Raw genomic sequence first — 57,671 nt, forward strand, 5'->3', positions numbered from 1 at the left:
GGATAGCCTGTTTTAGCTTTGCCCTAAAGGGTAATCGAGCAGGAAGCCCCCACTTCAAAATCGTAAGATTTAAGTGGGGGGAGCATGTCACGGTATCCGAAAGGTGAGATTGTTATCTAGCTGATCACAGAGTAACTCAGTGGATCGCCATACCGGCTACAAAGAAATACATTACAACAAAATGGCACACACTTCCCAGCATCACAAAGACATGAAATACTTCGTGGGAGCCGAAATTCTTATGCTTCGCATTGAAGATCGGAAGCTTCAGCGCATAGATCACACCGCCGATGGTATAGATGATGCCGCCGGCAAGGAGCCATCCGAAGCCTGCACGGGGCAGATTGTGGAAGATCGGAACAAAAGCAAGTACACACAGCCAGCCCATTCCAATGTAGATCACAGAGGAAAGCCATTTTGGGCAGTTGATCCAGCAGCCCTTGAGGATCATTCCGATGATGGCAACGGTCCATACGAGGGCACAGAGGATATAGCCGGTGCGTCCGTGGAGAACGATCAGGCATACAGGAGTGTAGCTGCCGGCGATCATCACGAAGATCATCATGTGATCCATTTTTTTCAGACGGCGGTTCACCTTGGCTGTGGAGCTTACGGAATGGTAAAGTGTGCTTGCCAGGTAAAGAAGGATCATGGTAAGGATAAAAACACTTACTGCAAAAACATGGAGAACATCTGCACTTCTGGCCGCCTTCACGATCAGCGGAGTGGCTCCGGCCACGGCAAGAAGCATGCCGATTCCGTGGGTTATGGCGCTTCCTGGATCTTTTAATTTAAATTTCATATAAAAACACCTCCTGCAAAAAAATCTGCTGTTTATATCATATGGACAACTTCAAGATCGGTTCATCAATGACGGATCATTGCGACAGTTTACGATGTAATAATGTAGAAACTGATAAAATAACATGTAGTATTCAAAACTACATATCAAGTATATGAATACTATACCACTATTATTCAAAAATGCAACCCCTATTTTCGAAAAAAATTTTATCAGGATTTATTTCTGCAGCAGGCATACGACAATGCGGCTCCTGCGACAGATAAATAAGAGATTTTTATGCATATTTCTCCCAGTTTTTCGCATAATAACCATATGAAAAACAAATAGTTAACATAACATTGACGTACAATGAACAGAAAATACAGGAGGAATTCAGGAAGATGAAAGCAACGGGAATTGTTCGCAGGATCGATGATCTGGGCAGGGTTGTGATTCCAAAAGAGATACGAAAGACACTGCGAATCAAGGAAGGAACGCCACTGGAGATTTTTACAGACAGGGAAGGACAGATCATCCTGAAAAAATATTCGCCCATTGGAGAGCTGAATACGTTTGCTGCGGAATATGCGGAAGCGCTGGTACAGACCACCGGACTGACTGCCTGTATTACAGATCGTGATCAGGTCGTGGCGGCATGCGGCAGCGGAAGCCGGGAATTGGAAGGAAAAGAGATCAGTTCTGAGCTTGATGCGATCATTGCCGGCAGGAAAGGCAGACTGGTCAGTCAGGACAGCAGGGAAAATATATCAGTCATTTCCGACGCTATGGATTCATTTTGCCAGAAAATGATACAGCCGATCCTGTGTGCGAGTGACGCCATTGGAGCAGTGATCCTTCTGACTAAAAGTGAAAAAACAGCACTGGGAGACACAGAACGTGCCCTTATCCGCACAGCAGCCGGTTTTCTTGGCAGACAGATGGAGCAGTAAAAGTGCATCAGATGTACAGAAAAATGTGTGCAGATCAAGATATAAACATCAGATGCAGATGCCAGGAGCTGCAGATCAGGGAGGGTGCGGACACCGGGAAGGAAAGCAGTGGTATTCTTCCAGAGTCAGATTTGTGATAGTGAGCCAGGAAGCCAGAGGTTTTGTCACATAGCGGATGTGCCATGGCTCGTAAGGGATGCCGGTGATCTCCTCTTTGCTTTTTGGGTACCGGAGGATAAAACCATAGAGCGGAGCGTTCTTTTTCAGCCAGCGGCCTTCTCCTGTTGCGGAAAACCTTTCGGAGAGCTCCATATGGATGGAAGGGCAGGATACATCCAGAGCAAGTCCGCTCTGGTGCTCACTTGTTCCTGGCTCTGCAACGAAAGGACTTCCTGTAAAAAGCTCCTTCTGTCGCTGGTAGGAACGATATCCGGAAACTGCCCACAGGTTCAGACCGCATCTGTGACAGGCATGGAAAAGCTGGGAAGCGGCTTTTGCAGCCTGATACTCCAGAAGCCGCTTCGGATCTCCCGGTGCTGCTTCAAATGGAAGTCCGATATCGATAAGATGTTCCGGCACAAAGGCTTCCGGCAGAGGATGCTCCCTACTGATCAGCCGGGTATAAAATTCTCTGTGCAATAAAAACCCTCCTTTCCTTATCCATAAGCTTATGATAAGAAAGGAGGGTTTATGAATGCTTATTTCTGTTTATCAGAGCTCTTTTTCACTCATTTCTTCCAGGAGAGCCTTCTTCATGTCATAGAGTGACTGGGAGAGATCTACATAAACCTTCTGCGGATTAACGAAACGTCTGGATTCATCCCACAGTGTGTTCTGCTCCTGTTTGCAGTAGTCGCGGAGTTCCATGACAGATGGAGACTTGTAAACGCTCTTACCATCTTTAATTACCGGAACAAGGAGCTCACGGAGTTCGTAGGTTCCGCCAAGAACCTTGGTCTTTTTCCAGGTGTCAACCGGGTCGAAGATCACCATAGTTTCTTCCGGATCGAATTTCTCATCTGCAAGGCAGATCAGATCGGCCTTGATCTTGCCGGTCTTCTTGCTGTAGATACGGTATACAGTCTTGTTGCCCGGGTTGGTAACCTTTTCTGTGTTTTCGGAAAGCTTGATCTTCGGCTGGAAGGCATCGCTGTCAGCGTCCTTTACAGCGGCAAGTTTGTATACGCCGCCGAATGCCGGATTGTTATCGGCTGTGATCAGCTTGGTTCCGACGCCCCAGGAATTGATCTTGGCATCCTGGGCCTTCAGGCTTTCGATAAGATATTCATCAAGATCGCTGGATGCGGAAATGGTAGCATCATCGAAACCGGCAGCAGCCAGCATCTTGTAAGCTTTTTTGGAAAGATATGCAAGATCACCGCTGTCGATACGGATTCCATAGTTCTTCAGCTGGATACCTTCCTCACGCATCTCCTCAAATACACGGATCGCATTGGGAACACCGGATTTCAGGACATCGTAGGTGTCAACCAGAAGAGTACAGGAATTCGGGTAAAGTCTCGCATAGGTCTTAAAGGCAGTGTACTCATCCGGGAAACTCATGATCCAGGAATGAGCATGTGTTCCGAGAACCGGAACGTTAAACATCTGGCCGGTCAGTACGTTGGAAGTACCGGCACATCCACCGATCACTGCAGCTCTGGCACCGAAGATCCCGGCGTCCGGACCCTGGGCACGGCGAAGACCGAATTCCATGATGGGATCGCCCTTGGCTGCATGGCATACACGTGCTGCCTTAGTGGCAATAAGACTCTGATGGTTCATAATGTTCAGGATGGCCGTCTCTACAAGCTGAGCTTCCATGATCGGTGCGATAACCTTGACCATTGGCTCTCTCGGGAAGATCACGGTTCCCTCCGGAATTGCGTAGATATCACCGGTGAATCTGAAGTTGCTCAAATACTCAAGGAAATCATCCTCAAAGATGCCAAGACTTCTCAGATAGGTAATGTCTTCTTCTGAGAAACGGAGATTTTCGATGTATTCGATCATCTGCTCCAGTCCTGCACAGATGGCAAAACCGCCATCACACGGATTGTTGCGGTAGAACATGTCAAAGACAACGGTCTGGTTGGTAGGGTTTTTGAAATATCCCTGCATCATGGTAAGCTCATAGAGGTCCGTGAGCAGAGTAAGGTTATTTGCTCGCATAGCGTTCTCCTTTGGATGCCTCCGGATATTGTGACCGGAGGGAAATACACGGTTGTTTCCGCTCTTTTTATTATACGGCTTATTATAACACAAAGGAGTGGATTGTAAAATTTTTTTTACTGCGTAAACCCGCATATAATAAGGAGTTTTAACAGCAGTTTAAGAAATTTTGAAAAAAAATAAAAAAAATTAAAAAAAGGGGTTGCAATTTCAAAAAAGCTGTTATATAATAACATCCGTCGCAAGCGATAAGGCAAGCGAAAAACAAAACACATAGGGCTATCGCCAAACGGTAAGGCAACGGACTCTGACTCCGTCAGTTCAAGGTTCGAATCCTTGTAGCCCTGCTTCTTAAGTACCTCAGTTACGAGGTACTTTTTTTGTACTCAAAAATAAGAAGATATTCGCAATCCGCTGCGCCCCAAAAAAAACAAGTGCGTTTCTTCCTGCCAAGTGTTACAATAAAGTATAGACAGTATGACAGGAGGCATGAATGAGTTACAGTTTTGAGAGTCGAGTAAGATTCAGTGAGATCGGAGAAGATGGATGTCTGACGCTGCCGGGAGTTCTGGATTATTTTCAGGATTGCTGTACCTTTGAATCCGAGCAGACAGGAGTCGGCATGGAAGTATTAAAGGAACAGAAAAGAGCCTGGGTACTTTCTGCATGGCAGGTGATCGTGAAGCGATATCCGAAGCTTGGTGAAAATATAAAAGTAACAACAATTCCTTATGGATTCCGTGGATTTATCGGAATGCGTAATTTTATTCTTGAGACAATGGATGGTGAGAAGCTGGCATGGGCCAATTCCTACTGGTCCTTTATCAATACAGAAACCGGTCTTCCGGAAAAGCTGACACCGGCAGATACAGATCCCTATGATCTGGGCGAAAAAATAGAGATGGATTATGCACCAAGAAAGATTGCGCTTCCGAAGGAACGGGAAGTGCAGAATGCTTTTTCCGTACAGAAGCATCATCTGGACACCAATCATCATGTGAACAACTGTCAGTATATCCGGATGGCAGCGGATCATCTGCCTGAGGATTTTAAAGTTGGTCAGCTTCGTGTTGAATATAAACGTCAGGCAGTACTGGATAATGTTATCATTCCGGAAGTATATATGACAGAAAATAAAGAAGCTGTAGTTCTCAACGCGGAGGATAAAGAACCTTACGCAGTAGTTGAGTTTACAAAATAAATACAGGCGGTAGAGATTAGTACATCGTTTTTGAAACAACTATACCGTAAAAGGAGGGCGCGCTATGCTTGAAAAATTAAAAGAAGAAGTTTACAGAGCAAATATAGATCTGCCAAAATATGGTCTTGTTACCTTTACATGGGGAAATGTCAGCGGGATCGACAGGGAGCAGGGACTTTTTGTGATCAAGCCAAGTGGTGTGGATTATGACAAGCTGACACCGGAAGACATGGTAGTGGTAGATCTTGATGGAAATAAAGTAGAAGGAAGATACAATCCATCCTCTGATACACCGACACATGCAGTTCTTTACAGAGCGTTTCCGAATATCGGCGGTATCGTACATACCCACTCATCCTGGGCAACAAGCTGGGCGCAGGCAGGCAGATCGATCCCGTGTTATGGAACCACACATGCAGATTACATTTACGGAGAAGTACCATGTGTACGTAATCTGACCAAAAGAGAGATCGAAGAGGCATATGAGAAGAACACGGGAGTTCTTATTGCTGATTATTTCAAAAACAAAGATTATGAAGCAGTACCGGCTGTGCTGTGTAAGAACCACGGACCTTTTACCTGGGGTAAGGATGCTCATGAGGCAGTTCATAACGCAGTTGTTCTTGAGGAGGTTGCCAAGATGGCATCTCGCTGCGAGCTGATCAATCCGGATGTAAAACCGGCACCGCAGGAGCTTCAGGATAAGCATTACTACAGAAAACATGGTGCAAATGCATATTATGGTCAGGTAGGACAGGAAGACTGATCAGAAGAAAAAACAGTTTAACCCGATGGTGGATCGTCAATATCCGCTTGAGTGGAAATGCCGCGGAACAGTACCGCGGCATTTTTTGTCGAAAAATGCAGAAAATGTCAGATTTGCTGACCTTTAACACAGGTGCCGCCGAAATATATGCTAATGTCAAGAAAAATGCAGAACATTAACACATTTATTAAAATAGGTGGCAGGATGAAAATATACACTTATCAGGGAAAAAAGAACGTTTCCGGAGAAAAAATACGCCAGATGAGGAATATGAAACGGATGTCGCAATCTGCGCTGGCAGCAAAAATGCAGGTGGAAGGAGTGATGCTGGAGCGTGACAGTATCAGCCGGATCGAAGGAGGAGAACGTTTTGTAGCAGATTATGAACTGCGGGTGTTTGCAAAGGTGCTGGGAGTGGATGTGAAGTGGCTGCTGAATGAGCAGTAAATAAGGCAAAATTGGATTACAGTTCGCTGGTAATATTCCGCGAAGCGTGTTACTGAAAACGGAGTGAAAAGTAACAATATTGGTCTGAATGGCAGGAATCTGTGTAAACTACTTGATATTTATGTCGGAAACTGCTACAGTATAAAGAAAAAAAGATGGCCGGGAAGTCCTGCGGAGGGCAAACGGTCACGGATAAGAAGATAGAGGCGCGGATTTTATCAGTATTTATGGATGCAAGGCCCTGGCAGGCTGTTCATAAAGAAAGGAAAATCTGCCGAAGTGCTCTGGAAGGCCAGATGACAGGGTGCTGGGATAACGCAGAATATGCGTTGTACTGTCACGGATGTGGAGCGCTATCGGTAGCACTTCGGGAGATCTGCATTTAATATGCTGAATGGAGATTTTCTGACAGGCTATTAGTTAAATAAGGATTATTTAACCGGAGGTGTTCTTAAGAAGAGACAGCCTCCGTTTTTTTGTCCCCGAAAAGGGAGGAGAAAAATGAGTAAAAAAGCAGGAACAGCATTGTCTGTTATGGCAATGGTATTCATGGGCGCACTGGCAAGTCCCCTGACTGTGCTGGCTGCGGATGCGGAGGAGACTTACCAGCCTGCTCTGTATGCAACGATCTGGGCACTGCTTCCACCTCTTGTTGCGATCGTCCTTGCACTGATCACAAAAGAAGTATACAGTTCTCTGTTTGTGGGAATTGTAGTAGGAGCACTGATCTATTCCGGATTTAAATTTGAAGGAACGGTAACACAGATTTTTGAGGGAGGAATCATCAAGGTTCTTGCTGACAGCTATAACGTAGGTATCCTGATCTTCCTGGTAATCCTGGGATCTGTGGTATGTATGATGAACAAGGCCGGCGGCTCTGCCGCATTCGGACGATGGGCCAGCAAAAAGATCCACACACGTGTAGGTGCAGAGCTTGCAGCGATCATCCTTGGAATCCTGATCTTCATTGACGATTATTTTAACTGTCTGACAGTAGGAAGCGTTATGCGTCCGGTAACTGACAGACATCACGTATCCAGAGCGAAATTTGCATACCTGATCGATGCGACAGCCGCTCCGGTATGTATCATCGCACCGATCTCATCCTGGGCTGCTGCAGTCAGCGGATTCGTAGAGGGACAGGATGGACTTGCGATTTTTGTAAGAACCATCCCGTATAACTTTTACGCGATCCTTACTATTGTAATGATGGTTGGCATGGTACTGATGAAAACCGAGTTTGGTGCCATGAGAACACATGAGATCAATGCTCTGAACGGAGATCTTTATACAACATCTGCAAGACCGTATGAGAATGCAACGGATGATGAGACACCGAATCCGAGAGGAAAGGTGATCGATCTTGTGATCCCGATCGTTATGCTTGTTATCTGCTGTGTCATCAGTATGATCTATACAGGAGGATTTTTCAGCGGAACAGATTTTGTTACCGCATTTTCACAGAGTGATGCCTCTACAGGCCTTGCAATGGGAAGTGCTTTTGGTCTGGTGTTTGCCATTATTTTCTATATGATCCGCCGTGTGGTCAATTTCAGAGACTGTATGGGATGCATCCCGGAAGGATTCAAGGCTATGGTACCGGCGATCATGATCCTGACCTTTGCATGGACACTGAAGGCTATGACAGACTCACTTGGTGCAGCGGTATTCGTAGAAGAAGCCATGCGTTCTGTTGCCGGTGGTATTGAAGTTATCCTTCCGGCCATTATTTTCCTGGTTGGATGTGGACTTGCATTTGCTACAGGTACTTCCTGGGGAACCTTTGGTATCCTGATCCCGATCGTTGTTGCGGTATTTGAGAAATCCAGTCCTGAGATGATGATCATTTCCATGTCCGCCTGCATGGCAGGTGCAGTTTGCGGAGACCACTGCTCACCGATCTCCGATACAACGATCATGGCTTCCGCAGGAGCACAGTGTGATCATGTGACTCACGTTTCCACACAGCTTCCGTATGCGATCCTGGCTGCGGCAGTATCCTTTGTAACTTATATTGTTGCAGGCTTTGTAAAAACAGCATGGATCGCTCTTCCGGTGGGAATCGTGCTGATGCTGATCGTACTTTTTGTCATTAAAATGATGAACCCGATGCCGGTTGAGAAACCAACAGAATAACAGACTGACCCAATGTGGGGCAGATTCCCCCATGAATGTCAAATAAAAGGCAGTGACGGAAAGAAATTTCCGAAGCTGCCTTTTTTGTGCTTTCTATAATAATTCTCTTATGTTATAATGCAGGACAGACAGCAAATAGTAAATGATCATATATAGTTTTAAGGAACAGGAGTAAGAATGATAGAATTAGGTAAAAAACAGAAATTACTGGTTGTAAAAACCGTGGATTTCGGAATATATCTTGGAGAGGACCGAAACGCACCTCAGAATGAGCGGGTGCTTCTTCCGTCCAAACAGGTACCGGAAGGAACCAAAGCAGGTGATGAGATCGAAGTATTCATCTATAAGGATTCCCAGGACAGATTGATCGCAACTACCCGTGAGCCGATGCTTCAGGTAGGACAGACAGCAGTCCTTAAGGTAAAACAGGTTACCAGGATCGGTGCTTTTCTTGACTGGGGACTGGAGAAGGATCTTCTTCTTCCGTATCATGAGCAGACCAACCGGGTCCGTGAAGGCGAGGAGTGCCTGGTAGCTCTTTATGTAGATAAGAGCAGCAGACTCTGTGCAACCATGAAGGTGTATCATTATCTTTCCACCAGAACTCCTTATGTACCGGGAGATTCGGTAAAGGGGCGTGTCTATGAGGTCAGTGGGAATTTCGGCGTTTTTGTTGCGGTAGATGATAAATATTCCGCTCTGATCCCGGCACGGGAGGCAACAGGCAAGTACAGACCGGGAGCTATTCTTGATCTTCGTGTCACAGAGGTGAAAGAGGATGGCAAGATGAACGTCAGTGACCGCCAGAAGGCTTACATCCAGATCAATGAGGATGCAGAGAGCGTATTCAGCGTGATCGAGGAATTTGCAGGGGTGCTGCCATTTGATGATCATGCCTCACCGGAAGTCATCAAGAGAGAGTTTGGCCTCAGTAAGAACGCATTCAAGCGTGCAGTCGGTCATCTGATGAAGGAAGGAAAAGTAGAGATCCGTGACAAGAGGATCTACATTAAAAAATAACAAGGTGTTGACCGGCTCCGGATCAGACACGCTCCGGCACGTTCAGAGAAAAGTGCAGAGCGGGGAGGATCCGGAGCCCTGTTTTTTACGATAAGGAGAATAAATTTGGAGTTTACACATTTACATGTCCATACAGAATACAGCCTTCTGGATGGCTCCAATAAGATCAAAGAATATGTAGCCAGAGTAAAAGAGCTGGGTATGGACAGTGCGGCGATCACCGATCATGGCGTTATGTATGGTGTGATCGATTTTTACAGGGCTGCAAGAGAAGCCGGGATCAATCCGATCCTCGGATGTGAGGTTTATGTGGCTCCGGGCTCCCGTTTTGACAGAGAAGTGGGAAGTGGGGATGACCGTTATTATCATCTGGTCCTGCTGGCTGAGAATAATCAGGGATACAGCAACCTGATGAAAATTGTATCCAAGGCATTCGTGGAAGGGTTTTATTACAAGCCACGTGTGGATCTGGAGCTTCTGGAAAAATATCACGAGGGTATCATTGCCTTAAGTGCCTGCCTGGCGGGAGAGGTCGCCAGATATCTTGCACGTGGAATGTATGAGGATGCCAAGATCGCGGCATTACGTTACCAGGATATTTTCGGAAAAGGAAATTTCTTTCTGGAGCTTCAGGACCATGGGATCCCGGAGCAGCAGACCGTAAACCAGCAGCTTCTCCGTATGCACAGAGAGACGGGGATCGATCTGGTTGCCACCAATGATGTGCATTACACTATGGCAGAGGATGCGGAACCACATGATGTTCTTCTTTGTCTGCAGACTCAGAAAAAGCTCAGCGATGAGAACAGAATGCGCTATGAGGGTGGCCAGTACTATGTGAAATCACCGGAGGAGATGGTGAGGCTTTTCCCATATGCGCTGGAAGCGCTGGAAAACACGCACAGGATCGCGGAGAGATGCCATGTGGAGATTGAATTTGGTGTGACCAAGCTGCCGAAATATGATGTGCCGGACGGATTTACCTCCTGGGAATATCTGAACAAGCTTTGCCATGAGGGACTTGAGCAGCGGTATCATCCGGTAACAGAGGAGCTGAAAAAGCGCTTGGATTATGAGTTGTCTACGATCAAAAACATGGGATATGTAGATTACTTTCTCATTGTATGGGATTTTATCAAATATGCCAGGGACAACGATATCATGGTCGGTCCGGGACGAGGTTCTGCCGCAGGAAGCCTGGTTGCCTATACACTTGGGATCACCCAGCTGGACCCGATCCGGTATGATCTGCTCTTTGAACGTTTCCTGAATCCGGAGCGAGTATCCATGCCGGATATCGATGTGGATTTCTGCTTCGAACGGAGACAGGAGGTTATTGATTATGTAAGAAGAAAATATGGTGATGACTGCGTGGTTCAGATCGTTACCTTCGGTACACTGGCAGCCCGCGGTGTCATTCGTGATGTAGGCCGTGTTCTGGATATGCCTTATGCCCAGGTGGACACCATCGCCAAGATGATCCCACAGGAGCTGAATATCACCATTGACAAGGCACTGGGAATGAATCCGGAGTTTCGCAAGGCTTACGAGGAACAGGACGATATCCATCGTCTGATCGATCTGGCAAAACGTCTGGAGGGGCTTCCGAGGCATACCTCCATGCATGCGGCAGGTGTTGTGATCAGCCAGAAGGATGTATCGGAATACGTACCCCTTTCCAGAGCACAGGATGGTTCCATTGTCACGCAGTTTACCATGACAACACTGGAAGAGCTGGGACTTCTGAAAATGGATTTCCTGGGTCTCCGTACCCTGACGGTTATCCAGAATGCTGTGAAAATGGTGGAAAAAAGTACCGGTATGCTTCTGGATATGCAAAAGATCGACTACAATGACAAAAAGGTACTGGATTCTCTCGGAACAGGACGTACTGACGGCGTGTTCCAGCTGGAGAGTGCCGGAATGAAAAGCTTCATGAAGGAGCTGAAGCCTCAGAGCCTTGAGGACGTGATCGCGGGAATTTCGCTTTACCGTCCGGGCCCCATGGATTTCATTCCGCAGTACATCCGCGGAAAAAACCGTCCGGATACCATCCGTTATGACTGTCCGCAGATGGAGCCGATCCTGAAGCCGACCTATGGCTGTATCGTATACCAGGAGCAGGTTATGCAGATCGTCCGTGAGCTTGCAGGCTACACCCTTGGACGAAGTGACCTGGTGCGCCGTGCCATGTCCAAGAAAAAAGCTTCTGTTATGGCAAAAGAACGCCAGAATTTCGTTTACGGAAACGTGGAAGAGGGAGTACCGGGATGTATCGCCAACGGTATTTCCGAGGAGATCGCAAACAAGATCTACGATGAGATGACAGATTTTGCAAAGTATGCCTTCAATAAGTCTCATGCTGCCGCTTATGCAGTGGTTTCCTACCAGACGGCATATCTCAAATATTACTATCCGGTAGAATTTATGGCTGCACTGATGACATCCGTTGTGGAAATGCCGAACAAGGTTGCCGAGTATATTTCGGTATGCCGCCAGATGGGGATCCGGATCCTTCCGCCGGATATCAATCATGGTGTTTATGGCTTTTCTGTTGACAATGGTTCCATTCGTTATGCACTTTCTGCCATCAAGAGTATCGGCCGTCCGGTAATCGAGGGGATTGTGCGGGAGCGTGAGGAGCACGGAGAATATACCTCCCTGAAAACATTTATTGAGCGAAATATCGACCAGATCAACAAGAGAGTTGTGGAAAATCTGATCAAGGCCGGAGCGCTGGACTGCCTGGAGGGAAACCGGAATCAGAAAATGACGGTTTATACGCAGATCATAGACAGTATCAACCAGGATAAGAAGCATACCATGGCGGGACAGCTGAGTCTTTTTGATATTGCGCCTGAAGAAGATAAAAAGGAATTTGAGATCCGTATGCCGCAGGCAGCAGAATATCCGAAGGAGACGATACTGACCTTTGAGAAGGAAGTTCTCGGCATCTATCTCAGCGGTCATCCGCTGGAGCGTTACCGGAATATGATGGAAAAAATGATCTCTGCAAAAACTTCTGATTTTCAGCCGGATGATGAAACAGGGATACCGGAGGTTTACGATAACCAGAAAGTGATCGTGGGTGGAATGATCACGGATAAAACCATAAAATATACAAAGAATAATAAGGTAATGGCGTTCCTTACAGTGGAAGATCTGGTAGGCACCGTGGAGGTTGTGGTATTTCCACGTGATTACGAAAAATGCCAGATGTTCCTGAATGAAGATGCCCGGCTCTTTATTCAGGGAAGAGTATCCGCAGAAGACGACAAAGCCAGCAAGCTGATCCTGGAAAAGGTCCGTCTTTTTGATGATATGCCAAGAGAACTGTGGCTCCAGTTTGAAAGCCGGGAAGAGTACGCAAAAGCCGAGACCGGTCTGGTAGACGATCTGATGGAATCCAGAGGAAACAGCACGGTGGTTATTTATCTCAAAGATGTCAAGGCAATGAAGAAACTTCCCCCTGCTTATCAGGTCCATATCGAGGATTCCTGGCTGGAGCGCATGTGTAAAAAATATGGAAGTTCCAATGTTAAAATTGTGGAGAGAGTATTGAAAAACTTATAAAAATGCTATAAACTATACCCGAATATGTGTATTACAATAGGTTGTTTCATAAGATGGAGGATAACAATATGGCAGAGAACAAAATCAAAACGATCGGCGTTTTGACCAGTGGCGGTGACGCACCTGGAATGAATGCTGCAATCCGTGCTGTTGTCAGAAGAGGATTAAGCAGCGGACTGAACGTAAAGGGAATCTATAAAGGATACAGCGGTCTCTTAAATGAAGAGATCAGAGATATGACAGCAAGAGACGTTTCCGATACGATTGAGCGAGGCGGAACAATTCTTTATACTGCCAGATGTGCAGAGATGAGAACAGAGGAAGGACAGCAGCAGGCTGCAGAGATCTGCAGAAAGCATGGGATCGACGGCCTTGTTGTTATCGGTGGAGACGGATCCTTCGCAGGTGCTCAGAAGCTTGCGAACCTTGGAATCAATACCATTGGCCTGCCGGGAACTATTGACCTTGATATCGCATGTACCGAGTACACCATCGGTTTCGATACTGCTGTAAATACAGCTATGGAAGCTATTGACAAGGTACGTGATACATCCACATCCCATGAGAGATGCAGTATCATCGAGGTTATGGGACGTAACGCCGGATACCTTGCAGTATGGTGCGGTATCGCAAACGGTGCTGAGGATATCCTGATCCCGGAGAAATATGATTACGACGAGCAGAAGCTTATTGACAATATCGTAGAGAGCCGTAAGAAAGGCAAGAAACACCATATCATCGTAAATGCTGAGGGTATCGGCCATTCAGAGGCTATGGCAAAACGTATCGAGGCTGCAACAGGCATCGAGACACGTGCAACTATCCTTGGTCACATGCAGCGTGGTGGAAGCCCTACATGTAAGGACCGTGTATATGCGTCCATGATGGGTGCTCTTGCAGTAGACCTTCTTGTTGCCGGTAAACGCAGCCGTGTTGTTGGATATCGCCACGGTGAGTTCGTTGATTTTGACATCAATGAGGCTCTTGCAATGCAGAAGAATGTAGATTCCTACATGTGGGAGGTTTGCAATTCTCTTTCTCACAACTACAATAAATAAAAAATATGAACTTGAAAAAAGTTTCAGACGGATTGCATAAACTGAATACGTCACAAATAATTGCCCTCGGCTTTGCGGGGGTGATTTTTGTAGGTGGACTTATTTTGTGGATGCCGTTCTGCAGTGCACCCGGGCAGGCTGTTACCTTCCCGGATGCTGTTTTTACAGCGGCGACCAGCGTATGTGTAACAGGACTTTCCACAGTTGTTATGGCAGTCCAGTGGAGCCCCATTGGAAAAGCGGTTATCCTGTGCCTGATACAGATCGGCGGGATCGGACTGATCGCACTGGCGAATATGATATTCATCAGCCTCCGGCGGAAAATTTCCCTGAAAAACCGGCGGATCATCAAGGAATCCTACAACCTGGATGAAATGGGTGGAGTCGTGGCTGTAGTCCGCAGTGTGGTGAAATGCGTGTTTCTTGCAGAAGGAATCGGTGCGGTCCTGTATGCGTTTTGCTTTGTACCGGAATTTGGAATAAAAAAAGGTCTGGTGCATGCCATATTTCTGGCGGTATCTGCATTCTGCAACGCAGGGATCGATCTTTTCGGGGAAACAAGCCTTTCGGTATATGTGAGCAATCCGCTGGTCAATATCACTACGATTGGCCTGATCATTGTGTCAGGTCTTGGATTTATCGTCTGGTGGGATCTGTGGGATAAATTCCGCAAGGTTCTGAGAAAAGAGCTCTCCCCATCCAGAGTTTTTCGTGTACTGCGGCTTCAGAGCAAGCTGGTCCTTACGATGACCGGGATCCTGGTATTTTCAGGAGCATTTCTGGTATTTATCTTTGAATCCGGAAACCCTTCCACGCTGAAGGGGGCACCACTGGGAACAAAGCTCATGGCATCCTTTTTCCAGTCAGTGACAACACGTACGGCGGGATTTTATACCATGGATCAGTCGCTTTTGTCCACACCTACCGTGATCATTTCCCTACTGTGGATGTTTATCGGAGGATCACCCATGGGCACTGCCGGTGGTGTGAAGACTACTACCATTGCGGTTCTGATCCTTTCTATTGCAGCATATCTTCAGGGAAAAAAGGATGTAGAGGTATACGGCCGCAGGATCCGTGAGAGCTATCTCCGTTCTGCCATGGTTGTTGCAGGAACCAGTGTGCTGATCCTTTTTACCATGACGGTGCTTTTGTCCGCAGTAATGCCGGGAGTGGATTTGGCAGATGTTTTATATGAGATCACTTCTGCGGGGGCTACAGTAGGACTTTCCAGAGGACTGACACCTCAGCTGAATGTGGCAGGCAAGTGGATCGTGATCCTTACCATGTATCTGGGACGTATCGGACCGCTGACACTTGGAACAGCAGTTGTGATGCGTGTACGCAACAGGCCGGGAAGCACCACGCATCTCGGTGAAGAAGATATCATGATCGGTTAAACAGGAGAATAGAATGAAAAATAAATCTTTTGCCGTGATCGGGCTTGGACAGTTTGGAATGACTCTGGCGGTGACGCTGGCAGAGTCAGACTGCGATGTCCTTGCCATTGATGACAAAGAAGAAAATATCGAAGAGATTTCCGAAAAAGTAACCTATGCGGTAAAAGCAGATGTCCGTGAACCGGGAATCCTGAAGGCTCTGGGAGTTCAGAATGTGGATGTAGCCATTATCGCAGTTGCCGAAAATCTGGAAGCCAGTATTTCCGCAACCATGCAGGCCAAAGATCTGGGAGTGCCCTTTGTAGTTGCAAAAAGTATGAATTCTCTTCATGGACGTATACTTGACAAAATTGGTGCAGATAAGATCATTTATCCGGAACAGTCCATGGGACTGCGGGTTGCCAGAAATCTTATGTCCGGCGGGTATCTGGATGTGTTTGAGCTTTCGGCGGAGTTCAGTATGGCGGAGTTTTCCATGCCGGTATCCTGGATTGGAAAAAATCTGGCAGATCTGAATGTACGGGAGCGTTTTCACATTAATATCATTGGCATCAAGCAGGGTGAAAATGTCACGGTAGATCTGGATCCTTCCGAACCGCTTCCGGACAACTGTTCCATAATCGCCATAGGAAAAAACAAGGATCTGAATGCAAGTCGTGAGGAATTACGTTAACCGAATACGGATTGCCGGAAGGAGAGAAATAAAAGTATGATAACCAGTGTATCAAATGCAAAAATAAAAAATGTCATGCAGCTGAACCAGAAGGCAAAAGCCAGAAGAGAGCAGGGACTTTTTGTGGCAGAAGGCCGGAAAATGTTTCTGGAAGCACCGGAAAGCTGGGTTTCCCAAGTGTTTGTTTCCGAGGCCGTTTCCCGGGATGAAGAGCTGATGTCCCAGGCAGAAAAATATCCCTGTGAGATCGTGAAGGATTCCGTATTCCGTCAGATGTGTGATACCAAGACTCCCCAGGGGATCCTGACAGTTCTGAAGCTGCCTTCCTGGAGCGAGGAGGAGGTACTGGCGGGAAAAAATCCTCTGGTCATGGTTCTGGAGGATCTTCAGGATCCGGGAAATGCGGGAACCATTCTCAGGACCGGTGAGGGCGCCGGCGTAAGCGGAGTTTTCCTCACAAAAACCTGCGTGGATATCACAAATCCCAAGGTGATCCGTTCTACCATGGGCTCTATTTACAGAATGCCTTTTCTATACGTGGAAGATGTGGTATCATTAGAAAAGAAGCTGAAAGAAAAGGGAATCCGCAGTTTTGCAGCTCATCTGAAGGGTGAGAATTCCTATGATCAGGAATCCTATAAGGGTGGTACCGCATTTTTCATCGGAAACGAGGGAAAGGGCCTGACTGATCAGGCGGCGGAGGCAGCAGACTGTCTGATCCGCATTCCCATGTGCGGAAAGGTAGAATCGCTGAATGCTGCCATGGCATCAGGAATCCTGATGTACGAAGCTGCAAGACAGAGAAGAGAATAAGAGAGGAGGGGTTTTATGACACCTTTGGCCTGGCTTGGAATACTGGCAATTTTACTGGTAATTGAAGCAATCACGGTAGGACTTACCACTGTCTGGTTTGCAGGCGGTGCTCTTGTGGCGTGCATTGCCTCGTGGCTTGGTGGGGGAATTGTTGTACAGCTCCTTTTATTTTTCGGAGTTTCCGTGGTGCTTCTGATCTTTACCAGACCTCTGGCGGTCCGCTACATGAACAAGGGCGTGGAAAAGACCAATGCAGAGAGTCTTCTGGGAAAAAGAGCCGTAGTGATACAGCCGGTCAACAACCTGGCCCAGACCGGGCAGGTGAGGATCAATGACATCGAGTGGACTGCACGGACCGCAGATGACGGGGAAGAAATTCCAACAGGTGCAGTGGTTGAGATCGAAGAGATCCGCGGAGTGAAGCTGATCGTAAAAGAAATTAGCAAGGAGGGCTAAATTATGGGTGGAGTTGTTGTTTTGCTTGTAGTCATCGTTCTTGTGCTGTGGGTACTTGCATCCTGTATCCGCATTGTACCGCAGGCCTATGCAGTGGTACTGGAACGTCTTGGCGCTTACAAGGCTACCTGGAGTACAGGAATCCATTTCAAGGTTCCGTTCATTGAGCGTGTTGCAAGAAGAGTAAACCTGAAAGAACAGGTTGTGGATTTTCCACCGCAGCCGGTAATTACCAAAGATAATGTAACCATGCAGATCGATACGGTTGTATTTTTCCAGATCACAGATCCGAAGCTTTACGCATATGGCGTTGAGAATCCGATCATGGCTATCGAGAATCTTTCTGCTACAACACTTCGTAACATCATCGGTGATATGGAGCTGGATGAGACACTGACATCCCGAGAGGTTATCAATACCAAGATGCGTGCTTCCCTTGATGTGGCTACAGATCCATGGGGAATCAAGGTTAACCGTGTGGAGCTTAAGAACATCATTCCTCCGGCAGCCATCCAGGATGCCATGGAGAAACAGATGAAGGCTGAGCGTGAGAGACGAGAAGCCATTCTGAAAGCAGAAGGAGAGAAACGTTCCACCATCCTTGTTGCAGAGGGTAAAAAACAGTCCGCTATCCTGGATGCTGAGGCTGAGAAGCAGGCGGCGATCCTTCATGCGGAGGCTCAGAAGGAGCGTATGATCAAAGAGGCTGAAGGACAGGCACAGGCAGTCCTTAAAGTACAGCAGGCAACTGCAGAAGGACTTCGTATGATCAAGGAAGCAGGAGCAGATGAATCTGTTCTTACTCTGAAGAGCCTGGAGGCTCTTACAAAGGTTGCTGACGGCAAGGCAACGAAGATCATCATTCCGTCCGAGATACAGGGCATCGCAGGGCTGGCAACATCCCTGAAGGAAATCATGACAGATAAACCGGCAGAGCAGAAATAAATTTGTAGCCGTGAGGAGGACATATTATGAATCTTAAAGGAAGAAATTTCCTGACACTGAAAGACTTTACACCGGAAGAGATCACTTACATGATCGACCTTGCAGCAGATCTGAAGGCAAAGAAAAAAGCAGGAGAGCTTCATGAGTATTACAGAGGTAAGAATATTGCCCTGATCTTTGAAAAAACAAGCACAAGAACACGCTGTTCCTTCGAAGTGGCAGCTCATGATCTGGGAATGGGTTCTACCTATCTGGATCCCACAGGATCCCAGATCGGAAAGAAGGAGAGCATCGCAGATACTGCAAGAGTTCTCGGAAGAATGTATGAGGGAATCGAGTACCGTGGCTTCGGTCAGGATATTGTTGAGGAGCTTGCGAAGCATGCAGGTGTACCGGTATGGAATGGTCTGACAAACGAGTATCATCCGACACAGATGCTTGCAGATATGCTGACAGTACGTGAGCATTTCGGCAAACTGAAAGGCCTGAAGCTTGTATACATGGGCGATGCCCGTTACAACATGGGTAACTCCCTGATGGTTGTATGCTCCAAGCTTGGTCTTGATTTCGTAGCCTGCACCAACAAGAAATATTTCCCGAATGATGAGCTTGTAGCACAGTGTCAGCAGTGGGCAGAAGAGGCAGGTTCCACCATCACTCTCACAGAGGATGTGGAGGCAGGAACAAAAGATGCGGACATCATCTACACAGATGTATGGGTATCCATGGGCGAGCCTGACGAAGTATGGACAGAGCGTATCCACGACCTGACACCATACAAGGTTACCAGACATGTAATGGAGAACGCCGGTGAAAAGGCAATCTTCCTTCACTGTCTGCCGGCATTCCATGATCTTAAGACAAAGATCGGAAAAGAGATGGGCGAGCGTTTCAACCTTACAGATATGGAGGTTACAGACGAAGTATTCGAGTCTCCGCAGTCCAAGGTATTCGACGAAGCTGAGAACCGTATGCACACCATTAAGGCTGTGATCGTTGCAACATTAGGAGAGCCGGAGAAATAATGTCAGATTTATTTAATGAAGAAATAATTTCACAGGCAACACATACAAAATGGGCGGGCAAAACCGTCCATTTTGCAAGAGAAACAGATTCCACAAACCTCTGGGGAAAACGTGCCTGGAGGGAAGAAGGCGCAGGACACGGAGAGCTGTTTGTGGCAGAATATCAGTCCGCAGGACGCGGACGTTTTACAAGACGATGGAGTGCGCCGCCGGACAGTGCCATTACTATGAGTATCCTTATTTGCCCGGAATTTTCTCCGCAGAAGGCGCCGATGCTGACACTTGTTATGGGACTTTCGGTTGCACAGGCAGTGGCAGAGCTCGGTCTTGATGTAGGGATCAAATGGCCTAACGATGTAGTTGTTTCCCGCAAAAAGATCTGCGGTATCTTAACCGAAATGACCATGAAGCAGGATAAGATCGGCTGTGCAGTTATCGGAGTCGGGATTAACGTAAATATGGAAAGCTTCCCGGAAGAAATGGCAGATAAGGCTACCTCTCTGTATCTGGAAAGCGGACATCCCTTTGACCGGGCACAGGTAGTCGGACTTGTGATGAAGCATTTTGAGGAAAATTATGAGAGATTTGTACAGACAGAGGATCTCAGCGGCCTGAAACCGGATTATGAGAAAATGCTGGCCAATCTGAACCAGCCGGTACGTGTACTGGATCAGAATGATCCATATGAGGGGATCGCAAGAGGGATCAATGCCGGCGGAGAGCTTCTGGTAGAGCGTGCAGACGGTACAGTCGAGGAAGTAAATTCCGGAGAGGTTTCTGTACGTGGTTTATACAGCTATGTGTAAAACATGCAGCACAGATCGGATAAAATTTCCGGCAACGATTTTCCGTTGATGTTTTATTGCAGTAGTGGAAAAAACAAGAATCTCCCTGCTTTAGCTGTGGGGAGTGTCAAGTTATAAATAAAGGAGATTTTATGTATCAGGATAACATTGTGCTCTGCGGAGCAAGCTCTTATGAGCAGAAATATTATTTTAACCAGGATTTTGCGTCTCTTCCTGAGACGGTAAAGCAGGAGCTGCAGATCATGTGTGTGCTTTTCACAGAGGATGTAGGCGGGATCCTGACACTGGAATTTGATGAGGACGGCAGTCTGCAGTTTAAGACTGAGGCACTGGAGGCAGATGCCCGTTTTGACGAGATCGGAAGTGCACTGAAGATCAAGGAACTCCAGCGGGACAAAAGAGAGCTTCTGGAATCTCTGGAAATGTATTACAAGGTATTTTTCCTGGGAGATATTCCGGATGAGGAACTGCAGAAAAAAGCAGATGCCGTTGAGGAATGATCCATGAAGATGCAGTGGAAGATCGGAAATGTGGAGATACCGAACCCCTTTGTGCTTGCACCGATGGCAGGGGTTACGGATCTGGCATTTCGAAGACTTTGCAAGGAGCAGGGTGCAGGCCTGATCTGTATGGAAATGGTCAGTGCCAAGGCAATCTCTTTTCATAATAAGAACACAGAGGCGCTGATGGAGATCAATCCCGGGGAGCATCCGGTATCCATGCAGCTTTTCGGCAGCGAGCCGGACCTTATGGCAGAGGTGGCAAAAAGCATTGAGGAGCGTCCCTTTGACATTCTCGATATCAATATGGGATGTCCGGTTCCCAAGGTGGTAAATAATGGCGAGGGCTCAGCTCTTCTGAAGGATCCTCAGCTGATCGAAGAGATCGTCCGCAGTGTTTCCGGAGCAGTTTCCAAGCCGGTAACGGTGAAGGTCCGCATTGGCTTTGATGAAAATACGCCGGTGGATGTGGTGGAGATCGCAAAACGGGTGGAGGATGCCGGTGCAGCAGCCATCGCAGTTCATGGAAGGACCAGACAGCAGTATTATTCTGGTCAGGCGGACTGGGATGCTATCCGCAGGGTGAAGGAAGCGGTGACTATTCCGGTGATAGGAAACGGAGATATCGTTTCACCGGAAACTGCAGAAGCCATGTTTAAAGAGACTGGTTGCGATGCGGTGATGATCGGCCGTGCAGTACGTGGGAACCCGTGGATCTTCCGGGAGCTGAACCACTATTTCCACACCGGGGAAAAGCTTCCCAGACCAACCGCAGAGGAAGTCTGCGAGATGATCCTGCGCCATGCCGAAGATCAGATCGCGATCAAGGGTGAGTATATCGGGATCCGCGAAATGCGGAAGCATGTAGCCTGGTATACAGCCGGTATGCGGCACAGTGCGGGAATCCGGAGAGAATCTAATAATATTTCAAGCTATGAAGAATTGAAAAAGCTTACAGACATGGTACTGGAGCGATAAAAAAGAAAAGTATGTCGGAGAAAACGAAACGTTCTATTGACAAGGAACGGGGCGCGTGCTACAGTCAGTTAGCGGGAATCCGCAGAAAGTTTTTTTGTTTTACAGGAGAAAAATAATGGCAGATAAAATAGCAGTTTTAATTCCTTGCTACAACGAAAGCAAGACGGTAGCAAAGGTTATCCGCGATATGAAAAAAGCACTTCCGGAAGCTGTGATCTACGTATATGATAATAACTCTACAGATGGAACAGACGAGATCGCCAGAAAAGAAGGGGCAGTTGTCCGTTATGAGTATCAGCAGGGAAAAGGAAACGTGATCCGCAGTATGTTTCGGGATATTGATGCGCAGTGTTATCTTATGGTAGATGGCGACGATACTTATCCGGCAGAGTTTGCAGCTGAAATGTGCAGCAAGGTTCTGGAGAAAGGCACAGACATGGTAGTTGGTGACCGCCTTTCTTCTACATATTTTACAGAGAACAAGAGACCTTTCCACAACTTTGGAAACAGCATCGTAAGAGGTTCCATTAACCGTCTTTTCAAAAGCAACATCAAGGATATCATGACAGGTTACCGTGCCATGAGTTACCGCTTTGTAAAAACATTCCCGGTACTTTCCAGGAATTTTGAGATCGAGACAGAGATGACGATCCACGCCATCGATAAGAACATGCAGGTTGAGAATGTAGTCATTGAATATCGTGACAGGCCGGAGGGAAGTGAGTCCAAGCTGAATACTTATGCAGATGGATTTAAGGTCCTGAAGACTATTGTGAAAATGTTCAAGAATTACAAGCCGCTGGAGTTCTTCTCCCTTATCGCAGCAGTGCTGTTTGTGGTGGGAATGGTATTCTTTATTCCGGTGCTGGTACATTTTCTGGAGGTTGGGACAGTGGAAAAGATCCCGACACTGATCGTCAGCGGGTTTGTGATCCTGACAGCTATCATCTGCTGGTTTTCCGGGATCATCCTTTCTACACTGGTCAATCAGCATAAACAGGATTTTGAGTATCAGACACAGATGGTGACTAATCGTTATAAAGATCTTTTTCCGGAGAAGAAATAAGGAATCAGACCGGGCAGGATAATATAGAAAAGCCGTGTTGAAATCTGAGATTTCGCGCGGCTTTTTTTGCATATTTCAGGGACCCTTTTTCGACGTGGAATGCTTGACAATACTGGGGCTTTTCGGTATAATACAGGAATTGTGAATATCCTGAGATTTTTACGCCCTTTTTTAGAAAAAAGAGCTCTTGGGAATGGTAGCAACAGAAATATCCGAAGCTGTATTTTTTTCAGAAAAAACAGCACGGTTTTGAAAGGAAGTAAGGCAAAATGGAAGAAGCAAAGAAGAACTTACTCACATACGCAGGACTTAGAAAACTGGAAGACGAGCTGCACGATCTGAAAGTTGTTAAGAGAAAAGAAGTAGCAGGAAAGATCAAAGAGGCCAGAGAGCAGGGAGACCTTTCTGAGAACGCAGAGTACGATGCAGCAAAGGATGAGCAGAGAGATATCGAGGCACGTATCGAGGAGATCGAGAAGATCCTCAAGAACGCTGAGGTTGTAGTAGAGGATGAAGTCGATCTTGACAGAATCAGCGTAGGCTGCAAGGTTAAGGTTCATGATTATGAATTTGAGGAAGATATGGAGCTGAAGATCGTAGGTTCCACAGAGGCTAACAGCCTTGAGGGAAAGATCTCCAATGAGTCTCCGGTAGGTAAAGCACTGATCGGTGCACACACCAACGATATCGTTGAGGTTGAGATGCCGTCCGGAATCATGAAATATAAGGTTCTTGAGATCCAGAGAAACGTATAAAGCAGACAACGGAGCGGATCGCACAGATCCGCTTGAACGACAGATAGATTAAGGAGGCCAACAAGTGGCAGAGCAGAAGAAGCAGGATGTAAACCAGCTGCTTAAGGTACGTCGTGACAAACTGGCAGACCTTCAGGCAAATGGCAGGGACCCGTTTCAGATCACAAAATTTGATCAGACACATCATTCCCTTGAGGTAAAGAATCTCTATGAAGCACATGAGGCAGAGCTTCTCAAAGATCGCAAGGAGCTTGATGTAACAGGTCTTGATGAAGAGCAGGCAAAAGAGGCTCAGAAGAAGGATTATGAAGAAAGAAGAAGCATCATGGACGCAAGCCCGATCCATGTATCAATCGCAGGACGTATGATGTTCAAGCGTGTAATGGGAAAAGCTTCTTTCTGCAATATCCAGGATTTACAGGGTAACATTCAGGTTTATGTGGCAAGAGATGCCATTGGAACCGATTACTATGCAGATTTCAAGAAATCTGATATCGGTGATATTTTTGGTCTGGAGGGATTTGCTTTCAGAACAAGAACAGGTGAGATCTCCATTCATGCAGAGAAGATGACTCTTCTTTCCAAGAGCTTACAGATCCTTCCTGAGAAATTCCACGGACTGACAGATACAGATACCCGTTATCGTCAGAGATATGTGGATCTTATCATGAACCAGGACAGCAAGAATGTATTCATCAAACGCTCCCAGATCCTTAAGGAGATCCGTAACTTTCTTGCAGGGCGTGACTTCATGGAAGTTGAGACACCAATGCTGGTTTCCAACGCAGGCGGTGCAGCTGCAAGACCATTTGAGACACATTATAACGCACTGAACGAAGACGTTAAGCTTCGTATTTCCCTGGAGCTTTATCTTAAGAGACTGATCGTAGGCGGACTTGAGAGAGTTTACGAGATCGGCCGTGTATTCCGTAACGAGGGTGTTGATACCCGTCACAATCCGGAGTTCACTCTGATGGAGCTTTATCAGGCATATACTGATTATGAGGGAATGATGGAGCTGACAGAGTCCATGTTCCGTTACCTTGCAGAGAAGGTCTGCGGTTCCACAAAGATTTCCTACAATGGTATCGAGATCGATCTTGGAAAGCCTTTCGCACGTCTGACCATGAACGATGCCATCAAGAAATATGCAGGAATCGACTTTGACGAAGTAGCAGATGATGAGGCAGCCAAGAAGCTTGCTGACGAGCATCATATCGAGTATGAGGATCGCCATAAGAAGGGTGATATCATCAACCTCTTCTTCGAGGAGTACTGTGAGAAAGAGCTGATCCAGCCGACATTTATCATGGATCATCCGATCGAGATCTCTCCGCTGACCAAGAAGAAACCTTCCGATCCGAACAAGGTAGAGCGTTTCGAGCTCTTTATCAATACATGGGAAATGTGTAACGCATATTCCGAGCTCAACGACCCGATCGATCAGAGAGAGCGTTTCAAAGCACAGGATGCCCTTGCAGACGCAGGTGATGAGGAAGCCAACCACACAGATGAAGACTTCCTGAATGCACTGGAGATCGGTATGCCGCCAACAGGTGGTATCGGATACGGAATCGACCGTCTCGTTATGCTCCTGACAGACAGCCAGGCAATTCGTGACGTACTTCTGTTCCCGACAATGAAGTCACTGGACGCTGATAAGAAAGTTTCCAAGACAACAAACAGCACTTCTGAAGCTGCACCGGAGAAAGAAGAAGTGATCGATTTCTCTAAGGTAAAAGTGGAGCCGTTATTCGAAGAATTTGTAGATTTCGATACTTTTAGCAAGTCTGATTTCAGAGCTGTAAAGGTAAAAGCATGTGAAGCTGTTAAGAAATCCAAGAAGCTTCTGCAGTTCACTCTGGATGACGGAACAGGCACAGATCGTACGATTTTAAGCGGTATTCACGCTTATTACGAGCCAGAAGAACTGGTAGGCAAGACACTGATCGCTATCACAAATCTGCCTCCAAGAGCTATGATGGGAATTGAATCCTGTGGTATGTTGCTTAGTGCAATCCACGAAGAAGAAGGAGAAGAAAAACTTCATCTTCTGATGGTTGATAACCACATTCCGGCTGGTGCAAAGCTGTACTAAAATTAAATATAAAATGTCTAAAACCATGATGTCAGACCGCATTTGACAACAATTTGACAACAAAATTTGGGATAATAATGAATCGTTATGAAGCATGACGAATTTCAGGTGGAAAGACACGGGTTTGGCAATGAAGCAAGAGCACTTCTTAGAGTTGATCTAAGAGGTGCTTTTTTTCGTGGAAAAGTTATATTCCGGCAGTCAACTTCTGTAAAACAGTAAATCTAATTTTGGAGGAAAGCATTATGAATGAAAAGTACAAACCGATTACAAGTATGAAGGAAGTTCCGGAACATTTAAGAAAATTACGCCGACAGTATCTGCGATATCAACAGGCAGAGATTATTTACAGTATCTCTCATAAGAAACTCTTAGAGCTTGCCAGTGATGCAGGAGCTATTTACAGAATTGATGGAACGGTACTGATTCGTCGTGATATTTTTGATGATTACCTGGAACGTTTCCATGAACCGGCAACAGGAAAAGATAAGGAGAAGAAGACAGATGAGCGGTAATGTATGGATGTTTTCAGATGAGATTGACGATGAAGATCTGGAATTTATGAGCCATGACTATGTGACCTACAATATGGCGTGTGAGTATTACCGGTTGGGAATGAAACCTGTTATTCGCATGGCACATGAAGCTGGAGCAGTCTATAAGATTGGAAAGAAAGTTTTGATTCGAAGAAGTATATTTGAAGCATATTTACGTGAGCAAAGGAAAATCTGAGGGAGGCAAGCACATGAGCGAATTAAGAAAAAAGATACATGATGATAATAATGGATTGGATTATGTACTGGTAGGAGATTATTATCTGCCAGTGTTATCCTTACCGGAAGAAACCAGACCGATTGGCTGCTGGGGGATGCTACGGAAGGAATATCTGAAAGAACATAAATCAGGAATGTATAGCTGTCTTCTTCTGACCGCCAGGCTGGACAGTCATCTGGCAGATGTGAATGAACAGGCACAGGAACGCTTTGAGCTGATTGAAGCACAGATGAGAAGTGCTGAGGGCGTAACAGAGGACTTGAAAGCACAGAATCCTATGGAATGGGTTCGCAGGGCAAATAATATCAGGAATCGTGCACAGGAAATTGTATTGAACGAATTGGTGTATGTATAGGAGGGCAAATGAGATACAGGATTGAGAAAGAGCAGGTGGGAATCTATGAAAATGACAAAAGAAATTGAAGAATTTTTAAATCTGGCAATAACAGAACACATGGGAAAGGCATATACGGACTGGAAATTAAAACAGCAAACAGATACAGAACCAGATAAAGTCGAGGAAGAATATGAAAAAGTAATAGTTTCACTTTCGCCGGAGCAGGAAGAAGCGATTACGAAATATTGTGATGCTATATTCAACAGTGGAGCAGATACAGAGGAATTCTTTTATCGACTGGGATTAAAAGATGGGATGAAGTTGAAAAAGTGCATGAAACAGATCCTTAAAGCATTGTCCTGAATAAGAGAGTAGTTTAGAGTGAAAAAGTTCAGAGAAGACATGGGGAGCTGTCTTTCTTTTGGGGAAGACAGCTTTTCACCTATCAGAGACTATGCAGGAGGAAACAAGGATGGGAAATATATTTGGATATATACGTGTCAGTAGTCGGGATCAGAACGAAGATCGGCAATTGATTGCATTGAAGGAGTTGGCTATCCCAGAAAAGAATATTTTTATTGATAAACAGTCTGGAAAAGACTTCAAGCGCCCACAATACAGAAAAATGATTCGACGTGTCCGGAAAGATGATCTTCTTTATATAAAAAGTATTGATCGCTTAGGACGTAACTATGCGGAAATACTGGAACAGTGGAGAATTCTCACAAAAGATAAAGGAATTGATATTGTGGTTCTTGATATGCCTTTACTTGACACTCGCCGGGGAAAAGATTTGATGGGAACGTTTCTGTCAGATATTGTATTGCAGGTACTGTCATTTGTAGCAGAAAACGAAAGAACAAATATTCGGCAAAGGCAGGCAGAAGGTATTGCAGCGGCAAAAGCCAGAGGTGTGCGGTTCGGTAGACCACCAAGCAGATTGCCAGATAATTTTCACGATGTGTATCAGCGGTGGAAAAACGGGAAAATAACTGGAACGTCTGCTGCGAAAGAATGTAATATGCCCTTATCAACTTTTCGGTATCGTGCAGAAATTTACGAAAAAGCCAAATTATTGTAAGGTGGGTGTTTTACATGAAAGTGTACTTTTTGACAAGTGCTTTGGAGGTATCGTCAACGAACTTCTATCGTTGGAAGATAGGCTGTTTTATGATATTATGGAGTAGTAGAGAAAAAATGAGCATTTTACAGGAAAGTACACATTTTTGCAGATGAATGATGATATACAGATACATGATAAGTATCGGTACTTTACCTGTCTGAGTTAATAGATTATGAATATGAGAGCTTACGGATACGCAGGAGGAAAAAAACGATGACCGATGCAGAACAGAGGGAAGCTGCCCGCCAATTTGCAAATAAATGGAAGGGGAGAGGAAGAGAAGATGAGGATGGAAGATCATATTGGATTGATTTTCTGTCAAACGTTCTTGGAATGGAGAATGTGACAGATCGTGTGGAATTTGAGAAAAAAGTTGTGGTAGATGGAAATACAAAAAGAATTGATGTGTATATTCCAGAAACGCATGTATTGATTGAACAAAAGAGTCTTGGTAAAGCACTGGACCATAAGATTATGAATTCTGGTTCAATAGAACTGACGCCGTATGATCAAGCAAAACGATATAATGATAATCTCCCATATGATGAAAAGGCACGTTGGATCATTACCAGCAATTTCTCTGATATATGGATTTATGATATGAATGCCAGAGTACCGGAGGCAGTAAAAATATCATTGGATGAAATACCGAGTAAGTATCCGTTGCTTGATATTTTAATAAAGAAAGATGTGCAGAAAATCTCTCACGAGATGGAAGTATCGATTAAAGCAGGAGATATTGTTGGACTGCTTTATGAAGCATTCCTTACACAGTATAAGATTCCAGAAGTAAAAGCGAAAGAGGAAACCATTGAACAAAAAGAGAAAAGAGAGCATAAACTGAAAAGTCTGAATGCTTTATGTGTTCGAATTGTGTTCTGTCTTTATGCCGAGGATGCTGGGATTTTTGGAAAACGGAATATTTTCCATGATTATCTGAAAGCATATGAAGTGAAAGACTGTAGGCGTGCATTACTGGAACTGTTTAAAGTCTTGGATACACCTGTCTCTGAGAGAGACGAATATTTAGAAGAAGATTTAGCACAGTTTCCGTATGTGAATGGTGGATTGTTTTCAGATGAAACTATTGAGATTCCGCCGTTGACAGAAGAAATCAAAGAATTACTTTTGACCAAAGCTTCTGAAGATTTTGACTGGAGTGATATATCCCCTACAATTTTTGGGGCAGTGTTTGAGTCAACGTTAAATCCAGAAACGAGAAGATCCGGTGGAATGCACTATACAAGTATTTCCAATATACATAAAGTGATTGATCCGTTGTTTCTCGATAAATTGCAGACGGAATTTCATGAGATTTTGAAAATACAGGTGCAGAGGACAAAAGTAAAACGTCTGGATGAATTTCAGAATAAACTGGCTTTACTGACATTTTTAGATCCGGCTTGTGGTTCGGGAAATTTTCTGACGGAAACATATTTATCACTTCGACGGTTAGAAAATGAAGTCATTCGTGAAAAAGTTGGTGGTCAGATGACGTTGGGAGATGTTCATAATCCAATCAGAGTATCCATTCAACAATTTTATGGAATTGAGATCAATGACTTTGCCGTGACAGTAGCAAAGACAGCTTTGTGGATTGCAGAATCACAGATGATGGAGGAAACAAAAAATATTGTATATGGGTTCAATGATGATTTCCTTCCGTTGAAGACGTATGTAAATATTGCAGAAGGTAATGCACTGAAGATAGATTGGAACAGCGTTGTTTTGGCTAAGTCATTATCTTATATAATGGGGAATCCACCTTTCGTTGGTGCAAGGTGGATGGGAGAAAAACAAAAAGAAGATGTTGCTGATATATTTGCTGGATGGAAAAGTGTAGGTAATCTCGATTATGTAAGTTGCTGGTATAAAAAGGCATCTGATTACATGAAGGAAAATATAAATATCAGAGCAGCTCTTGTATCGACTAATTCAATTACTCAGGGAGAGAGCGTTTCCATTTTGTGGAAACCACTGTTTGAAGATGGAATACAAATTGATTATGCATATAGAACATTTATATGGGATAGTGAGGCTTCAATCAAAGCACATGTACATTGTGTCATTATAGGATTTAGTAGAAAAAATGGTGCAGAGTATCAGAAGAAGATATATTCCAAGGACGATATAATAGTAGCAAAAAATATTAATGGTTATCTGCTGGATGCAGATAATATTTCAATTGAAAAAAGAATGAAACCTTTATCAGATGTTCCACCTATTTCATTAGGAGGACAGGCAATAGATGGCGGATATTTGATACTTACGGAAGAAGAAAAAGAAGAATTGATATCTAAAGAGCCACAGGCAATATCTTTCATCAGACATTATATGATGGGAAAAGATTTTATTGATAGAAAACCAAGATATTGTATATGGCTGGTTGGGGCAGATCCATCATTATTGAAACGGTGTCCGCTTGTCAGAGAAAGAATTGATAAAGTTCGTGAATTTAGAATGGCAAGCACGAGAAATAATACAAGAAAAGCTGCAGATACTCCAGGATTATTTGCATCAATACTTGAATATGATTCTCCGTATATAGCGATACCGAAGGTGTCATCACAAAACAGAAGATATATTCCAATGGATTATCTGGATGGTGAAATTATTCCGGGTGATAAACTTTTTACAATGCCATCTGCAACAAGCTATGAGTTTGGTATATTGATGTCGAATGTTCATATGGCATGGACAAGAGTTGTATGTGGCAGATTAAAGAGTGATTATAGTTATTCTAATACGATTGTTTACAATAATTTCCCATGGCCGTCACCTACGGATGAACAAAAAGAAAAGATAAAGAAAACTGCACAGGCAATCTTAAATGCCAGAGCACTTTATCCAAATAGCAGTCTTGCAGATCTTTATGACCCGTTGACTATGCCGCCGGAATTACTTAAAGCACATAACGCAAACAACAGAGCTGTGATGGAGGCTTATGGATTCAGCACTAAAATGTCGGAAGCCGATTGTGTGGCAGAATTGATGAAAATGTATCAGAAGCTGACAGAAGAAAAATAGAAAATAATGATTAACCGAAAAGGCATTACCCGCAAATGGTTAGTGCCTTTTGTTTTGACTACTATAAAAATTGTATCTGTTTTCAGTTAAATTCTTTTAAATAAAAAGTATTCGCATGAGTTTTAATACAAATGTACAAAATGACAAGTGAATAAATAATAAAATAATAGAAGAACAAAAGATGAATAAAAAACAAATAAAAGACGAAAAGAAAACAAGAAAATAAATAGGATTGAACAGAATGGATGAATATGTTATAATCATATAGAAAACAGAAAGGAGGCGAGCAGAGTGATTGATTTATCAAATTTTAAGACGTTTGACTTTAGCGAGGGTGTACCATATATTTCGATTACAAGTAATGGTATTACATTCAACAAATCTGTAATCATGAAGATGAAATACCCAACATATGTAAAGCTTCTGATAAACGAATCTGATAAACAGATTGCGGTTCAAGCATGTGATGAACATGATGATAAGTCAGTACAGTTTTATAAGGAAAAATCAAATGGTGTTTTGTCGGTTCGATGGAATGCAAAAGATTTGATTAACACGATTGCAAGAATTTGTGATTGGGATTTGAGTCAGTTGTCGTATCGAGTAAATGGCGTATTAGTTCCAGAAATGAATTTAATGCTGTTTGATTTGAATGAAGCAGTCACTATGATATAAGGCTTGCAACTTTTCTGATTCCAAAAAAAGAGTTCATTTGAGATTAGGGCCTCAAACGAACTCTGGCGGAAATAGCAGAGACAAAAGATCATCTACTAAAACCATATCTTTCAAATATATTTTAGTATTTGTTTCTGCCAATTTCCATACTTTTTCGGATTCGTCTGAGAAAAATCTTTTGGAAAGGAGGCAGATTGCATGGTAAAATGTGACCAGACTGACATGGTTTTTACAGCATATATTACATTAAGAAATGGAAATCGTTTATATGCTAAGCAGGTTGGCAAAAAGGTATTTTGCTTTCCACGTAAAGAAGCCAAAGAAAAGAACGATAAATAAATTATAAGTAACAATATGTTCGAGAATGTTTGATGATCACATTCTCTCTTAAAAAGAAAGAGAGACAAAACATGAATAAAAAATCAAGTGGACAGAAATTATCAACACAGGCTTCAAAAATTATGAGATCGAATAATAGTTCTCAAATTCAGAAGTCATTAGCTGCAAGTGTATTGTCACAGAGAAACACCGGAAAAATTACTGGTAAAGCTATGGAAACAAAGGCATCTATGGTAATGAACAGTAATAAGTATTCTGGAACAACAAAGAGTTTAGCTGCAAGTGTACTTTCGCAATCAGATAAAAACAGATAAATAATGATTATCCCAAAGGGCATTAACCGTAAATGGTTAGTGCCTATTTTTTTTGCTTTTTTTCAAAATCATCTGACATTATATCCTTTGCCACGTGTGATTAGTGGAAAAATGATTTTTCTAAGAAAATATCTGCCCTCACGTTCTATGTGACAGGTAATTAGTGAAGAAATATTTCATTTATGTATAACAAACTTGCAAAAGAGGGTTGGTAAATACCGTTTTTAAAGCTTTATAGGTAGAGGAACAATTATTTTTCAAAATCATGTCCGTTTTTATACGCCTCAGTACAGAGTATATGAAGGAACTAACGAAAACAAAAGGTAAGGTAATAAAAACGCAAAAAAATATCACGAATTTTTTGCATCGTGCCAGGTCATTTGACTTTAGTAATTAGAGGACGTTTTGAAAATGTTCCTTTGTTGAACCTTGACAACTGATAAGTGCACCCTGGAAGTCTACCAGGAGTCTTGCCATGACCTTTCTTTTCTGAAAGTGAGCGAGATCATAATGACACTCCCGATGATGGGCGGCTGACCGGAGCCTTATGGTCAGTGACCTGTATATGCAGGCAGAGGCAGTCTGAGATGGCTGCAGGTGACAGGGAAACGCACGGAAACCGCTGGCGAAAAAGTAACTGATAATAATATTCACAGGGCGAAATGCCTGGAAAGGATGATAATGACTATGAATAAGGTTATTTTAATGGGAAGATTGACAAAAAATCCGGAAATTAAATATGCCGGGAAAGATAATGATATGGCAGTAGCAAGATACATGCTGGCAGTAAACAGAAGATATAAACGTGATGGGGAACAGGAAGCAGATTTTATTTCCTGTGTAACATTTGGAAAGAGTGCAGAGTTTGCACAGAAATATCTTCATAAAGGAATGCGGATTGTGATCGGTGGTCGTATCAGTACTGGTAATTATAAGGACAAGGATGGAAAGATGATTTATACCACGGATGTAATTGTGGAAGAGCATGAATTTGCTCAGAACAAGGACAACAGCGGTGGTGAAAACTCAACTGGTACACCGAAAACAGATAAGGACGGATTTATGGAAGCAGCAGAAGGTGAGATCCCATTTGACTAATCTGGAATAAGTGGTTGGAGGTGTGGATTATGGGTGTGAGTTATAACAGATTATGGAAAATGCTCATTGATAAAAATATGAAGCGAGTAGAGATGCAATACCTCGCCGGAATCAGCGGAAATATTCTTGCCCGGATGGGAAAAAACAAGTATGTGTCCATGGAGACAGTTGAGAAGATCTGTAAAAAAATGGACTGTACCATTGATGAGATGATGGAATTTACGGATGATGAAAATAGCACGCCGGATACGGCATAATTCTCTTAGCAAGCTAAGAGCGCACTTCTATACAGGCAATTACATCTGCCTGTATCGTGCGACCTGCGGTGCTGTTCCCGGATTTGAGAAATCTTAATCCGGGAATGTAGCGAAATCATAGATTTCGGACAAGGGGATAGCTCCCCTTGCGGCACAGGTGCCTATCTCATTTATATCAGGGAATCAGCATTTATGAGAGAAAGCTGGTTCTTTTTGTTTGTGAAAATAAGGAGAGACAGACAATGACCAGAGAGAAGAACCCCAAATATGAATCCATGTCACTGGAAGAATTGAAAGCCAACATGGAAAAAAGTAAAAAGGAACTTGAACAGGCAATGCACAATAAGAATATTCTGGAACAGAGAAAAAAGCTGATCGAGAGGAAAGAACGATCACACCGATTGGTGGTTAAAGGTGCTGAGTTTGAAAAAGCGTTTCCTATGTCCAAAGATCTTGAGCAGGAGGATTTCCAGAAAGTAATGAATGAAATGAAAGTTCTTAAATACAACAGAGATACAGTCCGGGATAGATATCTGGAGGCAGGAAGAAAGGAACGACAGCAGATTGCTGAAGAAGTAGAGAAAACCACGAAGGGAGATGATAGCTGATGGCACTTTATCATTTTTCTGTAAAGCAGGTATCCAGAGGAAAAGGGCAGACAGTGGTGAATTCGGCTGCGTATATTTCCGGGCAAAAATTGTATAACGATTATTATGGACAAGTCCATGATTACACGAGGAAATCCGGTGTGATGTTTACAGAAATCCTCAAACCGGATTATGTGCCGGAACGATTATCAGACAGGGAAACATTATGGAACGAGGTAGAGAGAGCAGAAAAGGGCAAGCGGGCACAGCTTGCCTATTCTTTTGACATTGCATTGCAGAATGAACTGACGTTAGAGGAGAATATCCAACTGGCGAGAGAATTTTGCCAGGAACAATTTGTGGCACGTGGCATGATTGTGGATCTGGCAGTTCATGAGGGAAAATCAAAAGATGGAGATGAACCGGATAATCCTCATTTTCATGTACTTGCTCCAATTCGTCCTTTTACAGAAGAAGGAATTTGGGGAAATAAACAGAAACGGGAATATGTTTTAGACGAAGAAGGAAACAGGATAAAAGATGCCAAAGGAAAGTATGTCTTCAATGCTGTTTCTACTACCGGTTGGAACGATCCTGAACTTTTAAAGGAATGGAGAAAGGCATGGACCGAGAAAGTGAATGATAAATTCCGGGAGTGTCATATGGCAGCAAGAATCGACCATCGTTCCTATAAAGAACAGGGAATTGATCTGATCCCGACAATTCATGAAGGGTACGAAGTCAGAGCAATGGAGAAGAAGGGAATCAAAACAATCATTGGAGAGTTGAATCGGGCGATCCGGCAATTCAATCAGATGTTCATTTCCTTAAAAGAATCTATCCAGTGGATGAAAACAGCCTATGAAGAAATGAAAATGGAACTGGATCGAAGGCAGCAGAACCCGACGCTTTTGGAGAGTCTGCAAGATTATTATGATAAAAAAACGCAGAATAGCCCGAAACTTTCAAATTTTTATGCGGAGATGGAACGAAGGGGAAAGAAAATTTCAAACTTACAGGAGTTTGCAAAATCCATCAATTATCTTCAGGTACACAACATTGAGACAATGGACGATTTACAAACACGAATTCAGGAACTGAATGGAATTATTTCTGCCAGCAAAGCTGAAATCAGTGAAAAGAGAGAACAACTGAAAAACCTGGAAGATTTGGAAAAGAAGATGCAGGTATTGAAGCAGAATCAGCCGTTGATAGATGAATACAACCACTTCTTTTTCCAGAAAAGACGGGAAAAGTTTTATACGGAGCATAAAAAAGCGATCAATTATTATCGTAAATGTGAGCGTGAACTAAAACCATACCGGGATAAAAAGGGACGGCTGCCAGAATCCAGATGGAAAAAAGAAAAAGAAGATCTCCGTATAATGATTGAAGAATTAAAAGCTGATAATCAGCCCTATCAGGATGAGCTTGCCTTTGTGAAAAAGGTACAGAGATGTGCTGATATTGCCAGGCGAGATCGTGAAATGCCAGAAACAGATACTTCCGGGCTTTCAGAAGAAAAAAGAGAAATGCCGGAGCAGGAATCGAAACAGAAATCTTCTATTCATGGCAGACTGGCGGAGAACCAGAAACTGATTGAGGAAGAAAAAGTGAAAAATCGACAAATGAAGAAAAAACGAAGTAATGAGATAAGTTTATAAAAATCTGTTGCAGGACAGACGGGAAAGGATGATGAAAATGCAGTATACAGAAGAACAGATCGCAAGAGCAAACCAGACAGATCTTGCTTCTTTTCTGAATGCACGGGGAGAACAGTTGGTAAAAAGTGGCAGAGAATACCGTTGGAAAAAGCATGACAGTGTAACGGTATCAGGAAATCGCTGGTATCGTCATAGCCAGAATAAGGGTGGCTATCCGGTGGATTTTGTGATGGAATTTTATCATGCCACATTTCCGGAAGCGGTGAAGATGTTGATCGATGAAGAAGGCGAAGGCAGGCAGAAGTCCTGCCTCGCCCCGTCACCTGACTTCCGGTTACCGGAGAAAAGTGAAACGAATGAGACGGTCATAAAATATCTGACAGAAATCAGGAGGCTTGAGAAAGATCTGGTGGAGGAATGGATTGCCGGTGGGAATATTTACGAAGAAAAGAAACACCATAATGTTGTATTTGTCGGCAGAGATGCAGACGGTATTCCGAGATATGCGCACTGCAGGGGAACTGGCGGGATAAAATATCGGGGAGATGTAGCTGGTTCGGATAAATCTTATGGATTCTGTCACAGAGGAGAGGATAATCAACTGTTTGTATTTGAAGCAGCCATTGATCTGCTGTCATTTATCCAGTTATTTCCAAAAGACTGGAAGAAACGTAGCTACCTGAGCCTGGGCGGAGTCTCCAGTGTGGCACTGATGACTTTTCTTTCTGAACGCCCTCAGATTACTTCGGTTTTCCTGTGCCTGGATAATGATCACGCAGGAAATGAAGCTTGTGAAAAATTGGCAGGAGAAATTCCGGATGGATATCGTGTGATCCGGTTGAAACCTGCCAGAAAAGACTGGAATGAAATTCTCTGTGACGAAAATGCTGACAGAAAGAAAGTGATACAGGAAACCGTTACAATGAAAATGCAGGAGAAAGAAGCACTGGTGCCGATGTTATGTTATAAAGATATTGAACAGACCAGTGTGGAATGGCTGTGGTTCCCTTATATTCCATTTGGAAAACTAACAATCATTCAGGGCAATCCGGGAGAGGGAAAAACCTATTTTGCCATGATGCTGACAGCAGCGTGCACGAACCGTAAGTTGTTTCCAAACATGGAAGATATTGAGCCATTCAATGTGATTTACCAGACAGCAGAGGATTCTTTCTATAAGACCTATCCTGAAATTTTCCAGACATCGTCTGGAAAATCTGTTGGGTTACTGTCTTGGTCGCATTATGCAACATTATTACAGGTTAAAGAGAAGGCAGCTCGCGACTGGTATGAGAAAGAAGCCGCAAAACAGACTTGGAGTGTCCGTACTTTGCAGAGGAATATTTCTTCTCAGTATTATTACCGTATGCTCAAAACTCAGAAAAAAGAGCTTGTAGAAAGTGAAATGAAGGAACTGACTGCACCGTATCAGAATGATAAGTTGGAGTTTATCAAGAATCCGGTAGTTGCGGAGTTTTTAGGCTTTTCGCAGAATACAGATTTTACAGAGAGTGACCTTGAGAAAAGTATTCTTTCCAATTTGCAGAAATTTTTGATGGAGCTTGGAAAGGGATATGCTTTTGTGGCAAGGCAGCAGCATATCCATACGGAGAAACAGGACTATTATATCGACCTTGTGTTTTACAATTACATACTGAAATGCTTTGTCCTCATCGACCTGAAAACAGAAAAGATAACACATCAAGATGTAGGACAGATGGATATGTATATCCGTATGTATGATGAATTGAAACGTAGTGAGGGCGATAACCCAACAATCGGTATTGTTCTTTGTTCCGATACAGATGATGATATTGCCCGTTATTCTGTTATGCATGGCAATGAACAATTATTTGCTTCCAAGTACAAATTATACCTGCCGACAAAAGAAGAACTGAAAGCGGAGATTGAAACTCAAAAGGCAATGTTTTATCTTCAGCAGCAGGATAATGAAGACAGAAACAAAAACTATACTTTTAACATTGAATGAGTTAAAAAGAAATAAAATAAGAGCATTTGATCAGAATGAATTCCTTCATGATGGGAATCGATTCCGAGGGTATGCTGATCTCAGCAGTACCTGAGGAAGATGGTCATGAAGGACTGAACCTTCTGATGGTAGATGACAGAATCCCGGCAGGTGCAAAGCTGTACTAAAATTAGATATAAAACAAGAGCACTTCTCAGAGTTAATAATCAGAAAACCGAGAGGTGCTTTTTTCGTGCTAAAAAATATATCCCGGCAGTCAACTACTGCAAAACAGTATATAACAGTTGACAACAGTATTATACTGTTATATACTGTTTGCAACAGGAGGGAACATATGAAGATTATAATCAATAATACATCGATGGTACCAATTTATGAACAGATCATGGAGCAGATCAAGGCGCAGATCATCTCCGGAGAGTTAAAAGAAAATGATATATTGCCGTCCGTGAGAACAATGGCAAAGGAACTGAAGATCAGTGCACTTACTGTGAAGAAAGCATATGACAATCTGGAAGCAGAGGGCATGACAGTCACAGTTCATGGGAAAGGAACGTATGTAGCGGCTTCGAATACACAGCTGATGGAAGAAGAGCGCAGGAAAGAGGTTGAGGCGGATCTGGAAGCAGCAATTCAGAAGGGAAGGCGCTGCGGAATGAAAGAGGAAGAGATCCGTTCGTTGTTTGAACTCATCATGGAGGATGAATGATTATGTTGGAGATCAAAGGAGTAAAGAAAAGCTACGGTGAATTTCAGTTAGACTGTTCGTTAAATGTAGAAAAAGGAAGAATCACCGGTCTGGTTGGAGAGAACGGAGCCGGTAAGAGTACTTTGTTCAAGGCAGTGCTCGGACTCATTTCTTATGATGCCGGTGAGATAAAGATCCTGGGAAAAATACCGGAAGAGTTAAGTGAAAAAGAGAAAGAAGAGCTGGGAGTTGTCCTGGCAGAAACCGGATTCAGTGGATACTTGAAAGGGAAAGATGTTGAGGCAGTCCTTGCCAAATTATATCCAAAGTTTGAAGCAGAAAAATTTCATCAGATGTGTGAAGAATATCAGATTCCGTTGGATAAATTTATAAAAGAGTACTCAACAGGAATGAAAGCAAAGCTGAATCTGATCGTTGCATTGACACATCAGGCAGAATTCCTGATGCTGGATGAGCCGACAGCAGGGCTTGATGTCGGAGCGAGGGAAAGGATGCTGGATATTTTAAGAGAGTATATGGAAGAAGAGCCGGAGAGAAGTATCCTGATCAGCTCACATATTTCTTCGGACTTAGAACATCTGTGTGATGACATTTATGTGATACATAAAGGAAAGATTGTACTTCATGAAGCGATGGATACGATTCTTGAAAAATATGCAGTGTTGAAGGTCAGTGAGGAACAATATCAGGCAGTGGACAAAAGGTATCTTTTGAAAGAGAAAAAAGAGTTTTTTGGAGTTGCCTGTCTGACGAACGAGAAGCAGTATTATATAGAAAATTATCCGGAAATCGTAGTAGAGAGCGGATCACTCGATCAGGTGATCCTGATGTTGACAGGAGGCGAAAGATGATGAAAGGAATCAGAGGGCTTTTGGAAAAGGATTTTCGATTGTTTTTTCGACAGGGTGGTAATCTTTTTTTGGTGTTAGTGTTTGTAGCATTGTTTTTTATACTTACAGGAAAAAAGGCAGCTGCTTTCATTGCAATGTATATCCCATCTGTTCTGGCGATATATTCAGGTAATACGATCAGTTATGATGAAAATGGCCATGGTTACACATATTTATTTTCTTTACCCGTAAATAAAAAAATATATGTCAGAGAAAAATATATTTTTTCCTTTATCATGACAGCATGTGGATGGTGCATTGGAATGATCTGTGCAGGAATTATGGTACTCATAAATCCTGAAGAGGTGTTTGATCTGGAAATGCTGGCAATGGAGTTGATCACATTTTTTGTGTTTCAGGCAATTGCGGGAATTATGATCGCGATCAGGATAAGGTTCGAAGGAGAGAAAGGGCGAATTGTGCTGCCAATCGCAATTTTAATTATTTTTGCGATTTGTTATACAATTAGATCTTTTGTGAAGACTAACTTGGGATTAAAAGAAAGTATTCTGCATATGATAGGGGGAATAGGGGATCTTGAAATCGGGATTGCCCTCATTGTGCTAAGTCTGCTTATATGGTTTGCTTCGTATAAGTATAGTATGAGCGCCATGAAGAAGAAAGAGTTTTAAGATAGGCGTGGCAAAGATGATCCATTAAAAATAATGATTATAAAGATGTAATAGCTACCAAAAATATGAGAAAAACTTTGTGAAAAAATAGGCTTGTGTTTCGTAAGAGTCCCTTGTAAAATAGCGGTCAAGGATGAAAAGAAAAGGAGATTCTTATGGGAACTAATGAAAAAGATATGACTGCCGGATCTCCCGGAAAACTGATCATAACTTTTGCCATACCAATGATGCTTGGAAATATTTTTCAGCAGTTTTATACAATGGCAGACACCATGATCGTCGGACAAGTGGTAGGAGTTAAAGCACTGGCGGCAGTAGGTGCCGGAGATTGGCTGGTATGGCTGGTGTTGGGGATTATGACAGGTATCACACAGGGTTTTTCTATTCTTGTATCTCAGTATTATGGAGCAAGGGAAAAGGAAAATCTGAAATGTGCAGTAGCGAAAAGCTATATCATGACAGCATTACTGTCTGTGGTCGTACTCGCAGTAAGTGAAGGTACAGTTTATCATGTTCTTTTATTTTTACAGACACCGGATAATGTCATTGATCTGACAATGCTATATTTGCGGCTGATCTTTGCAGGAATCCCGATCATAGCTGCTTATAATATATTTGCAGCGATCCTTCGGGCACTTGGAAACAGCAGATCTCCGTTGATCGCAATGACAGTGGCAGCAGTGATCAATGTGGGACTGGATTTGTTATTTGTGGCGGTTTTTGGCTGGGGTATAGCCGGAGCAGCAGTGGCGACCGTTATCGCGCAGGGATTTTCTGCCTTGTACTGTTTGATCGTATTACGTAAAATCCCGGATATCCGCCTGGAAAAGAAGGACTTTTACAGGCAGCCCTCTATGAGCCTGCGGCTTTTGGAACTGGCGGTTCCTCTTGCGATACAGAATGTGATCATCTCCGTGGGAGGACTTGTGGTACAGTATGTGATCAATGGATTTGGTTTTCTGTTTGTGGCGGGATTTACGGCATCGAACAAGCTGTATGGGGTTTTGGAGATGGCTGCCGTTTCATATGGATATGCTATTACAACCTATGTGGGCCAGAATCTTGGTGCAAAAAAATACCAGAGGATTCGAAAAGGCGTGCGCAGCGGCACTTATATGGCAGTGCTCACTTCGGCTTTCATTTCCGGCATGATGGTACTGTTTGGACGTAATGTACTGTCCCTGTTTGTATCCGGTGAACCGGATCAGACCCGACAGGTATTGGATATAGCATATAAGTATTTGTTTATCATGGCTGTCTTTTTGTGGGTGCTGTATCTGCTGTATGTGTATCGTTCCGCTATCCAGGGCCTGGGTAATACTTTGATTCCGCTTGCCAGCGGCATTGCAGAATTTATAATGCGTGTCAGTGTTGCGCTGCTGCTGCCAAAACTGATCGGTGAAGATGGAATATACTATGCAGAGATCTGTGCATGGAGCAGTGCAGCTGTTTTATTATTCGTAAGTTATATGATCATTATACGGAAATATAAAGAAGTCACCGTTCATACATAATGTTATTTACTTAAGAGATTTATAATAATACAGGCAGAAAATATCCGGGTTTCACTATGAAATGTTCAGATATTTTATATTTGACAAAAAACTATTTATATAAAAAGAAAAGTATGATATTATAATATTTATTCATTGCAACTATGAAAATTGAATAGTCAGAAGGGTGTACAAAGTACTTAATAAGGAATCTGGTGAAATGCCAGAACAGCCACCGCTACTGTGACAGGGACGAAAACCAAAATATCACTGGAGAGATCCGGGAAGATGGTAAGTAGGAAGAACTGGAGTCAGGAGACTTGCCTTTTTGACAGAAGAATTCTGATTCGGATGGGATACAGAAGGAATAAGCTCTGCTTGAGGTAGAGGTTTGTTTTTTGTGCTGATATGATGCTGGATCATATCAGCTTTTTTTATTTTAACCGAATAAACAGATGAAAAATGAGGAGAGATGAAGATGGGAAAAGTAATTGCAAAGCGTTTTATATTTATGATTCCGGTAGTGCTGGCGGTTACATTTATTATTTTTATGCTGAGTTTTATATCGGCAGGTGATGCTGCCAGAGTGCTGGCGGAGAAAAAATATGAGCATCCGTCACCGGAGCAGGTAGAAGAAGTACGGCATGAGGAAGGACTGGATCAGCCGGTGCTGGTACAATACGGGAAATGGCTGGATCAGGCACTTCATGGCGATTTTGGAAAATCATATTCTACCAGAAAACCGGCTTTTGAGGAATTAAAAAGATATTTTCCACAGACATTTAAACTGGCAGTTACTTCGTTTTTATTGTTGATGATCGTATCAGTCCCTCTTGGAATTTTGTCGGCAATTTATGAAAACAGAGTTCTGGATAAAGTCATTCGCATTTTGTCGTCCCTCAGTGTATCTATGCCGTCTTTCTGGATCGGTCTGATGCTGCTCTATATATTTGGAGTAAAGCTAAAAGTGATTTCCGTGATCGGAGGAGATGCCGGAGGCATCCCGATTCTTGCGGCATTTGCCATGGATATCAGTTTCTTTGGAATTATGACGAGATTGATCCGTACCAATATGATACAGGTGCTGAAGCAGGATTACATACGTGCCAGCAGAGCTAAGGGATTGTCATCTGTAAATGTAATTTTGCGTCATGGTCTGAAAAATATCCTGATTCCTGTGCTTACACGTCTGGTATCAATTGTGATCGGTTTTTTCTGTGGCTCAGCTGTGATAGAAAGTATTTTTTCAATTCAGGGAATCGGAAATCTGGCATTGAAATCCGTGATCTCAAAAGACACTCCGGTGCTGCAATGTTTTATCTTTATTCTGGCTGTTGGCATTGTAGTATTAAATTTTCTTGTGGATATCGCCTATTCTGCGATTGACCGGCGAATCCAGTTAAAGTAAAGGAGAGATCATAGAATGGGAAGCAGAAGAAAGCAGAAAACAGAAAAAAGCATGATCCAGAATCTGTACTGGAAACAGGTATTCCGGTCACCGAAAACAAAAATAGGATTGATGGTGGTCATAATTTTTGCATTGGCAGCTATTTTTGCACCTGTACTGGCGCCGCATGATCCACTGCTTGTGGATGTTTCGATAAAATTAAAGAATCCGTCGGCGGCATATCCTTTAGGTACTGATCAGCTGGGACGATGTATTTTATCAAGACTTCTCTGGGGCAGCCGGTATTCACTGAGCTATAGCTTTACGGTGCTTCTGATCACCGTATGTGTCGGGGTGCCGATCGGACTGTTTGCCGGATATGTAGGTGGAAAAATCGATTCCATAATTATGAGGATCATTGATGTATTTATGGCTATGCCGGTCTTTATTGTGGCACTTGCCATTGCAGGAACCGTAGGAGCCAGCGGCGCTCATCTGATCCTGTCCTTATCGGTCGTATCCTGGGCAGAATATGCAAGGCTTGCCCGAGCATTGACACTTCAGGAAAAAAATAAAAATTATATGACCGCACTAAAAGCCGGCGGCTGCGGCCACGCAAGGATCATATTTAGGCATGTATTGAGAAATATCCTGCCATCTGTAATCGCACTGGCAACAATGGAAATCGGTTCGATCATTCTGTCAATTGCCGGTTTTTCCTTTATCGGCCTTGGTGTGCAGGCACCGACACCGGAATGGGGGATCATGCTCAGTGACAGTAGAAGTTATATTCAGACTTATCCAAGACTGATGTTTTATCCGGGCATACTGATCATGATCATTGTTCTGGCATTTAATTATCTGGGGGAGGGAATACAGAATGGAACAGCCCAAAAATGATGTTCTAAAGGTAAAAAGACTACATGTGGAGTTTCAGACTTCTCACGGAATGGTTCATGCAGTAAAAGATGTCAGCCTGGAAGTAAAACGCGGAAGGATCCATGCTCTGGTGGGAGAAAGCGGAAGCGGCAAGTCAGTTACCTCTCTGACGATCATGAATCTGCTTGCAGGAAATGGAAAGGTGATATCCGGAGATGTGACACTGAACGAAAAGAGTCTTCTGAAGTTATCAGGAAAAGAAAAACGACAGTTATACGGAGACAGGATCGGAATGATCTTTCAGGATCCGACCGCTGCTCTCGATCCGCTCTTTACAGTTGAACAACTGCTTCTGGAAGGACTGAGAAAACATCGCAGAATGAGCAAAAAACAGGCAAGGGAAGCAGCGTTGGAAAGTCTGCGGATGATGAATCTGCGTGATCCGGAAGAACTGATGAAGAAAAAACCTTACGAATTGTCTGGTGGTATGTGCCAACGTGTTATGATCGCCATTGCCATGTCCATGAAACCGGATTATCTGATCGCAGATGAGCCGACGACAGCCTTGGATGTAACCGTACAGAAGCAGATCCTGGAAGAAATCTATCAGCTATCCAGGAAAGAAAATCTGGGCGTGTTATTTATTACGCATGATCTGGGTGTGGTGGCAGAGATCGCAGATGATGTTTCGATCATGAAAGACGGCGAAATAGTGGAAAACGGAACGGTTGAAGAGATCTTTTATCATCCGCAGCATTCATATACAAAAAAACTGTTGGATGCAGTTTTATAGGGGAAAAGTATGAGTACGTTACTAAAGACAGAACATTTAAAAAAATATTATGGCAAGAAAAAAATTGTGAAGGCAGTGGATGATGTAAGTCTGGAAATCCATGCAGGATCATCCATGGCCCTGATCGGTGAAAGTGGAAGTGGTAAAACTACATTCGGAAAGCTGATCGCCGGCCTGGAGAAACCTACAGATGGAAAATTCTGGTTTCAGGGACAGGAAATGCAGGATTTGTCTGAAAAGCAGTTTCGTCCATATCGCAAGAATCTTCAGATGGTCTTTCAAAGCAGCAGCGGGGTATTTGATCCCGGTTATACCATTGGAGAAAATATTCTGGAAATTTTGAAATTACATGAAAAACTGCAAGAGGGTGAGTATGAAGAGCGAGTAAAGGAGGCTTTGATCCAGACGGGGCTTGATCCGGATATCCGAAACCGTTATGTTGGACAGATTTCAGGAGGTCAGTGTCAGAGAGCTAATATTGCGAGAGCATTGGTATTAAGACCGGAACTTGTGATCTGTGATGAACCGGTATCCAGTCTGGATTATTCCATACGAAAGCAGATCCTGCATCTGTTAAATGAGCTGCAGGAAAAATATGAGATGACCTATTTACTGATCACTCACGATCTGTCCAACGTTCCATATCTCTGCAAAGAGGTGGCTATTATGTATCAGGGACGCGTGGTCGAGTTTATTGATCATACGGACAGCTTAAAGGAGACTGCCGTACATCCTTATACAAAAGATCTGTTTGATTCTATTCCGGTAAAAGAACCGAAAATGCGAAGAATCGGATCGCAGGAAAAGAAAATATTTTCAGATACCATTCCGGAACAGGGCTGCCCATATCAGAACCGGTGCAGAAGATGTACAAATATATGCAGAGAGCATATACCGGAATTGACAGAAATTGAAACAGGACATTTTGCGGCATGTCATATGCTGTAAAATATAAAACAAACAAAGGAGAGGAAGAAATGAAGAAAAGACGTGTAGCAAAATTGATAGTATTGAGCATGGTGGCGGCAACTTTACTGACAGGTGTCAATGTACAGGCAAAAGAGGAAAAAGTAGTTACGGCAATGACATCCATTGATCTGACTCCTGAACTTTGTGACCCTATAAAAAGTGGTCCGGACTTTCGTCTTTATGAAATGATCTATGATCCACTGGTGCGTTATGGAGAAAATGGAGAAATTAAACCGGCATTGGCAGAATCTTGGGATATCAGTAAAGATGGCACAACCTATACGTTTCATTTAAGAAAAGATGTGAAATTCTCAGACGGTACAGTGTTTAATGCAGACAATGTGATGTGGAATTATAACAGATGGGTGGAACAGGATGTGACCGGTAACTTTTCAGCCAAACTGGAAAATGTTACAAAGGTAGATGATTATACTGTAGAATTTAAGTTCGCAGAACCATGCTATACACTGCTGATCGAATTCAGCTATCCAAGACCATTCCGTTTCACCTGTGAAAGTGCACTGGATGAAGACGGAGAATTTTGTCAGGAAGTGGGTACCGGAATGTGGATGATCGACAGTTATGAAAGCGGTCAGGAGGTTGTCCTGGTACCAAATCCTAATTATTACGGTGAGAAACCAAATATTGATAAAGTAGTTCTGAAACAGGTGGTAGACGGTGATGCCAGAGTGATGGCGCTTCAGAGTGGAGAGGCAGATCTGAATCTTCAGGATATTCCATCCGAAAGCTTCAGTATTATCCAGGCAGATAAAAATTTATCGACAGAACAGCAGGTTTCCACACTTTCTTACTATCTGATTGAAAATTATGATACACCGGCGCTTCAGGATATAAACGTACGTCAGGCACTGAATTATGCAACAAATAAAGAAAGCATTGTAAATGATCTGCTGGATGGTTACGGCAATCCGGCAACCGGACTTATGTCTCCGACAGTTCCTTATGTAACAGAAGAAAACAGCAAGGGCTATCCATATGATCCGGATAAAGCAAAGGAACTGTTAAAGGAAGCAGGATATGAGGATACAGATGGAGATGGTATTGTAGAAAAAGACGGAGAACCACTGAGCCTCAGACTGGTATTCCAGACTGAAGAATATGCTTCATGGAAATCTCTTTGTGAATTCCTGAAATCTGAATATGAGAAGGTCGGTGTAGGTATTGAACTGGTAGAAAAAGAATCCGCAGCTTACTATGATGAGATCTGGAACACCAGAGATTACGATCTGTGCATTTACCGCAGCTATGAAGATTCCTGGATGCCTCATGGATTCCTAAAATCAATGTTCTATGCGGAAGATGGAGCAAAGGCAGTAAACTGGTACGATGAGGAGCTGAACAAAGATCTCGGAGAAGTATTAAAGACACAGGATGAAGAAAAGCGTACGGAATTATACGATAAGATCCTCACACGTATCAATGATCAGGCAGTAACAGTGCCGCTGTATTATCCGAACCGTGATTATATCTATAACAATACCAGACTGACCAATGTAGAGCTTGCACCGACTGCCTATGAAGGCATTAACTGGGCAACACTGGATGTAGTGGAGTAAAAAATGTTTGAAAAGATCGAGAATAAATGGACAGAAGATTCCGGTGATTATGATGATATGATCCAAAAACAATTGAGTAACAAAAGAACGGTATCTTACTGGACAAAAGAATTGAAAAGACTTCTTGGACCTGAGCCCCTTCGTATTTTAGAAGTGGGCTGCGGCCCGGGTTTTATGAGCATCATAGCAGCGCGTCTGGGACATGATGTAAAAGCGATCGATGGTTCATCAGGAATGGTAGAAAAAGCCAGAAGGAATATGCGGCAGTATCATCAGCAGGTGGAAATCTGTGAGGAAGATGGTGTAACTTTGCCATTGGAACAGGAACAAAGCTATGATGTGATACTTTCCAGAGATGCGGTGTGGACATTATATGATCCGGAAAAAGCTTTCAGACGCTGGAAGGCTGTATTAAAACCAGGTGGAAGGATCATTTATTTTGATGGGGACTATCGGACCGTCGAACCCACATTAAAAAATAAGATCCATATGAAAATTGCTGATTTTCTTATTTATGTTACAGAAAGAAAAACATATGGATCTGACGTGAAGGAAAACAGCGGAATTTATGAAAAGCTGCCATTTACATCGCAGAAGCGTCCGGAAGCGGACTTTCAGATATTAAAAAAGGTACGCTTTGCCAGGATCCAGATCAGAGAGAACCGCTGGCTAAACAGACCATGGACGATGGATTTCTGGAAATACGGATATCAGGGAAAAAAATTTATTGTAGTAGCCACAAAGAAGGAGAAGTGACATGCAAAACGATAAGATCAAAGAGTACTGGGAAGGAGAAGCTGGCATTTACAGCGAAGGGATCAAGGCAGAATTGAAAAGTGAAACAGCAGAAAACTGGAAGAATCTGATTCTGGAGTATGCGCCGGAAAAAGAACATCTGGAAGTACTGGACGTAGGCTGCGGGCCGGGATTTTTTGAAATTATGCTGGGAAAAGAAGGACATCATGTGACCGGGATCGATATTACTGAAAATATGATCCATGAAGCAAAGGAAAATGTAAAGGCAGCAGGTTTATCCGCAGATTTGATGACTATGGACTGCCACAATCTGAATTTCCCGGATGAGACATTTGATATGGTTATCTGCAGAAATATCACATGGACGCTGGACGATCCACAGAAGGCTTACAAGGAGTGGCTGCGTGTACTGAAAAAAGGCGGACGTCTTTTGGTATCGGACGCCTGCTGGTATCTGCATCTTTATGATGAAGAAAAGAAAAAGATTTACGAGGCACATGATGCTGCTATGTGGGAAAAATATGGAAGAGGTATCCATGCTCATGAAGATGCGGAAACAGGGAAAGAGCTCAGCAGTAAGCTGTTTATGAGTGATAAAAAGCGTCCGGTATGGGATCTGGATTACATGATGGAGATCGGCTTTTCCAAAGTGTTTGCCCTGAAGGACATCAGTGATATTTCCAGAACTTCCATGGAACGTGAGCTGAACAAGCTGACACCTCAGTTTTTAGTGGGTGGAGAAAAATAAGCGGACCGGCGTTAAATAAAACGCTGGACCCGCTCCATTGTGGTTTTTAGAATAAAGATATCCTTCAGTACATCACCGGTTTCCAGAGAATGGTTGGCGTTTTGGGTGAGAAAGAGAGGGACATCTTTCTGCGCTGCCAGTTCCCGTATGGAATCGGTTTCGGCCCAGGGATCTGCGGTGCCGTGGAAGGCGATGCTTCCGGCAAGTGGGAAGGAAAAGGTCTCTGCAAGAGGCGTGAACAGGATGCTTTTTACAGTCAGATCGTGTCGGGAAGCATAGGCTGAGGAGATGACTGTACCAATGCTTTTGGAAATAAACAGAATGCTGCCATAGGAATTCCAGTCGATGCTGCCTAAGGAGCGTTCTGTTTGTTCCAGGGCAAGGTCAAAGGCCTGTTTCATTTTCTTCGGATCACCTTTTACATTTTCCGGGAGGTTGTCATAGGATACCGTGCGGATCTGGTAGCCTTGTTTGCTGGCAAGGCGGCTGGTATAGTACAGAAGCGGCTTGTCAGCAGTGTATCCGATGCCCGGAAAAACAACAGCTAATTTTGGGGCATTTTTATCTGCTCCGGCTGTATGAGCGGAAACTTTTGCATAGAGCATTTGCAGCTGAAGCTTTTCCTGAAGTTCCTTTAAGGTAATGGAGATCGTACAGGAATCGGATGGAAGATAATCATAATCAGTAACAACGCCGTCCTCTTCCATGGAATAAACAATGTGTGAGGAACCCATGAGCTCCATGTCTTCTTCAATATCTGAAAGTAATTCTTCGTATGATTTCATTTTAATTCAAACCTTCTTATTTAAAAAATCGTTTATTTTTACAGATTCTTCTATTATACTGGATTCATTGAATGACAGCAAGAGGTTACTGTTCACTGGCAATGTCCCGCGAGGTGTTTTTGTGAGAGAAGTTAAACCTTGCTTTTATCCTGCCTGCACGATATACTAATATAATACATATCTGATTAATGGAGGGTTTTACAAATGAAAATTGCAGCAACATACGACAACGGAAATATTTTCCAGCATTTTGGAAAAACGGAGTTTTTCAAGGTGTACGAGGTAGAGGATAACAAGGTTGTTTCCAGTGAAGTGATCAGCTCCAATGGCACCGGACATGGTGCACTTGCAGGACTTCTTGCAGAGCAGGGAATCAGCGTTCTGATCTGTGGAGGAATCGGCGGCGGAGCACAGAGTGCACTTGCTGAGGCTGGCATTGAGTTATGTTCCGGAGCACAGGGAGATGCAGACACAGCTGTGGATGCTTATCTGAAGGGCGAGCTGGTATCCACAGGTGTGAATTGTGATCATCACCATCATGAGGATGGACATTCCTGCGGAAGCCATGAGAATGGACACTCCTGCGGCGGTCATGAAGACGGACATTCCTGCGGAGGCTGTGGCGGAGGATGTGGTTCCCAGCCATCTATCACAGGCCCTAATGTCGGAAAAACCTGCCGTACACATTACAGAGGAACCTTTAATGACGGAACACAGTTCGATTCTTCCTATGACCGTGGCGAGCCACTGGAATTCATCTGCGGAGCAGGACAGATGATCAAAGGCTTTGATACGGCAGTTGCAAACATGGAGGTTGGCCAGGTGGTAGATGTTCATCTGATGCCTGAGGAAGCTTACGGTATGCCGAATCCGGATGCGATTTTTACACTTGAGATCGAACAGCTTCCGGGTGCTGAGGATCTTACTGTAGGACAGCAGGTATACCTCTCCAATCAGTATGGTCAGCCGTTCCCGGTTAAAGTTAACGCAAAAGATGAAAAAACCATTACTTTCGATGCTAATCATGAGATGGCAGGTAAAGAGCTGAATTTCAGAATTGAATTAGTAGAAGTGAAATAAGAAGGAACAGTGGGAGGTGCTGTATGGGAGCATATGGCATCTCCTTTTTTGCCTGAAGGGAGGAAGCTTTCCTGATGAGGATCTCTATGATACCATTTGGATTACTGTCCGGTTTTATGGATAGCAAAGAAATCCGGATCACAGAGCTGGGTGAAGATGGATTTCGATTTCGGCTGGCAGAGGAATGCCCGGAACCGGAGCAGTTTCTGATCTATTTTTATGATATGAAAAAAGCCGGGTACAGGAGAGTGGAGATCCGGAAGTTTGGGATGAGTGCAGCAGAGGATCAATGCCTGCAGGATCAACAGCCAGTTGAAAAGAAAACCGGAAAATATTTTTACAGGGAATATTCTGTGAGAGTGGAACAGAAGGATTATGTACAGGAGGTTCGGCGGCTGGCCGGAGAGTACAACAGATATATCCGTCTGAAGCTGGATGGAGACGATGGAGAGCTGGCGAAATCACTGACAGGTTATCCTGCGGAGCTGGATGAGATGCACTGCAGGAGTCTGGAGGAACAGAAGAAGCGGTGGTTTTTCAGAGAAAATGAAAAGGCTTCCGGAAATCCACAGAATACAATGGGTGCAGAGGAATTAAGGCTTTTGGATAATGCAGAGTTTGCCCTGGAATTAAACTGCACTTCCCTGTATGAAGAATATCTGTGCCAGCCGTTGCAGGCTTTTCTGGCGTCTTACTGGCAGAAGAATTATCTCACTCACAGTTATTTTGCAGGCCGGACACCGGACAGATTTTATATTGGAAATCAGTTCTGCCATAACCTGTTTCCGACAGAAGAGCAGCTTTTTTCTATCATGGATAAAATGTATTCGGAGGGATCGGAGATCACACTGGTATTTTCTTATATCCGGGAATTTATGCTTTTGTCTGTGGGAAAGCTTCTGGAAAAGGTGGATAACTGGTGCTGTATTCATGGGGTGAATGTGGAAATCGTAGTCAATGACTGGGCCATGGCGGAAATGCTCTGTGGAAAAACATCCCGCCTGCGTCCTGTTCTGGGGACATTGCTCAATAAACGAAAAAAAGATCCGCGAATGAAATATAAATCCGGTGATACCTTATTATTTCAGCAAAACAGCCTGAATGCGGGGTTTTATCGGGATTTTCTGGCTGAAGAATTTCATATCCACAGATACGAATGGGAGTCCTGCGGATATCCACAGGAGCTTCCGCCGGGAAAAAACAGTCTGCATTTGCCTTTTTATCAGACAAACACTTCGCAGTACTGTCCATTGTATGCTTTGTGCACCACCGGAGATCGTGGTACACAGCAGCTTGCGGAGCACTGCCCGAAATTTTGTGAAAAATACACACTTCTTTATCCGGAACATTTACACATGGCAGGGAGGTATAATTCCCTGTTCGGTGTGGATAAAACATTTCCGGAGATACCTGAAATGTGGAAAAATATAAAAGGCACAAAGCCGGATCGCATTGTTGTTAATATATGACAGGTGATGAGCAGGCTGTGAAGGTGGAGCACGAATATCTGTTTGACAAGAATACATTGCAGAAAAAGGAACAGGACATGGATAACAGTATGAAAATAACAGCCGGGTTAGGCTCCATAGATGAATATGAACGTTTTGTGCAGGCAGGAGCAGATGAATTTTTCTGTGGCTATGTACCATTTTCCTGGGCGGAAAAATATGGAACAGTAATGCCGTTAAATCGCAGGGAGGTTCTCTGTTGTAATGTTCAGCTTGGAGCATACAGTGAGCTGGAAATTCTTTCCCGGATGGTAAAAAAATATAAAAAGCCGGTGCATCTCACCTTCAATTCCCTGTATTATCTTCCGGAACAGTATCCGGAGATCGGAGATATCATAGAAAAGTGCATGGGAATTGGATTTCGAAGCTATATCATTGCAGATCCGGCGCTTCTTGTTTATCTGAAAAACAGGGGGATTTCCTGTGAGATCCATCTCAGCGGAGAGACGGGGGAAGTGAACAGTGAAATGCTGAAGATGTTCCGGCGCTTTCCTCTGAAGAGATTGATCTTTCATCGGAAAAACACGTTCCGGGATATGCAGTCTGTTATTGCATCTCAGAGAGAAGTGGAAAAACAGGCTGGGATCCGACCGGAGGCGGGAATGCAGTTCGAGGCCTTTGTGCTGAATGAAATGTGCCAGTTTACGGGAGCATTCTGTAATTCTCTTCACTGTGATGAGATGGGATATCTTTGCAGGGTGTCCTATTGGCTTGGAACTGTACGGAATGGTGATGCTGTTCCGGAAAAAATAATGGCTCTTCAGGAGCAGGCGTGGGATCAGGAACCGGATCTGAAAGCATATGATGAATCCGGATATCTTTGTGGTGAGACAGGCTGTGGACTGTGTGCACTGTATCAGCTGAAGCAGGCAGGGATCACGCATCTGAAGCTGGTTGGCCGGGGAAACTATGTGGATCACATGGAAAAAGATATCCGGAATTTGCGAAAAGCGTTGGAAATCCTGGACGCTGCAGAAAATGAGAGAGAATTTCAGTATACATTAAAACGGATAGTGTTTCCGGCGGGGTGTAGCGAAAGATGTTATTATCAGTAACAAAAAGAGAAGCTTTTTTGAGTTAGAATAAATGATAAATGGGATGAAAACCAGAATCAGAAAAGGACATGGTGCAGATTGCAGATTTGACGGTCCTGGGAAAAAGCTATTTCCGGATTATTTGGGATCAATGGCGTGTGGAGTTCCTTTCTGAGTTCAGAGATCATTACATTTGCTGTGATCCTGATACTGGAGAGATCCGGGCGGAAAAAGAATGTATTTTCAGGAGAAAGGATATAAAATGAATTTCGAGCGTGTAAAAAGAGAAGAAGCAGATACAGTTCTGAAGCTGTACCGTTCATTGCTGGGGACGCCCTATTGTGTGTGGACAGAGGAGTATCCTTCAGAAAAAGAAGTGGAATTTGATCTTTCCAGAGATGCGCTGTTCTGTATGCGGGACGATGCGGGAAATATCGCAGGTGTGATCTCCATTGATGATGATCCAAATGTGGAATGTCTCACATGCTGGTCAGAAACCATGGTGCCGTCAGCGGAGGTCTCCCGGGTGGGAGTATGTCAGGAATTCCAGAATCAGGGGATTGCCGGGAAACTTCTTAAGGGTGTGATGGAAGAACTGAAGAATCGGGGTTATCAAGCCGTACATCTTCTTGTTGCGAAGGACAATGTAAAAGCACTCCGCTCCTATGATAAGCTGAATTTTGAGAACGTGGGAGAGTGTGAACTCTGGGGACATATGTACTGGTGTTATGAGAAAGCATTATAAAAAGCATTATAAAAAATGAAAAACAGGTATCTTTTTGCCGGGCGGTAGATCGACCATCAATGTCAGATCGATAAGTGGTGGTCAATACACAGTCAGCAGAGAAGATACCTGTTTTTTGTTTGAAAGCAGATCAGATCCTCCGGCAGCTGTCCCTTTCGATCAGCTGGTGAGGTACAATGATCTTTGTGGCCGGAAGGCTCGGATTTTCGATATGACTGATCATCTGCGTGGCTGCTTCCATTCCAAGCTGCCCGGAGTTAATATCAATGGAGGTCAGCTGAGGCGAAGTCAGTCTGGCAAAAAGTGAGTTGTTAAAGGAAAGAATGGACAGATCCTCCGGTATGGAGATATCTGCTTCCATACAGATCCTTTCCAGGGAAAGCGCCAGAATATCATCACTGACAAGCACAGCTGTAGGGCGCTCCTCACTTAAAAGCAACTTTCGAAGCTCCTGAAACTCATTCTGGGAAGCGGCAGGAACCTCTATACAGTATTCGGGCTGTACGGTTAATCCGTGGCTGATCAGCGCAGTCATATAGCCGGTTTTGCGGTCTGCGGAAAAGACCAGGGAATTATCTACACCCAGATAAGCGATCTTCCGGTGGCCCAGAGCATAAAGATACTCCGTTGCCTCCTGTCCGGCCAGAAGGTTGTCATTATCGATATAGATCGTATGATTGGTGTATTGTGCCGGTTTTCCGATCAGGATATAGAGAAGTCCTTCACTGAAAAGAAAATCAATAACAGGATCATTCACACGGGAATAAAGAACAATAAATCCGTTAACCTTACCGCTTCTGGACATGGAACGTACTGCGTTAAGGATCTCTTCTTCATTCTGACCGGTAACAATGGTGCTGATATACTGATGTGCGTTACAGTAGTGGCTGATCCCCCGGATCGTCTCAAGGTAAAAGGAATTCTCGTATGTCTCCTTTGGGGACGGAGGCAGGATGATACCGATGGAGCGGGAAATCTGTGCTGCCAGGTTGCTGGCCTGGAAATTCGGCTCATAGCCAAGCTCTGCCATGGCTCTGCGTACACGTTCCTTGGTTTCTTCACTGATAGATGGATTGTTTTTGCAGGTTCTGGAAACGGTGGACGGGGACACCCCGGCCAGAGCTGCCACATCTTTGATGGTTACTGCCATAAATTTGCCTCCTCACGGATATGCCGGATCAAAGCGGAAGTATGCCTCTGATCCGGCTTTTTTTATCTCAGTCTGATAGAGATATTGTAGTTCATAACAAGGATACTGTCAAACATATTGCACGGAAAATTGCATGAAATTGCGTAAAAACAGATGCACAGAAAATCAGGTAGTGAGATGCAGACAGATTCTGTTTGACATAATGAAAAACTGCACAAAATCAGGATGTAAAAATTGTAAGAAAGGTAGAAAAGACAAAAACGCATTGCACTTCATGCAAAATGGACGTATAATTTACGCAAACGGTTGCGTAGATTATATGAATATGCATCCGTGAGAGGATAATAGATAAGATGCTCTGAGATGCAGGGCTCAACATAAGGAGAGAAAAGATATGGATAAAAGAGCAGCCGGCATTCTGATGCCGATCACAAGCCTGCCGTCAGAGTACGGCATCGGATGTTTTTCAAAGAGTGCCTATGATTTTGTGGACTGGCTGAAGGAAGCGGGACAGAGCTACTGGCAGATCCTCCCGCTGGGACCTACCAGTTACGGAGATTCTCCGTACCAGTCCTTCTCCACTTTTGCGGGAAATCCGTATTTTATCAGCCTGAAGGCACTGGTGGAGGAAGGCGTCCTTACAAAGGAGGACTGTGATAAGGTCAGCTGGGGAAGAAGAGCAGACAGCGTAGACTATGAAAAAATCTACAAAGGCCGTTATAAGCTTCTCCGCAAAGCTTACGAAAACAGCAACACCAGCGAGAATCCGGATTATCAGAAATTTGTTGCAGAAAACAGCTGGTGGCTTTCCGACTATGCACTTTTTATGGCAGTAAAGGATCAGTTCGGCGGTGTTGAGTGGACAAAATGGGCAGAGGATATCCGCCTTCGCTGGGCAAATGCCATGGACTACTATCGCAGAGAATTATATTTTGATATTGAATTCCAGCAGTATATGCAGTTCAAATTCTATGAGCAGTGGATGAAACTGAAAAAATATGCCAACGAAAAAGGCATTCAGATCATCGGAGATATCCCGATCTATGTAGCTATGGACAGTGCAGATACCTGGGCTCATCCGGAGCTTTTCCAGCTGGATGAGGAGAATGTGCCGGTGGCTGTAGCCGGATGCCCGCCGGACGGTTTTTCCGCAACAGGACAGCTTTGGGGAAATCCACTGTACCGCTGGGATTACCACAGAAATACAGGATATCAGTGGTGGATCTCCAGACTGAGCTACGTATTCCGCCTTTATGATGTGGTAAGGATCGACCATTTCCGTGGCTTTGACGAGTATTTTTCCATTCCATACGGTGCAGAAAATGCCATTGGCGGTCACTGGGAAAAAGGTCCCGGGATCGATCTGTTCCGTAAAGTGGAGCAGGCCCTTGGCTGGAAGCAGGTCATTGCGGAGGATCTTGGCTATGTGACAGATTCTGTGCGTCAGCTTGTCCATGACAGTGGATTCCCGGGAATGAAGGTCCTGGAGTTTGCGTTTGATTCCAGAGATTCCGGCTGTGCCAATGATTATCTTCCACACAACTATCCGGAGAACAGTGTGGCATACACAGGAACCCATGATAATGAGACCATCGCCGGATGGTGGAAGAGCATTATGGCAAAAGAGCGTAAGCTTGCCAGGGATTATCTCTGTGATAACTATACACCGGATAAAGAGCTGCATAAATGCTTTATCAGCCTGGTTATGAGAAGCAGTGCAAAGCTCTGTGTGATCCCTATGCAGGATTATATGGGCCTGGATAACAGCTGCAGAATGAACCAGCCTTCCACAGTAGGAAAGAACTGGAAGTGGAGGATCCGCAAAAGGGAGCTGACTGTGAAGCTTCAGAAAGAGATCCATAGTATTGCACTTCGCTACGGACGTATGAACTGGTCTGATTAAAAGAGAGATCCAAGAGACATATTCCATTTAAACGGGACGTGAAAGAAAGTAGAAAGATTTTAGATAGAATCGTGATTTTTTATGTGATATAATGCTGTTTCGTGGAGGCAGCTGTCAGTAAAAGGTAAGGCTGACAGCTGCCTTATTGTATTTTCAGATCTGCGGTAAATGATAAAGTGATACATTTATATATGCAGAAGATCAGAAGAGAGTGTCTGATCTGTAGCAGTGGATAATCCTGAATAACGGAAGATTTTTTACAATAAGGGGAGAATTATGACAGGAAAAACACACGCGACAGTCGGACTCGGAACAGTGCTGGCAGTTACACAGCCCTCTACGGTTTCCGGTCTGGTACTTGCGGCAGGAACAGGAATGCTTGGAGCATTGATCAGCGACATTGATGTAGGAACCTCCAAATCCCATAAGGATGCGGACCGGATCACACTGATCGCGGTACTGCTTGTGGCAGCAGAGATCGCATTGAATTATTTTTATGATTTTTCTATCTGGGAAAAGGTCCGCAATAACCAGTATATGGCGCCGGTTGCCATGGGAGTTATTATTTTTATTGCAGTCTGCGCCTTTGGAAAAAATCAGCCGCACCGGTCATTTATGCATTCGATCATGGCTATGGCCATTTTAAGTGCAGCCATATCCATGGTGTCCGTGAAGCTGGTCCTTTATTTTGTGGTTGGATTCGCATCACATCTGGTGCTGGACTGCTTTAACCGGAAACGGGTACGGATCCTGTATCCGCTGCCGGGCGGCATTGCGCTGGATTTCTGTAAGGCAGGAGGCTTTGTGGATTCCCTGCTTTTTAAGC

Annotated in this window: 56 protein-coding genes, 1 tRNA gene, 1 pseudogene and 2 riboswitches (1 of these 60 running past the window's edge); of the genes and pseudogenes, 53 read left to right on the top strand and 5 right to left on the bottom strand. The window is 43.9% G+C overall.

The annotated features are described in order from the left end of the window. Positions 1-136 precede the first annotated feature (136 nt). Positions 137-802 carry a PAQR family membrane homeostasis protein TrhA gene (gene trhA, locus EAI83_RS09000; protein ID WP_110103161.1) on the bottom strand — a complete coding sequence of 222 codons (666 nt, stop codon included), beginning with the start codon at positions 800-802 and terminating at the stop codon, positions 137-139. A 383-nt stretch (positions 803-1,185) separates the two neighbouring features. On the opposite strand from trhA, the gene EAI83_RS09005 reads away from it, so the two are divergent. Continuing rightward, positions 1,186-1,734: a stage V sporulation T C-terminal domain-containing protein gene (locus EAI83_RS09005; RefSeq protein WP_129975145.1), complete on the top strand. Its 549-nt coding sequence runs from the start codon at positions 1,186-1,188 to the stop codon at positions 1,732-1,734. A gap of 75 nt (positions 1,735-1,809) precedes the next feature. Here EAI83_RS09005 and EAI83_RS09010 read toward each other — a convergent pair whose 3' ends face one another. Together EAI83_RS09010 and EAI83_RS09015 are read right to left on the bottom strand one after the other, a co-directional pair. Continuing rightward, a complete protein-coding gene (locus EAI83_RS09010; protein WP_092071858.1) occupies positions 1,810-2,373 on the bottom strand; it encodes a M15 family metallopeptidase in 564 nt (187 codons plus the stop codon). Positions 2,374-2,445: 72 nt separating this feature from the next. Then, positions 2,446-3,906, bottom strand: coding sequence for a nicotinate phosphoribosyltransferase (locus EAI83_RS09015; RefSeq protein ID WP_015526739.1), 1,461 nt, complete (start codon positions 3,904-3,906; stop codon positions 2,446-2,448). A gap of 275 nt (positions 3,907-4,181) precedes the next feature. On the opposite strand from EAI83_RS09015, the gene EAI83_RS09020 reads away from it, so the two are divergent. From EAI83_RS09020 to EAI83_RS09240, 46 genes and pseudogenes are all read left to right on the top strand, one after another. After that, positions 4,182-4,253 (top strand) — tRNA-Gln (locus EAI83_RS09020). 146 nt (positions 4,254-4,399) lie between these two features. Further along, complete coding sequence (locus EAI83_RS09025) at positions 4,400-5,107, top strand: acyl-[acyl-carrier-protein] thioesterase (protein ID WP_015526738.1); 708 nt, start codon at positions 4,400-4,402, stop codon at positions 5,105-5,107. Positions 5,108-5,171: 64 nt separating this feature from the next. After that, positions 5,172-5,873, top strand: a complete 702-nt coding sequence (araD, locus tag EAI83_RS09030) for an L-ribulose-5-phosphate 4-epimerase (RefSeq protein WP_129975147.1) — start codon at positions 5,172-5,174, stop codon at positions 5,871-5,873. 204 nt (positions 5,874-6,077) lie between these two features. Continuing rightward, positions 6,078-6,320: a helix-turn-helix domain-containing protein gene (locus tag EAI83_RS09035; RefSeq protein WP_015526736.1), complete on the top strand. Its 243-nt coding sequence runs from the start codon at positions 6,078-6,080 to the stop codon at positions 6,318-6,320. A gap of 193 nt (positions 6,321-6,513) precedes the next feature. Continuing rightward, a riboswitch (Lysine riboswitch) is annotated at positions 6,514-6,684 on the top strand. A gap of 185 nt (positions 6,685-6,869) precedes the next feature. Continuing rightward, complete coding sequence (locus tag EAI83_RS09040; protein WP_420313981.1) at positions 6,870-8,456, top strand: Na+/H+ antiporter NhaC family protein; 1,587 nt, start codon at positions 6,870-6,872, stop codon at positions 8,454-8,456. Positions 8,457-8,633: 177 nt separating this feature from the next. Next, positions 8,634-9,476, top strand: coding sequence for a CvfB family protein (locus EAI83_RS09045; protein ID WP_129975151.1), 843 nt, complete (start codon positions 8,634-8,636; stop codon positions 9,474-9,476). A gap of 105 nt (positions 9,477-9,581) precedes the next feature. Continuing rightward, the gene (locus tag EAI83_RS09050; RefSeq protein ID WP_129975153.1) at positions 9,582-13,049 is read left to right on the top strand and encodes a DNA polymerase III subunit alpha; all 3,468 of its coding nucleotides are present in this window, start codon (positions 9,582-9,584) and stop codon (positions 13,047-13,049) included. 68 nt (positions 13,050-13,117) lie between these two features. Further along, the gene (pfkA, locus tag EAI83_RS09055; protein ID WP_021975953.1) at positions 13,118-14,107 is read left to right on the top strand and encodes a 6-phosphofructokinase; all 990 of its coding nucleotides are present in this window, start codon (positions 13,118-13,120) and stop codon (positions 14,105-14,107) included. A 110-nt stretch (positions 14,108-14,217) separates the two neighbouring features. Further along, complete coding sequence (locus tag EAI83_RS09060) at positions 14,218-15,507, top strand: TrkH family potassium uptake protein (RefSeq protein WP_015526731.1); 1,290 nt, start codon at positions 14,218-14,220, stop codon at positions 15,505-15,507. Positions 15,508-15,520: 13 nt separating this feature from the next. Then, positions 15,521-16,180 carry a potassium channel family protein gene (locus EAI83_RS09065; protein ID WP_129975155.1) on the top strand — a complete coding sequence of 220 codons (660 nt, stop codon included), beginning with the start codon at positions 15,521-15,523 and terminating at the stop codon, positions 16,178-16,180. 36 nt (positions 16,181-16,216) lie between these two features. Continuing rightward, positions 16,217-16,993, top strand: coding sequence for a TrmH family RNA methyltransferase (locus EAI83_RS09070; protein WP_021652590.1), 777 nt, complete (start codon positions 16,217-16,219; stop codon positions 16,991-16,993). 15 nt (positions 16,994-17,008) lie between these two features. After that, positions 17,009-17,449, top strand: a complete 441-nt coding sequence (locus EAI83_RS09075; protein WP_021652591.1) for an NfeD family protein — start codon at positions 17,009-17,011, stop codon at positions 17,447-17,449. A 3-nt stretch (positions 17,450-17,452) separates the two neighbouring features. Further along, positions 17,453-18,394 carry an SPFH domain-containing protein gene (locus EAI83_RS09080; protein ID WP_015526727.1) on the top strand — a complete coding sequence of 314 codons (942 nt, stop codon included), beginning with the start codon at positions 17,453-17,455 and terminating at the stop codon, positions 18,392-18,394. 26 nt (positions 18,395-18,420) lie between these two features. Continuing rightward, a complete protein-coding gene (gene argF / locus EAI83_RS09085) occupies positions 18,421-19,419 on the top strand; it encodes an ornithine carbamoyltransferase (RefSeq protein WP_015526726.1) in 999 nt (332 codons plus the stop codon). Next, positions 19,419-20,225 (top strand): biotin--[acetyl-CoA-carboxylase] ligase, encoded by an 807-nt coding sequence (locus tag EAI83_RS09090; protein ID WP_129975157.1) that lies wholly within the window; start codon positions 19,419-19,421, stop codon positions 20,223-20,225. Before argF ends, EAI83_RS09090 begins: the two co-directional genes overlap by 1 nt. 131 nt (positions 20,226-20,356) lie before the next feature. Further along, positions 20,357-20,725 (top strand): DUF6145 family protein, encoded by a 369-nt coding sequence (locus tag EAI83_RS09095; protein WP_015526724.1) that lies wholly within the window; start codon positions 20,357-20,359, stop codon positions 20,723-20,725. Positions 20,726-20,734: 9 nt separating this feature from the next. Further along, the gene (gene dusB, locus EAI83_RS09100) at positions 20,735-21,703 is read left to right on the top strand and encodes a tRNA dihydrouridine synthase DusB (protein WP_129975186.1); all 969 of its coding nucleotides are present in this window, start codon (positions 20,735-20,737) and stop codon (positions 21,701-21,703) included. A gap of 115 nt (positions 21,704-21,818) precedes the next feature. Further along, a complete protein-coding gene (locus EAI83_RS09105) occupies positions 21,819-22,769 on the top strand; it encodes a glycosyltransferase family 2 protein (protein WP_015526721.1) in 951 nt (316 codons plus the stop codon). A 269-nt stretch (positions 22,770-23,038) separates the two neighbouring features. Continuing rightward, positions 23,039-23,524 (top strand): transcription elongation factor GreA, encoded by a 486-nt coding sequence (greA, locus tag EAI83_RS09110; protein WP_015526720.1) that lies wholly within the window; start codon positions 23,039-23,041, stop codon positions 23,522-23,524. Between the two features lie 325 nt (positions 23,525-23,849). After that, positions 23,850-25,622 carry a lysine--tRNA ligase gene (gene lysS / locus EAI83_RS09115; protein ID WP_243148929.1) on the top strand — a complete coding sequence of 591 codons (1,773 nt, stop codon included), beginning with the start codon at positions 23,850-23,852 and terminating at the stop codon, positions 25,620-25,622. 245 nt (positions 25,623-25,867) lie between these two features. Then, on the top strand, positions 25,868-26,137 hold the full coding sequence (locus EAI83_RS09120) for a DUF6462 family protein (RefSeq protein ID WP_015526719.1): 270 nt from the start codon (positions 25,868-25,870) through the stop codon (positions 26,135-26,137). Next, positions 26,127-26,354: an excisionase gene (locus EAI83_RS09125; protein WP_015526718.1), complete on the top strand. Its 228-nt coding sequence runs from the start codon at positions 26,127-26,129 to the stop codon at positions 26,352-26,354. The genes EAI83_RS09120 and EAI83_RS09125 overlap by 11 nt, the downstream gene beginning before the upstream one ends. Before the next feature lie 13 nt (positions 26,355-26,367). Next, positions 26,368-26,751, top strand: coding sequence for a TnpV protein (locus tag EAI83_RS09130; protein ID WP_015526717.1), 384 nt, complete (start codon positions 26,368-26,370; stop codon positions 26,749-26,751). Between the two features lie 45 nt (positions 26,752-26,796). Then, complete coding sequence (locus EAI83_RS09135) at positions 26,797-27,096, top strand: hypothetical protein (protein WP_021651153.1); 300 nt, start codon at positions 26,797-26,799, stop codon at positions 27,094-27,096. A gap of 109 nt (positions 27,097-27,205) precedes the next feature. Continuing rightward, entirely contained in the window at positions 27,206-27,814 is a 609-nt protein-coding gene (locus EAI83_RS09140) for a recombinase family protein (RefSeq protein WP_015526714.1), read from the top strand. Positions 27,815-28,069: 255 nt separating this feature from the next. Beyond that, positions 28,070-30,883, top strand: coding sequence for a DNA methyltransferase (locus EAI83_RS09145; RefSeq protein ID WP_015526713.1), 2,814 nt, complete (start codon positions 28,070-28,072; stop codon positions 30,881-30,883). Between the two features lie 291 nt (positions 30,884-31,174). After that, a complete protein-coding gene (locus EAI83_RS09150) occupies positions 31,175-31,558 on the top strand; it encodes a hypothetical protein (RefSeq protein WP_180214226.1) in 384 nt (127 codons plus the stop codon). Between the two features lie 198 nt (positions 31,559-31,756). Next, positions 31,757-31,897, top strand: coding sequence for a hypothetical protein (locus EAI83_RS17240; RefSeq protein ID WP_015526712.1), 141 nt, complete (start codon positions 31,757-31,759; stop codon positions 31,895-31,897). Positions 31,898-31,968: 71 nt separating this feature from the next. Continuing rightward, positions 31,969-32,211 (top strand): hypothetical protein, encoded by a 243-nt coding sequence (locus EAI83_RS09155; protein WP_044961316.1) that lies wholly within the window; start codon positions 31,969-31,971, stop codon positions 32,209-32,211. Between the two features lie 687 nt (positions 32,212-32,898). Continuing rightward, positions 32,899-33,309 (top strand): single-stranded DNA-binding protein, encoded by a 411-nt coding sequence (locus EAI83_RS09160; RefSeq protein ID WP_015526710.1) that lies wholly within the window; start codon positions 32,899-32,901, stop codon positions 33,307-33,309. Positions 33,310-33,338: 29 nt separating this feature from the next. Beyond that, positions 33,339-33,566, top strand: coding sequence for a helix-turn-helix domain-containing protein (locus EAI83_RS09165; protein ID WP_015526709.1), 228 nt, complete (start codon positions 33,339-33,341; stop codon positions 33,564-33,566). A 242-nt stretch (positions 33,567-33,808) separates the two neighbouring features. Further along, positions 33,809-34,174 (top strand): DUF3847 domain-containing protein, encoded by a 366-nt coding sequence (locus EAI83_RS09170; RefSeq protein ID WP_015526708.1) that lies wholly within the window; start codon positions 33,809-33,811, stop codon positions 34,172-34,174. Next, on the top strand, positions 34,174-35,817 hold the full coding sequence (gene mobQ / locus EAI83_RS09175) for a MobQ family relaxase (protein WP_110103167.1): 1,644 nt from the start codon (positions 34,174-34,176) through the stop codon (positions 35,815-35,817). Before EAI83_RS09170 ends, mobQ begins: the two co-directional genes overlap by 1 nt. A gap of 37 nt (positions 35,818-35,854) precedes the next feature. After that, positions 35,855-37,807 (top strand): PDDEXK nuclease domain-containing protein, encoded by a 1,953-nt coding sequence (locus EAI83_RS17540; protein WP_243113466.1) that lies wholly within the window; start codon positions 35,855-35,857, stop codon positions 37,805-37,807. A gap of 47 nt (positions 37,808-37,854) precedes the next feature. Continuing rightward, positions 37,855-37,974 (top strand): annotated as a pseudogene (locus tag EAI83_RS09185) (methionine--tRNA ligase subunit beta); the annotation flags it as partial. Between the two features lie 167 nt (positions 37,975-38,141). Beyond that, entirely contained in the window at positions 38,142-38,516 is a 375-nt protein-coding gene (locus EAI83_RS09190; protein WP_015526677.1) for a GntR family transcriptional regulator, read from the top strand. Positions 38,517-38,518: 2 nt separating this feature from the next. Next, positions 38,519-39,367, top strand: a complete 849-nt coding sequence (locus EAI83_RS09195) for an ABC transporter ATP-binding protein (protein ID WP_059086424.1) — start codon at positions 38,519-38,521, stop codon at positions 39,365-39,367. Further along, the gene (locus EAI83_RS09200; RefSeq protein ID WP_059086423.1) at positions 39,364-40,038 is read left to right on the top strand and encodes an ABC-2 transporter permease; all 675 of its coding nucleotides are present in this window, start codon (positions 39,364-39,366) and stop codon (positions 40,036-40,038) included. Before EAI83_RS09195 ends, EAI83_RS09200 begins: the two co-directional genes overlap by 4 nt. Before the next feature lie 155 nt (positions 40,039-40,193). Continuing rightward, the gene (locus EAI83_RS09205; protein ID WP_015526673.1) at positions 40,194-41,552 is read left to right on the top strand and encodes an MATE family efflux transporter; all 1,359 of its coding nucleotides are present in this window, start codon (positions 40,194-40,196) and stop codon (positions 41,550-41,552) included. 147 nt (positions 41,553-41,699) lie between these two features. Continuing rightward, positions 41,700-41,873, top strand: a riboswitch (cobalamin riboswitch). Positions 41,874-42,009: 136 nt separating this feature from the next. Beyond that, positions 42,010-42,939, top strand: coding sequence for an ABC transporter permease (locus EAI83_RS09210; RefSeq protein WP_015526672.1), 930 nt, complete (start codon positions 42,010-42,012; stop codon positions 42,937-42,939). A gap of 15 nt (positions 42,940-42,954) precedes the next feature. After that, positions 42,955-43,818 carry a nickel transporter permease gene (nikC, locus tag EAI83_RS09215; protein WP_021650926.1) on the top strand — a complete coding sequence of 288 codons (864 nt, stop codon included), beginning with the start codon at positions 42,955-42,957 and terminating at the stop codon, positions 43,816-43,818. Continuing rightward, complete coding sequence (locus EAI83_RS09220) at positions 43,799-44,590, top strand: ABC transporter ATP-binding protein (protein WP_021650927.1); 792 nt, start codon at positions 43,799-43,801, stop codon at positions 44,588-44,590. Before nikC ends, EAI83_RS09220 begins: the two co-directional genes overlap by 20 nt. Positions 44,591-44,599: 9 nt before the next feature. After that, complete coding sequence (locus EAI83_RS09225) at positions 44,600-45,538, top strand: oligopeptide/dipeptide ABC transporter ATP-binding protein (RefSeq protein WP_059086421.1); 939 nt, start codon at positions 44,600-44,602, stop codon at positions 45,536-45,538. Positions 45,539-45,567: 29 nt separating this feature from the next. After that, positions 45,568-47,136 (top strand): nickel ABC transporter substrate-binding protein, encoded by a 1,569-nt coding sequence (locus EAI83_RS09230; protein WP_110103192.1) that lies wholly within the window; start codon positions 45,568-45,570, stop codon positions 47,134-47,136. A 3-nt stretch (positions 47,137-47,139) separates the two neighbouring features. Further along, positions 47,140-47,892 (top strand): class I SAM-dependent methyltransferase, encoded by a 753-nt coding sequence (locus EAI83_RS09235; RefSeq protein ID WP_022426108.1) that lies wholly within the window; start codon positions 47,140-47,142, stop codon positions 47,890-47,892. A gap of 1 nt (position 47,893) precedes the next feature. Next, entirely contained in the window at positions 47,894-48,640 is a 747-nt protein-coding gene (locus EAI83_RS09240) for a class I SAM-dependent methyltransferase (RefSeq protein WP_015526666.1), read from the top strand. An 11-nt stretch (positions 48,641-48,651) separates the two neighbouring features. On the opposite strand, the gene EAI83_RS09245 is transcribed toward EAI83_RS09240, so the two are convergent. Then, positions 48,652-49,425: an alpha/beta hydrolase gene (locus EAI83_RS09245; protein ID WP_129975161.1), complete on the bottom strand. Its 774-nt coding sequence runs from the start codon at positions 49,423-49,425 to the stop codon at positions 48,652-48,654. A 204-nt stretch (positions 49,426-49,629) separates the two neighbouring features. Here EAI83_RS09245 and EAI83_RS09250 point away from each other — a divergent pair, with 204 nt between their 5' ends. From EAI83_RS09250 to EAI83_RS09265, 4 genes are all read left to right on the top strand, one after another. Next, positions 49,630-50,505, top strand: coding sequence for an FKBP-type peptidyl-prolyl cis-trans isomerase (locus EAI83_RS09250; RefSeq protein ID WP_059086418.1), 876 nt, complete (start codon positions 49,630-49,632; stop codon positions 50,503-50,505). An 86-nt stretch (positions 50,506-50,591) separates the two neighbouring features. Further along, positions 50,592-51,974 carry a hypothetical protein gene (locus tag EAI83_RS09255; RefSeq protein ID WP_129975163.1) on the top strand — a complete coding sequence of 461 codons (1,383 nt, stop codon included), beginning with the start codon at positions 50,592-50,594 and terminating at the stop codon, positions 51,972-51,974. 23 nt (positions 51,975-51,997) lie between these two features. Continuing rightward, the gene (locus tag EAI83_RS09260; protein ID WP_243113468.1) at positions 51,998-53,068 is read left to right on the top strand and encodes a U32 family peptidase; all 1,071 of its coding nucleotides are present in this window, start codon (positions 51,998-52,000) and stop codon (positions 53,066-53,068) included. 241 nt (positions 53,069-53,309) lie between these two features. After that, a complete protein-coding gene (locus tag EAI83_RS09265) occupies positions 53,310-53,792 on the top strand; it encodes a GNAT family N-acetyltransferase (protein ID WP_129975165.1) in 483 nt (160 codons plus the stop codon). A 130-nt stretch (positions 53,793-53,922) separates the two neighbouring features. Here the strand turns inward: EAI83_RS09265 and EAI83_RS09270 are convergent, their stop codons facing one another. Next, entirely contained in the window at positions 53,923-54,942 is a 1,020-nt protein-coding gene (locus EAI83_RS09270; RefSeq protein ID WP_129975167.1) for a LacI family DNA-binding transcriptional regulator, read from the bottom strand. 394 nt (positions 54,943-55,336) lie between these two features. On the opposite strand from EAI83_RS09270, the gene malQ reads away from it, so the two are divergent. Both malQ and EAI83_RS09280 read left to right on the top strand, forming a co-directional pair. Continuing rightward, the gene (malQ, locus tag EAI83_RS09275) at positions 55,337-56,845 is read left to right on the top strand and encodes a 4-alpha-glucanotransferase (protein WP_129975169.1); all 1,509 of its coding nucleotides are present in this window, start codon (positions 55,337-55,339) and stop codon (positions 56,843-56,845) included. A 276-nt stretch (positions 56,846-57,121) separates the two neighbouring features. Further along, positions 57,122-57,671: the 5' portion of a metal-dependent hydrolase gene (locus EAI83_RS09280; RefSeq protein WP_129975172.1), read on the top strand. The gene runs 80 nt beyond the window's last position; only the first 550 of its 630 coding nucleotides appear in the window; it begins with the start codon at positions 57,122-57,124; its stop codon lies beyond the right edge, outside the window.

Source organism: Blautia sp. aa_0143, assembly GCF_004167315.1.
Classification (GTDB): domain Bacteria; phylum Bacillota; class Clostridia; order Lachnospirales; family Lachnospiraceae; genus Blautia_A; species Blautia_A fusiformis.

Excerpts from the sequence above, each read along its gene's own strand:
- EAI83_RS09250 (WP_059086418.1), top strand. The coding sequence starts at position 49,630 with ATGAAAATTGCAGCAACATACGACAACGGAAATATTTTCCAGCATTTT.
- EAI83_RS09265 (WP_129975165.1), top strand. The coding sequence starts at position 53,310 with ATGAATTTCGAGCGTGTAAAAAGAGAAGAAGCAGATACAGTTCTGAAG.
- EAI83_RS09225 (WP_059086421.1), top strand. The coding sequence starts at position 44,600 with ATGAGTACGTTACTAAAGACAGAACATTTAAAAAAATATTATGGCAAG.
- dusB (WP_129975186.1), top strand. The coding sequence starts at position 20,735 with ATGCAGTGGAAGATCGGAAATGTGGAGATACCGAACCCCTTTGTGCTT.
- EAI83_RS09210 (WP_015526672.1), top strand. The coding sequence starts at position 42,010 with ATGGGAAAAGTAATTGCAAAGCGTTTTATATTTATGATTCCGGTAGTG.
- EAI83_RS09095 (WP_015526724.1), top strand. The coding sequence starts at position 20,357 with ATGTATCAGGATAACATTGTGCTCTGCGGAGCAAGCTCTTATGAGCAG.
- EAI83_RS09105 (WP_015526721.1), top strand. The coding sequence starts at position 21,819 with ATGGCAGATAAAATAGCAGTTTTAATTCCTTGCTACAACGAAAGCAAG.
- EAI83_RS09130 (WP_015526717.1), top strand. The coding sequence starts at position 26,368 with ATGAGCGAATTAAGAAAAAAGATACATGATGATAATAATGGATTGGAT.
- EAI83_RS09065 (WP_129975155.1), top strand. The coding sequence starts at position 15,521 with ATGAAAAATAAATCTTTTGCCGTGATCGGGCTTGGACAGTTTGGAATG.
- EAI83_RS09135 (WP_021651153.1), top strand. The coding sequence starts at position 26,797 with ATGAAAATGACAAAAGAAATTGAAGAATTTTTAAATCTGGCAATAACA.
- araD (WP_129975147.1), top strand. The coding sequence starts at position 5,172 with ATGCTTGAAAAATTAAAAGAAGAAGTTTACAGAGCAAATATAGATCTG.
- EAI83_RS09035 (WP_015526736.1), top strand. The coding sequence starts at position 6,078 with ATGAAAATATACACTTATCAGGGAAAAAAGAACGTTTCCGGAGAAAAA.
- EAI83_RS09170 (WP_015526708.1), top strand. The coding sequence starts at position 33,809 with ATGACCAGAGAGAAGAACCCCAAATATGAATCCATGTCACTGGAAGAA.
- EAI83_RS09160 (WP_015526710.1), top strand. The coding sequence starts at position 32,899 with ATGAATAAGGTTATTTTAATGGGAAGATTGACAAAAAATCCGGAAATT.
- EAI83_RS09080 (WP_015526727.1), top strand. The coding sequence starts at position 17,453 with ATGGGTGGAGTTGTTGTTTTGCTTGTAGTCATCGTTCTTGTGCTGTGG.
- EAI83_RS09220 (WP_021650927.1), top strand. The coding sequence starts at position 43,799 with ATGGAACAGCCCAAAAATGATGTTCTAAAGGTAAAAAGACTACATGTG.
- EAI83_RS09245 (WP_129975161.1), bottom strand. The coding sequence starts at position 49,425 with ATGAAATCATACGAAGAATTACTTTCAGATATTGAAGAAGACATGGAG.
- EAI83_RS17540 (WP_243113466.1), top strand. The coding sequence starts at position 35,855 with ATGCAGTATACAGAAGAACAGATCGCAAGAGCAAACCAGACAGATCTT.
- EAI83_RS09165 (WP_015526709.1), top strand. The coding sequence starts at position 33,339 with ATGGGTGTGAGTTATAACAGATTATGGAAAATGCTCATTGATAAAAAT.
- greA (WP_015526720.1), top strand. The coding sequence starts at position 23,039 with ATGGAAGAAGCAAAGAAGAACTTACTCACATACGCAGGACTTAGAAAA.
- EAI83_RS09195 (WP_059086424.1), top strand. The coding sequence starts at position 38,519 with ATGTTGGAGATCAAAGGAGTAAAGAAAAGCTACGGTGAATTTCAGTTA.
- EAI83_RS09255 (WP_129975163.1), top strand. The coding sequence starts at position 50,592 with ATGATACCATTTGGATTACTGTCCGGTTTTATGGATAGCAAAGAAATC.
- EAI83_RS09145 (WP_015526713.1), top strand. The coding sequence starts at position 28,070 with ATGACCGATGCAGAACAGAGGGAAGCTGCCCGCCAATTTGCAAATAAA.
- EAI83_RS17240 (WP_015526712.1), top strand. The coding sequence starts at position 31,757 with ATGGTAAAATGTGACCAGACTGACATGGTTTTTACAGCATATATTACA.
- EAI83_RS09270 (WP_129975167.1), bottom strand. The coding sequence starts at position 54,942 with ATGGCAGTAACCATCAAAGATGTGGCAGCTCTGGCCGGGGTGTCCCCG.
- nikC (WP_021650926.1), top strand. The coding sequence starts at position 42,955 with ATGGGAAGCAGAAGAAAGCAGAAAACAGAAAAAAGCATGATCCAGAAT.
- trhA (WP_110103161.1), bottom strand. The coding sequence starts at position 802 with ATGAAATTTAAATTAAAAGATCCAGGAAGCGCCATAACCCACGGAATC.
- malQ (WP_129975169.1), top strand. The coding sequence starts at position 55,337 with ATGGATAAAAGAGCAGCCGGCATTCTGATGCCGATCACAAGCCTGCCG.
- EAI83_RS09075 (WP_021652591.1), top strand. The coding sequence starts at position 17,009 with ATGACACCTTTGGCCTGGCTTGGAATACTGGCAATTTTACTGGTAATT.
- EAI83_RS09125 (WP_015526718.1), top strand. The coding sequence starts at position 26,127 with ATGAGCGGTAATGTATGGATGTTTTCAGATGAGATTGACGATGAAGAT.
- EAI83_RS09190 (WP_015526677.1), top strand. The coding sequence starts at position 38,142 with ATGAAGATTATAATCAATAATACATCGATGGTACCAATTTATGAACAG.
- EAI83_RS09045 (WP_129975151.1), top strand. The coding sequence starts at position 8,634 with ATGATAGAATTAGGTAAAAAACAGAAATTACTGGTTGTAAAAACCGTG.
- EAI83_RS09040 (WP_420313981.1), top strand. The coding sequence starts at position 6,870 with ATGGGCGCACTGGCAAGTCCCCTGACTGTGCTGGCTGCGGATGCGGAG.
- EAI83_RS09230 (WP_110103192.1), top strand. The coding sequence starts at position 45,568 with ATGAAGAAAAGACGTGTAGCAAAATTGATAGTATTGAGCATGGTGGCG.
- EAI83_RS09200 (WP_059086423.1), top strand. The coding sequence starts at position 39,364 with ATGATGAAAGGAATCAGAGGGCTTTTGGAAAAGGATTTTCGATTGTTT.
- EAI83_RS09140 (WP_015526714.1), top strand. The coding sequence starts at position 27,206 with ATGGGAAATATATTTGGATATATACGTGTCAGTAGTCGGGATCAGAAC.
- EAI83_RS09235 (WP_022426108.1), top strand. The coding sequence starts at position 47,140 with ATGTTTGAAAAGATCGAGAATAAATGGACAGAAGATTCCGGTGATTAT.
- EAI83_RS09060 (WP_015526731.1), top strand. The coding sequence starts at position 14,218 with ATGCCGTTCTGCAGTGCACCCGGGCAGGCTGTTACCTTCCCGGATGCT.
- mobQ (WP_110103167.1), top strand. The coding sequence starts at position 34,174 with ATGGCACTTTATCATTTTTCTGTAAAGCAGGTATCCAGAGGAAAAGGG.
- EAI83_RS09015 (WP_015526739.1), bottom strand. The coding sequence starts at position 3,906 with ATGCGAGCAAATAACCTTACTCTGCTCACGGACCTCTATGAGCTTACC.
- pfkA (WP_021975953.1), top strand. The coding sequence starts at position 13,118 with ATGGCAGAGAACAAAATCAAAACGATCGGCGTTTTGACCAGTGGCGGT.
- EAI83_RS09120 (WP_015526719.1), top strand. The coding sequence starts at position 25,868 with ATGAATGAAAAGTACAAACCGATTACAAGTATGAAGGAAGTTCCGGAA.
- EAI83_RS09240 (WP_015526666.1), top strand. The coding sequence starts at position 47,894 with ATGCAAAACGATAAGATCAAAGAGTACTGGGAAGGAGAAGCTGGCATT.
- lysS (WP_243148929.1), top strand. The coding sequence starts at position 23,850 with ATGGACGCAAGCCCGATCCATGTATCAATCGCAGGACGTATGATGTTC.
- EAI83_RS09005 (WP_129975145.1), top strand. The coding sequence starts at position 1,186 with ATGAAAGCAACGGGAATTGTTCGCAGGATCGATGATCTGGGCAGGGTT.
- EAI83_RS09090 (WP_129975157.1), top strand. The coding sequence starts at position 19,419 with ATGTCAGATTTATTTAATGAAGAAATAATTTCACAGGCAACACATACA.
- EAI83_RS09025 (WP_015526738.1), top strand. The coding sequence starts at position 4,400 with ATGAGTTACAGTTTTGAGAGTCGAGTAAGATTCAGTGAGATCGGAGAA.
- argF (WP_015526726.1), top strand. The coding sequence starts at position 18,421 with ATGAATCTTAAAGGAAGAAATTTCCTGACACTGAAAGACTTTACACCG.
- EAI83_RS09070 (WP_021652590.1), top strand. The coding sequence starts at position 16,217 with ATGATAACCAGTGTATCAAATGCAAAAATAAAAAATGTCATGCAGCTG.
- EAI83_RS09155 (WP_044961316.1), top strand. The coding sequence starts at position 31,969 with ATGAATAAAAAATCAAGTGGACAGAAATTATCAACACAGGCTTCAAAA.
- EAI83_RS09205 (WP_015526673.1), top strand. The coding sequence starts at position 40,194 with ATGGGAACTAATGAAAAAGATATGACTGCCGGATCTCCCGGAAAACTG.